We start from the raw sequence: 57,671 nt of genomic DNA, 5'->3' as shown, positions 1-57,671 counted from the left end.
CACCTGATGGAGACGAAGTTTAGTTTCACAAAAATAGTCTTTTCAATGGTGATACCCAACAGTTGCAAGTAAGAGAAAAAGTTAGTTTTGCCTACTTTAAAGTTAAAAAAGCTACAAACTATGACTGTGAAATTGTTTGGCAAGCAGCAGCTAGGAGGTGAGAATAATGACTATAAAATTTCACGATCGCGCTGAAGCAGGAAAGCTTTTAGCGAGAAGACTTGCAGCTTATGCCAACCGCCCAGAGGTGCTAGTTGTAGCTTTGCCTCGCGGGGGCGTACCAGTAGCTTTTGAAGTAGCACAGGCACTCCATGCCCCCTTAGATATATGTATTGTGAGAAAACTTGGTGTACCCCATCACAAAGAACTAGCAATGGGTGCGATCGCTGCCGGTGGTATTCGGGTACTTAATTACGATGTGATTAGTTGGTTGGGTCTCTCCAGTAAAACCATAGATGAAGTCGCAGCCAAAGAATTGCGAGAATTGCAACGTCGCGATCACGTCTATCGAGGAGAACGCCCGCCATTAGATGTGCGCAATCACACTGTAATTTTGGTCGATGACGGTATTGCTACGGCTTCGACTATACGTGCTGCTATTGCCATCCTGCGGCAGCAGCAACCTCAACGCATGATTGTAGCCGTTCCAGTCGCACCCCTCGCTACCTGTCAAGAGTTGCGAGCCGAAGTAGAAGAGGTCGTGTGTCTATCAACACCAGAGCCATTGTATGCGATCGGTCTTTGGTATGAAAACTTCTCGCAAACAACTGATGAAGAAGTACGGGAACTGTTAGCAAGACAATTTGCAGCGAGCGATCGACTCTCAAGTTTAATGGAACTGAGTTTTTAGCAATTCAAAAGCCCTCACAACATCTAGACGCTCCGATCAGGAGGGGAATACCAATGGATACAAAATCAATATGGGACGCACAAGAGCAAATAGTGACAGTCAAGATTGACTCAACTTGCTTAGAAGCAGAACTAGTTGTCCCTGAAACTGCTGAGGGAATTGTCATGTTTGCTCATAGTGGCGGTAGCGGCAGATACAGCACCCGCAACCGCTATCTCTCCCATATCTTGCGTCAGGTAGGGCTAGCAACTATTGCCATCAATTTGCTGACAAAAGAAGAGGAAGCGATCGATCTGCGAACCAAGCATTACCAATGCGATACTAAACACCTAGCTGCACGCTTAATTAAAGCAACGAACTGGCTAGCTGAGAATCCGAACACCAACAAACTTAAGGTTGGTTTCTTAGGTTATGGAACTGGTAGTGGTGCGGCATTGCTAGCAGCAGCAGAACATCCAATGGCAGTTGGGGCGATTGTCTCATATGGCGGTCAAACTGACTTAGTTTGTGAAGTTCTTTCCAGCTTGCAAACTCCAACACTGTTGATTGTAGGAAGTAATGACTTGCCAGTCATAGCAATGAATGAAGATGCCTTGGCATTAATTACTGCTCCAAATAAACAACTGGAGATAATTCCAGGGGCAACTCACAACTTTAACGAGCCAGGAGCACTTCAAGAAGTAGGAAGGTTAGCAAGTCAGTGGTTTAAACATCACCTCACCACAGATTGGCAGCAAGACTTACACGTTCATGCGATGTCACTCGTTTAGTTAGTAGTTAGTAGGGGCGGGTTTTGTTGAGTATCTTTTGGTTAAAACTGAGAATTTGTCTTCTAAACCCGCCCGTACAAAAGTTAGTAGGTAGTAGGTAGTAGTTGATAACTGATGGTAGTTAGTTTTTAATCACTAACCACTATCCACTAACCGATTTCCATTTACAAGGAGCAATCAAATATGCCAGCGGATAATAATGGCGATCGCCACATCAAAACACCACAACCCCGACATATGGGCAGTAGTGTACTGCTGTGGCTGTCATTACTGATATTTTTAAATATGCTTCTGTGGGCGCAACCTGCCCGCAACCACGTACCTTACAGCGAATTTATCTCTCAGGTGGAAGCTGGTAAAGTTGCTCGCGCAGTTATTGATGCTAACCGAATTGAGTATGAACTGAAACCAGAACCAACTACAAAACAATCCGACACGCAATCTAAACAGGTGTTTGTTACCACACCAGTGCCACTGGATTTAGCGTCACAAAAGATGCTTCAGGAGCATAATGTTGAGTTTGCCGCCCTGCCTCCTAGCCGCACAGGCTGGATTTCAAGCGTATTTAGCTGGGTTTTGCCACCGTTAATTTTCTTTGCGATTTGGGGATGGTTAATGAGCCGCAGCCAAATCGGAGGACAGGCAGCGCTGACAGTTGGCAAGAGCAAAGCTCGGATTTACTCGGAAGGCAATACGGGTGTGAAATTTGATGATGTTGCTGGTGTCGATGAAGCAAAAACAGAACTGCAAGAAATTGTTGATTTTCTCAAAAATGCAGATAAATATACCCGCTTAGGTGCAAAAATCCCCAAAGGAGTATTATTGATCGGGCCTCCGGGAACTGGTAAAACCCTACTAGCAAAAGCCATTGCAGGCGAGGCAGTTGTTCCTTTCTTTAGTATTTCTGGTTCTGAGTTTATCGAACTGTTTGTAGGTATTGGTGCTGCACGGGTGCGAGATTTGTTTGAACAGGCAAAGCAGCAAGCACCTTGTATAGTTTTTATCGATGAACTTGATGCTTTAGGTAAATCCCGCGCTAACGTTGGGCCGCACTTGAGTGGTAATGATGAGCGGGAGCAAACTCTCAACCAACTACTTTCCGAGATGGATGGTTTCGATTCCAACACAGGCGTGATTATCCTGGCTGCTACCAACCGTCCAGAAGTTTTAGATTCAGCCCTGCGTCGCCCTGGTAGATTCGACCGTCAGGTTGTGGTAGATCGCCCAGATAAAATAGGTCGGGAAGCGATTCTCAAAATTCACGCCAAAAACGTGAAGTTAGCAAATGATGTGGATTTATCGAAGTTAGCGGCTCGAACTCCAGGGTTTGCTGGTGCAGATTTGGCTAATCTCGTCAATGAAGCAGCTTTACTAGCAGCTCGCCGCAACCATCAGACTGTGGCAATGGCTGATTTTCAAGAAGCCATTGAGCGAGTTTTAACAGGGTTGGAGAAAAAATCCCGCATTCTCAATGACAGTGAGAAAAAAACCGTTGCCTATCATGAAGTTGGACACGCACTGATTGGAACGCTGGTGCCTGGAACTGGCAGCGTGGAAAAAATTTCGGTTGTGCCTCGTGGTGTAGGTGCTTTGGGTTATACGCTGCAACTACCAGAGGAAGACCGATTTTTGATGACAGAAGACGAAATTCGCGGGCGAATTGTCACGCTATTGGGCGGACGTGCAGCAGAGGAGTTGATTCTCAATAAAGTTTCCACGGGTGCTAGTGATGATATTCAAAAAGCAACCGATTTAGCAGAGCGGTTTGTCACGCTTTATGGTATGAGTAATACTCTTGGCCCTATTGCTTTCGAGCAGATTAAACAAGAGTTTTTAGAAGGGTTTACCAATCCTCGGCGCACAGTTAGCCAGAAAGTTGCCGAGCAAATTGACCAAGAAGTCAAGGAAATTGTTGATCGGGCACACTATATAGCCCTAAAAATTTTAGACAAGAATCGGGCATTGTTGGAAGAAACAGCCCAAATCCTATTACAAAAAGAAGTTTTGGAGGGAGAAGAATTGCGATCGCGACTCCAGTGTGTCCAATCTCCACCAGAAATGGATGAATGGCTGCGTACAGGCAAAATCCCCAAACCACTCGCCCATACTAACAACTTGGAATGGTGTTCAAACGACCGGACTGGAAAAAATTAGCAAGTATATCTTACAGGAGAAGTGTATTTGCTAGCTATGGCACTTAGTTTGACGAATTGATTGGATTTTGTTCTGTGTTAGTTATCAATTAATTTTTTAAATTTTTAATTTTTTATTGCTTAAAGGGAGACCGAACTTATATGAATAAGACATCAGAACGGAAAGCTCAACAGAACCTAGTTTTAATTACAACAGGTTCGGTCAAGCTAGAGGGCAATCTAGTCATACCTGAGAATGCCCAAGGAATTGTATTATTTGCTCATGGTAGTGGTAGCAGTCGCCACAGTCCTCGCAATCAATATGTTGCAGATGTACTGCAATCTCACGGGTTAGCAACTTTGTTAATTGATTTACTAACATCTCAAGAAGAAGCAGTGGATTTGCGGACAAGACACCTGCGCTTCGATATTGGTCTTTTGGCATCGCGGTTAGTTGACACAACAGATTGGCTTGTCCAAAACCCAGACACAACTCATCTCAGGGTTGGTTACTTTGGAGCCAGTACTGGAGCAGCGGCTGCATTGCTAGCAGCCACAGAATGTCCGCAAGCTGTAGGAGCAATAGTCTCTCGTGGCGGACGCCCGGATTTGGCTGGTTCGGCATTAGGTCGTGTTAAAGCACCAACACTCCTGATTGTTGGCGGGTACGATACTCCAGTGATTCGCATGAATCAGGATGCACTGGCATTACTACGTGTTGACAAAGAACTGGAGATTGTTCCTGGTGCAACTCACCTATTTGAAGAACCAGGAAAATTAGAGGAAGTAGCGCGATTGGCGACTGGGTGGTTTAAGCGGTATCTCTCAAGTGATAAGGCAGAGGGCAGAGGGCAGGAGGCAGTAGACGCGTAGCGGCTTCCGTAGGTAGGAAAGAGGATTTAACTTGTTTAGCCATTAGCGATTAGCCATTAGCTACTAAATTTTTCTAGGATTGCTATGGATTTCTATGAAAGAGTTAGTCACCCTAGCATTTATTGGTGATGTTATGCTCGGTCGAGGAGTCAACGAAGAAATTCCTTGGCGATCGCCTGATGATTTCTGGGGTAATGTCCTGCCGATTTTACAGAAAGCAGATGCTGCGATTGCTAATCTGGAATGCGCTATTACTGAGCACCCTCAACAATGGAGCAAAACGCCAAAAGCCTTCTACTTTCGTGCCGATCCCGCCGCAGTAGATGTGCTTCATGCTGGCAATATTCGTTTTGTCAGTCTTGCCAACAATCACACGCTGGATTTTGAAGAACAAGGGTTACTCGATACGTTGCACTATTTAGATGCTGCCGAAATTCATCATGCTGGGGCAGGTAGAAATATCAAAGAGGCAACAACTCCAGCCGTCATTAATGTTGGCGGATTAAAAGTAGGTATTATTGCAATTACAGATAACGAGCCTGAATTTGCAGCAACAAGCGATCGCCCTGGCACTAACTATCTGCCAATCCGCTCTGACTCTAAAACCTTAGCACTGATTGAATCTTGGATAGTGCAGTTACGGCGCTCAGGCGCTGGACTGGTAATCCTTTCTGCTCATTGGGGGCCAAATATGGTCACTTCCCCACCACCCCACTTCCGCCGCTTTGCCCACGCAGTTATAGATTGCGGCGTAGATATTTTTCACGGTCATTCTGCCCATTTATTCCAGGGTATAGAACACTATAAGCATGGTTTAATTCTTTATGACACAGGCGATTTTCTGGATGATTATGCAGTAGATCCGCTCCTACGTAATGACTGGTCTTTTGTATTTCTTGTGGAAGTGGATAGTAAAGGTCTGCGTAGGTTGCGTTTAATACCAGTTCGTCTGCGCTATGCACGAGTTGACCTTGCTAAAGGAGAGGAATTTGAAGCTATCTGCAAACGTATGCAATTTTTATGTGCAGCATTTAATACTGTATGTGTTTTAAAATCACCTGAAGGACTGGAAGTTAACAGAAGGCTGAAGTATGAAGTATGAAGTATGAAAAAGGTAGAAGCAATAAAGGTATCGCCCATATCAATTAGCAGTAAGCTGTTTTATCTAGGGCGTTTTTCACAATCTACTATGGCAACGATTAACGACAACTACTTGAAGCTCAAAGCAGGTTACCTGTTTCCCGAAATTGCGCGACGAGTTAATGCCTTTGCTGAGGCGAATCCAGATGCCAAAATCATCCGCTTGGGGATTGGTGATGTCACCGAACCACTACCAGAAGCTTGCCGCACAGCGATGATTAAAGCTGTGGAAGAAATGGGCGATCGCGCTACTTTTAAAGGCTACGGCCCAGAGCAAGGTTATGCTTGGTTGCGGGAGAAAATCGCCAAATACGACTTCCAAGCACGGGGATGCGAAATTGATGCTTCGGAAATATTTGTATCTGATGGTTCTAAATGTGACACTGGCAATATTCTAGAAATCTTTGGACATGACAATACCATTGCCGTTACAGACCCGGTTTATCCCGTATATGTAGACACTAATGTCATGGTGGGAAATACTGGGGAAGCCAACGATAAAGGCGAATTTGAGGGTTTAGTGTATCTGCCAATAACAGCAGAAAACAACTTCACCGCGACAATTCCCTCGCAGAAAGTCGATTTAATTTACTTGTGTTTCCCCAATAACCCCACTGGTGCAACCGCCACCAAAGAACACCTCAAAGCATGGGTAGACTATGCTAGAGCTAATAACTCAATTATTTTCTTTGATGCAGCTTACGAAGCCTTTATTACCGATCCATCGATTCCGCACTCCATCTACGAAATAGAAGGAGCAAGAGAGTGTGCGATCGAGTTTCGTTCTTTCTCTAAAAATGCCGGATTTACCGGAACTCGCTGCGCCTTAACGGTTGTACCAAAGAACCTCACAGCCAAAGCCGCTGATGGTTCCGATGTCGAGTTGTGGAAACTTTGGAATCGCCGCCAATCTACTAAATTCAATGGCGTGTCCTATATTGTGCAACGCGGGGCTGAAGCAGTTTATTCTGAAGCAGGACAGGCGCAAACTAAGGCATTAGTTAGCTTTTATCTGGAAAACGCCAAAATTATCCGTGAGCAACTAACAGCAGCCGGATTAGCTGTATATGGTGGTGTAAATGCTCCTTACGTTTGGGTGAAAACACCTAATAGTCTTTCTAGCTGGGATTTCTTTGATAAATTGCTGCATACTTGCAATGTTGTAGGCACACCCGGTTCTGGCTTTGGTGCTGCGGGTGAAGGCTACTTCCGCATTTCCGCATTTAACAGCCGGGAGAATGTAGAAGAGGCAATGAAACGCATTACCGAGAAGTTTAAAGTGTAGAGTCAAAGTTGCGGTGGGCAATGCCCACCGGGCTTGGCAGTTGCCAGAGAAAACAAGCTTTGTGAAAACTTATCTTTTACAACTGCTCCATTTTCACACCCGGCACTTCCAACATCACCGTTGTCACTGGCACAAGTCGCCCTACAGTAGTGTAATAGCTATTCCCCACTGGTGTTATCGTCGAACGTTCCTGAAAACGGCGCATGGTAATCAAAAACCACTCCCGCGTCTTTGGCATCGGTAATTGGTACAGTTGACAAGTATTGACGAAGTAGTAAAAGATAAACTGCGCTTCTGTGTACATAAAGCAACCGGGGTTTCCCTTCTCTAGATTGCTGTGGGTTTCAAAGAAAAAGTTTCGAGTTTTGTTCCACCGATCGCCCTTTACTTCAATCAGGATATCGCCCGTTCTCGTTGTCCAAACCAAGTCAACATCTGTGCGTTGGTAATCTGGGTCATGCTCTACATTGGTAACATTGATAGTTTCTGGCTTACCCCACAACCATGCTTCAATGTCACAAGCGGCTTGCTTGGCTACCTGTACTGCATCTTCCATGCTGTAGCTGTAAGTCATAGCTCCACTTCCACTATTACAATTAGTTAGTACAATTGTATTATTAAAAGCAGAACTCAAGTAGTTACACCAATTGTCTGTGAATAGAAAGATGCTTCTAGTCCAAAAACAAGAAGCATCCTACTAAGTGAGTGTTTTGACTTAGGCGATTTCACCATTACAGTACAATTGTACTATAAAAACAAAGTGTAAACAGGGGAATCTGGACAACTCATACCATTTCACGTTAATCACAATACACATAAATTTTTGTAGAGACGCGACGGCAGTCGCTACAACGGGGGGAACCCCCGCAACGCGCTGCCTCATCTATCGCGTCTCTACACGGTCTGTTATTTATATCAGACTTTTTGTGAAATGATATCACAGCTAATTTAGTACATATATACTAAATGTATGATAAAAAATTGCCTTTGTTATCAAGCATTTAACAAGTAAGTGCTATGCCCAAACGCCTTCTAGTGGTTGAATCTCCTGGTAAAGTCAAAAAACTCAGTCAAATTCTTGGTTCTGATTGGATTGTTCGTGCTAGTTGCGGACACATTCGAGAACTCAGTGATGAAGGTGAGGATTCGCTGGGGTTCATCATGGAGGGCAGTAGTGTGCGATGTAATTATATACCTCGCGATCAACGCTCGAAAGAAACTATCCAGCAATTAAAGGCTGCGGTTAAGCAAGTTGATGAAGTTGTCTTAGCAACCGATCCAGATCGGGAGGGAGAAACTATTGCTTGGCATCTGAAGGAAGTACTGGGATTGAGGGAACCAAAACGAGTTGTCTACTCTGAAATTACGGCAGCAGCTGTTCGAGGAGCGATCGCCAATCCCAGGAAGCTTGACTTTAACTTAATCGGCGCGGGATTATGCCGAGATTGTCTAGATAAGTTAGTAGGTTACAAAGGAAGTCCATTAGTTTGGGCGTTAAACAATGGTGCTAAAAGTGTCGGCAGAGTTCAAAGCGCCACCTTACACCTGATTTGCCAACGGGAGAGGGAAATTCAAACTTTTGTCCCTCAAGACTACTGGAGTGTTTGGGTAGATTATGCCGAGGGGTTCCGGGCTTTTTACAAAGGTACGGCGAATTCTCCACAAGAAGCACCAGAACAAGAAACAGAAACCCATGATGATGCGGCTGTAAATAACACAGAAACACCAGAGTCTAAGTGTGTGCTTTCGGAAGCAGAGGCAACAAGGTTAGTTGAAGAAGCACGGCGGTATCCTCATCGAGTTATTCAGATTGAAGGAAAAACTGTTCATCGCCAACCACCTCCACCCTTCACAACTTCCACCCTCCAACAAGCTGCTGGTTCAAAGCTCAAATTCACACCATCCCATACCATGCTTCTCGCCCAAAAGCTATATGAGGCAGGGTTAATTACATATATGCGCACAGACTCAGTGATGTTGAGTCCTGAGTTTGTCAAGAGTGCGCGGCAGTGGTTGGAACAAAACGATCCGCAGAATGTACCGCAAAAACTTGCCAAGCACCGCAGTGCTAAAACTGCTCAAGAAGCCCATGAGGCGATCCGTCCCACAGATGTTTTTCGTCCCTCAGCCCAATTGCGGCAAGAATTGCCTGCTGATGAATTCAATTTGTACGTCATGATTTGGAAGCGAGCGATCGCTTCTCAATGTTGTTCTGCCCGATTGCGTAAAACTCAAGTTATTACTCAATCTGGACAACTATTGTGGCAAGCGAGAGGTCAAGTAGTAGAATTCTACGGTTACGCTCGCTACTGGAACAACCTCAGTAAGGATACAGTTTTACCACTATTGCAGCAGGGACAAGCCCTAACCCTGGAAAATGCAGCCCATGAGAAAAAACAGACACAACCCCCACCCCGTTACAGTGAGCCGAAACTAGTGCAACTAATGGAGCGCAAAGGAATAGGGCGTCCCAGTACCTATGCTCCAACTGTTGCAACTCTCAAGAAGCGGGGTTACGTGCAGTTAGCAAAAGACAATTTACAGCCAACAGATTTAGGATTAGAGGTTGATGCTTTCTTGCAGAAGGCATTGCCAGATCTGCTGGAGGCAGAATTCACAGCCAAGATGGAAGATGCCCTCGATGCGATCGCTCTTGGAAAACAGGGGTGGCAGCACTACTTAACAACTTGGAATCAAAATTATTTTGCACCAGCTTTGGCAAAAGCGAAAACTGTAGTTTTCAGATCAGATAAAGCTAAAGTTTCTCCTGTTGAACGCAAATATGAAACTTCCAGAACTCGCTGCCCTCATTGCAATAATTTTCTAGCCAAAATTAAGAGTACTAAAGTTAAAAAGAAATACTTTCTTAAATGTGTTAATGGGTGTGAAAATACCGTTCTGTTTTGGAACGAACTCAACAAAAAGTGGGAACTACCTCGAAACAAAGAAAGCAGAGATAAAAATCCGCAAATACCTCCAGTGAAGCTAACTTCGTATCCCTGCCCAGTGTGTAAAAAGCCTCTAGAAGAGTACAGTTACGTCAAGGATGGACAGAACAAGACAATGCTACGGTGTTCTGCTCAAGAGTCCCGTCAGGATAAAAAACATAAAGATGTGGCTTACTTTAGTACGCAAAAAGGCTGGTGGAGTCCAAAGTTTGGCGAATTAAATTTTTAATCATCCATCAATTAGAGGTGTGATGTAGTCTAAGGTTTTGCTACTCTCATCATTAGTTTTACCAGCCAAAAAGTAACTTCACAACGTTCTTCACGATCATGAAAAGTAACATCCATTGTTGTTGGTTTACGACGACTAGTCGCTGCAACCTGTTTACCCATTAATACACTGGCGTGTTAGGGAGTAGATGCAAAATATCAATAATCGAACTGGAAGGGTTTTTTTTACCAACCACAAAGAACACAAAGGACACAAAGAAATAGTAATCTTGTCGCGGAAAGGTAGTAAGTTTTTTGAAGTAGTTAAAAACTTCATTTAATGTAGTGCATTTCTCTCCCAACTAAATCACCAAGCAGTTAGTGGCAGAGGGATGCACGAAAACAGGATGATAAACGCACTTATAAAGCATCTTTGTTGCCCAGTCACAGCTAGTAGTCTGTCAAGATGATTTTGATGGATAAACTAATTTTTGATTTTCTTATTTTTTCTTTCTTTGCGTTCTACCCTGCGGGAAGCCGCTTCGCGTCTACGTGCCCTTTGTGGTTCGTTCCTTTATCCCTCAATTCAAACTTGACACAGAATTCTGGCGTTGCTGATTCAAAGTATGAATTTGCCTCACGCAGAGGAGCCAGTACGCCCTTGCGGGTTAAGCGCGTTGTAGCAACTGGCGTTACGCAAAGTCGCAGAGAGTAAGAGTTTATAAATGCCTGATTTTTAAGTTTCATACCTAAATTCAGTAACGCCGAAATTCTTCTATTTTTTCTCTGGCAAATTTCTAGGCGGGACTTCTCGTCCTTGGTAAAACTGTCGCTCCAACTTGCTTAAGCCAAACCAAATCAAAGCACCACTAACAACAGCCAAAGTAGAAATGGTAGCAGTGACAATAGACGCTTGACCCTGAATCAACACCAATAGGGGAAGTAGTCCCCAAACCAATGCTGCCACTACAGCGACTCCCACCCTCAACCGTTGCAAGTTAATCAAGGCAGTGCGGCAACTGGCGCATTTTTTCGTGTGGGAATGATACCTGTCTAGTAGAGCTTCTTTAGGTAATGGCGGTGGCAGAGTCTCTCCTGGAAATGGTTCGGCATGATATTGCTTCACCCAGGAACGCAACTGGAATACGAAAAGGTCGGCTTTAGTCGGCAAATAAAACGCTTTAGTAAAGTTGGCACTGCCGCCTCGTTTTTCGAGATACCGTTGTTGGTAATGCAGAAAAATCTGATCGTCTTCCAGGACGTTATTTTGTCCAATGTGTGAATACCAGCGTGGAGTCAGTTTCAGAAACAGTCCTGGTAATTTGGAGGAGAATTTGAAGGGAAAGCGGGCAAATAACCGACATTCTCCCTTACGAATTGGAGTTGCATAAACTACTGTCAAAGTTCTGCCAAACTGCTTGGAGGTGAGGTCGTGCCACATCAGTCCAGGAGCAATGAAGGTAGTATCCTGACGCCCTAGAGTTCCTTTGCGAGGCCCTTCTGCCCAAGTCCCTTTAAACCCCCACTTCCCTGATTCTACGACTTCCAATTCAACGGCAGACACGTTAGCCCGATTGCCAACGGTGCGGTGGTGCGTGTAAGGGACATGGCTGGGATCGAGAACGTTTTCCATCAACGTTAGGGCATCATAGGGTAAGTCTCGAAAGGTATTGAGGCAAATCCAGCCTTCAGGATCTTCCTCCAGGGGTTCGACGATCGGAACTTTAGTTTTAGACGCATTCTCTACTCGACCAGGATAAACGAACAACAGCCCTTGACGAACAGTGGTGGGCATAGAAGTCACGCACGCACGCCCAGAAACTTCTGCTTTTGTTCCTTCCGCTTGTTGGGGGATACGTTCACACCGACCGGTTCCTGAAAAAGACCAGCCATGATAAGGACATTCTAGCTGTCCTAACTCGTTAATTCTGCCTTCTGAAAGCGGCGCTAAACGGTGTGGGCATTGGTCTACAAATGCTCGCCACGTCTGTTCGTTTTTGTCCCACCACAAAACAATGTCCTGCTCTAGCAAGGTGAAGCGAGTTAGCTGAGATTTGTCTAGGTCTTCAACGTAAGCGACAGGATACCAAACTTCTTGCCACTCAAAGCGGTCTGGATCGAGTCCACCCGCAGGAAACTCTTGTGGTGCTATGGTTTGGGATGTGAGTGCTTGTTGAGAATCCTGTTGAGATAAAACGCTGTTGGACATGGTGGGAGGTGTAAAAAATCTTTTTATTTTCCTATCCACAAAAAATGTAACAATTTTTGAACGGTACTGGTGAGTCGCATTCGATCTTAGAAATGGTCTAAAGTAACATCAGTTGAAGTAAAAAATCGATGGCGCTATGGCAGTAGATACGGGAAAATATACAGCGGCTAAAACAGCTTTGCGTCAGGCGCTTGCTGCTTGCGGTGGCAGCACCAAGGACAAAGCCGTACTTGACGCGATTGAAAATCTCCAGCCTCTCAACCCGACGAAAGCACCAGCCTATAGTGGCACCCTACTGGATAGTAATTGGTTGTTGATTAGCGCGCCGAATTTTCCGGGAGGGGAGCAACTTGAAGATGGAAAGTTTGCCTATACCCTCGGTCGGCTCGCTTTTAATATGTTTCAACCGACAGGACTAAAATTGGTCATTGACCGAGTTCTACAACCTGTCTTGTTATTGGAAGGAGAACAGCGCAGCCACGATATTGTTGTGGAATTTACGACAATTGACGAGTCCCTTCCCAAGCTGGCTGGCATTGTTCGCAATCAAGGGGTCTGTCACCCGGTTAGCGATCGCCTGCTACAAGTAAAATTTACGGGAGGAACTTTAACGCCCCAAAACCCAAATCAAATGGACGATTGGCAAGCGGTTTTTGGACAGCAGCAACCCTCACAAAAAAGTTGGCAAGAAAAATTCAAGTCCGCTTTATTCTGGCTTATGTTTGGTTTGGTTCCTCCACAAGCAATGAATCCAGAAACTGGAGAAGTTTGTTTCACCATGCAGCGATCGCCTAAAGGTCGTCTAGAAATTCTCTATCTTGATGATGAACTTCGGATTACTCGTGGGGAACGGGGAACGGTTCTAGTATGTGAGCGGCAGTAATGTCGAGATTAGATGAGAGTCAGACAGTTAATAAGTCCTAAACCTGAGGCAATCCCCTCCCACGTCAAGCCAGCATCATTGGAGAGAAAAATTTGCCCATCACGAGTTGCAAATCCTGCTATATTTCCTGAGGTAGCAATGCATCCCGTATTGATATTGTCTGAAAACCATTCTGGCAATCCTTGCTCGCACTTCTCAAACGTTCCTATCTCGTCAAGCGATCGCCGATAGAGGGCTGCTTTACTACCACTAGGCCCCATCGAAACACTCATTAAAATGGTGTCTCCACACAGGTTGATCGCCCGTGCATAGATTGCATGGAGTTTCTTTCGATCAAAGCTCCAATCGTCTCCTCCATCTTGGCTCATAGCTAGTCCTTGAGCCGTCGCTGCTAGAACCAAACCAGGGCGATCGGCAGCGGTTCGGACTTCGTGGACATCGGCATGAATATCAAGGGTTGGTTGCCATGATTTTCCTTGATCGCGAGAACGCAAGATTCCACCCACATGAATATTTGCGTATAGTTCACCCGATGTACCCACTGCCAGCGATCGCACATCTGGCAATCCACCCCAAGGAGTATACCATTCGTCCCTTCCCTCTGCCTGCTCAAAGCTGTCGATAATTTGCATATTTCCTTCGACAACTCGCATCAAATGAGCTTCAGAGGTGCCAACTAAAACGGTGTCATCAATAGGTAAAAGGCAATGCAAACGTAGGTTTTCGCTCGAAGCGACTTTGCGCCATTCGCCGTTCAAGTTGCGCTGCCAAACTGAGTTATGATTGGCGATCGCCCATAATCCTTCATTACTGGGAGCGATCGCGGTAATATCGAAGCCTTCAAGTTCAATTCGTTGCTCAGATTCAAGAACCCACAACCCTTTGGATGTTCCTGCCAGTACTGAAAGTTTGCGGCTCTGGGACTCGGAATTGCTAGAATCCAAGGTCGCTTGTTTGACGTTCTGTTGTGCAACTTCAACCATAATTAAACCTCCTAGCTCTTTGCGTTACCTTAGCCACGCAAAGCGTCAAAGAAATGACTGTCCTATCTCCAGTCTAGTAATTACTGCTAAAGAATAAGACTGTCTTAGGTAGGAGGGGCTTTGACCGTTCACCGATGCTAAAACTAAATTTTGTGAAGATGGCCAGCTAACTGTAAGGTATGAGAAGCGATCGCTTTTGTGGGATGATAAATAAAGCTCACTATTGCTTGTTTAAGGTTTGGGCAATCTCCAGCAAATACCGGAAGACAAGACTGCACTAGCAACAGCAGCAATCAAAATCACCTGGATAGCATCACTTAAATTAAAAGTCATTGTCGTTACCTCAATTTTCAATTTCTATAAATCACTTCAATCTCTTATGGCAAATCTCCAGAAAGACAATTGTGATTTAGGACAAAAATCTATGTGATTCTCGTCTCATCATTGTCAAAAAATTCCTCTAGTTGAGTGCGATCGCCCACAACACAAACTCTATAGTTGTACATTGTCAGAGAAGGGTATTACTGCACGTTAACCAGAAGAGCGTATGAGTATTGAACAATTGCTATTGGAAAAATGGCGATCGCTGCTCTTTCTTTCAGCTTGACGACATAAAGTACTGCGATCGGCGATCTAGAATAAGGCTGCTACTCTGAAAGTTAAGGTAATGACAGACCAACAATTATTAGAAAGAATAGTCCTCAATCCGAAGGTACTGGTGGGAAAGCCTATAATTCGAGGTACCCGCTTGAGTGTTGAGTATATCCTGAACCTCCTTGCTCACGGTGCAACAGTCGCAGAAATTATAGAAGAATACGAAGGACTGAGTCCGGAAGATATTCAAGCCTGCATTTTGTTTGCTAGTAAATCTCTTTCAAATACAACGTTCATGCCGCTAGGTGTGGAAAATATTTAGATGCGCTTTTTGGTAGATGAATGCACAGGCCCAGCTGTTGCTCGTTGGTTACGCAACCAAGCTTATGAAGTTTTCTCTGTGTATGAAGAAGCGCGAGGAATGAGCGATGACGATGTGCTTCAGAAAGCAGTTGATGAAAATTGGATTTTGATTACTAATGATAAAGATTTTGGTGAAAAGATTTATCGAGATGGTCGTTCACACCGAGGTGTTATCTTTTTGCGACTGGCAGATGAGCGTGCTGTCAATAAGATAGAAACCTTCAACGCTTGTTTGAGAGCTATGCGGAACGCTTACCCGATCAGTTCGTTGCTGTTACAGAGAATAGAGTTCGGTTTGCACAGTTATAAAGGTGCGAAACTAACTGTAGATATTACTGAACCCATCATGGCAGTACTAGATGCAAAATCTTACCTAGACACTGCCTAATTCACTGATGAATTACTCTAAGTTTTTCAAGAAGCGCTACTTTTCTCATGGAGTAGCTTTGTTGTTATTACTACTATTGTTAGCGTTAGGAGCAGTTCCAGGATACCTAACAGGAAACTGGCAATGGCGGCAACCACCTCCTGTCACCAATCTCAAACAGTTGAGACAGATACGCCAGACAGGATTAACTCTTCCTGGTTGGCAAACCATTGAACAAGCCGAACAACAAATCGGCGAACACAAATGGTCATTACAATTACTCCAAAAACAAGGTGCCAATACTCAAGCTGTGTTACTTTTATTACCCCAAAATGGTCCTAAAAATCAGCCTCAAGTAGAATGGACAGATATCAATAGTTGGGGAAGACTGCGTTGGGGACAGTGGAATCTAGCTCAAAATCGTTTAGTAGAATTTACAGCCAAGCAGCCCCAGGAAAATGCTTTAACTACTGAAACTAAGGTAAGAGCTACCTTCTTTCGTGCCGCTACAACAGAGCAAACTTTTGCTGTTCTACAATGGTACGCTTGGCGAAACGGTGGAGATTCGTCACCTTTGCAATGGTTGTTAGCAGATCAAGTAGCACAATTGCACAAGCAACGTGCTGCTTGGGTAGCTGTTAGCATTCTCATACCGATGGAACCTTTGGGACAAATCGAAACAGTTTGGTCTGAGGTTAAGTCTGTCGGTGAAACAGTACAAGCTGCTTTAATGGTAAGTTTTTTGTAAAATTATTGACAATCTCTTGATAGAAACAGTAATACATTTTTTGTATAAAATTGTTTTTTATAAAACTAGCACTTAGTATATTTACAGGCTAAGATAGCATCTTCATAGCTTCCAGTTGTGATATGCGTGCATTCAGTGCCTTGTATTTTTTTAGTCTTCAGGTCAGTGTTTTCCTTGGCAATGCTGCTCAACCTGTTGTTGCCCAGCAGACTGTACCTACTCTGCCATCCCCAGTCACAGCGCCAGTGCAACTTCCTGCCCCCCCAACAAGCACTGAATTTGTACCTTCTGGTGTTAACAACGAGCAAATATCACCACAACTCAGCCGCTACATTTTAGGGCCGGGAGATTTAGTTAATATCCAAGTTCAACGCCCTCCGGGTCAATATCGCTTAGGAGCAGGAGATGTCATTAGTGTTGTAGTGCAGCGTTTTCCAGATGTAAGCTTCCAAGCAGCCATTAATCCAGAAGGAAATATTATCGTTCCTTTGTTAGGAACAGTATCACTACAAAATCTAACTTTGGAACAAGCACAAGTCAAAATTCGCTCGTTACTAAATCGTTATTTAGTTGAGCCGATTGTCACTTTATCACTGATGTCACAACGCCCAGATCTAAATTTTTCGGTTGCGATTAATCCAGAAGGTAATGTTGTCTTGCCACAAGTGGGAACAGTTTCCCTCAAAGGTTTAACTATGGCAGAAGCTCAAGAAAAAATTCGCTTGTTGCTCGATCGCATTGTCGTCGATCCAGTTGTGAATTTATCACTAGTATCAGCACGACCGGTGCAAATTACAATTAGCGGTGAGGTATTCCGCCCTGGTATTTATCCTATGGGTTCACCAACGCCTCGTGTTGCTGATGCCCTGCTTTTATCAGGTGGTTCTACAATGATGGCAGATTTGCGACAAGTACAAGTGCGGCGACATTTGATTGATGGTTCTGTAGTTGCACAAACTATTGATTTGTATACTCCTTTGCAAAATGGCGGTACAGTACCTAATTTGCGCTTACAAGATGGAGATGCAATCATTGTGCCCCGTCGCGAACTCATTAATGATGATACTTACGATCGCAATTTAGTAGCTCGTTCATCCTTAGCTCAACCACAAATTAAAATTCGGGTATTAAATTATGCTGCTGGAGGTCTTGTAACACAAACGCTACCGAATGGTAGTAGTTTTGTTGATGCTTTAGCAGGACTCAATCCTGATACTGCCAACTTACGAGAAATTGCTCTAGTTCGTTTTGATCCGGAAAGAGGTAAACCTATTACCCAGAGATTGGATGGTAAAAAGGCGCTTTCTGGAGATGCATCTCAAAACGTGCCACTTCAAGACAATGATGTTATCGTTGTTGGTCGTAATCTTGTCGGTAGAATTACTAATTTGGTATCTACTATTACCCGTCCCTTCTTTGATGTTCAGACCTTTATCCGCTTTTTTGAAACTTTTGGTGGTGGCGGTAGTAGCAAGTAGGCGAGAGAAGAGGACTAGGGGAGGGGGAGCGGAGGAGCAGAGGAGATGGGGAGACAAGGGGACAAGGAGACAAGGAGAGTAATAAACCATCAACTACTAACCACTAACTACTAACCACTAACCAATGACGCCACCGATTGTTAAACGCTATTTGATTGCTTTCGAGAAGTACAAGTGGATTGGATTAACCAGTTTTGCTTTGGTTGTAGCTGGTTCTACGGTGGTGGCTATGCAACCAGAACCACCTGCTAGTTATGTAGCAAATGGTGCTTTGACTTACACGAGTCCACCTGTTTTTTTCTCTGCGACTGGTAGTGAAATTCTCCAACAAGGACAAGAACTTTCTCAAGAAGTTTTACTATCCGATCAAATTATTGAAACTGTGGCAGCACAAGTTCATGTGAAACCACAAAAAATTGGTTTGAATGTTGCTTTAAGTCTACCGAAAAAAAGCAAGACGGGAGAATTAGAATCTTCAATCATTGAGTTGAAATACAAAGATTCGGATAAAAAGCGCGCTCAAGAAATAGTGCAGCTATTGATGGAAACAATGGTTAAGTTGAGCGGTGAAATTAATACTGGACGATTAAAAGCAATTATTAAAAAAATCAATGAGCGTGTACCCCCTACTAAACGAGAATTAGAAGTTGCTGAAAAGAGACTGGAACAGTACGATCGCATTCAAGGCCCGGCAATTCTCGCTGCTGAGAACGGTAGCTTATTAACTGGAATTACCACCAGCCAAACCCAGCAACGGCAAATTCAACTCACACTGGCTGGAATCGATGCCCAAATTCGCAGTTTACAAACAAAGTTAGGATTAACAGTTAACCAAGCTTATGTTTCTTCTGCTTTGAGTGCCGATCCAATTATTGCTAGCTTGCGATCGCAAATTTATCAAGTTGAAACTCAAATTGAGGTGTACAAACGAGATTTTCGTGCTCTACATCCAACGATGATTCAGTTGCGGCGTCAAAAGGAAGCCTATGAAAAGTTGTTACAACAACGTGCGAATGAGGTAGTCGGTGGGGGTGGTATGGCTGCTCCTCTAGGCGGTACAACAGGTATCCGTACTCAAATTAACTTAGATCCATCTCGACAGCTACTAGCAAACCAACTTGTGACTTTGCAAACCCAGCGCGAGACATTGCAGCAACAACTATCGTCGCTAATTAAAGAAGAAGCGCAATTGCGACAGGAATATTCTTTGATACCCAATAAGCAACTAGAGCGATCGCGTTTAGAACAAGAGGTGTTACTCAAGAAAGCAGTTTACGACAAAATGCAAGCAAAGCTCAGTGATGCTAAAACCGCAGAAGCAGAAACCGTCAGCAGTCTCAGCATTGCTAGAGCGCCTATAGTTATTGCCAATGTCAAACCTCCCAAGAGTGTGTTTGCTACTCTTGCTGTCGGTGGTTTCTTAGGATTAATAGTTGGTGGTGGAGTGATATTTTTATTAGGGTCACTAGAAGGTACGTTCAAAACCAAAGAAGATATCCGCGACACTCTCAAGCAACGAGAAGTTACTGTTTTGGGTGAGTTGCCTTTGATGGCTTTCGAGAATTTATCACCTGATGATCTGTCGGTAGTGCTTTCTTTAGATTCTCCTTATTTAGAGTTTTACGAAAAGTTCCGTAGCAATCTCCGCCGTATCGGTGGGAAAAATTTAAAAGTTGTCATGATTGCCAGTACCAGCAGTTTTGAGGGCAAAACAGTAAGTGCATATAACTTGGGCATAGCTTCCGCTCGTGCTGGTAAACGTACTTTGATTGTAGAAACAGATTTGCGATCGCCTTCTCGAAGCCAATCCCTTAAAGTTACTCTCAATGCCGATGCCAATCTTGAACCCTTGCATTATTATGCGAGTCTGAGCGAATGCATCCACTTAGTTCCTAATGTGGAAAATTTATACATTGTTCCCAGTCCTGGCCCTGTGCGCCAATCGGCTGCTGTGCTAGAATCTAGCGAATTACGGCGTCTAATTGCAGATGCTCGCGAACGTTATGATTTTGTCATTCTAGATACTAATCCTATCAGTTTATGTAATGATGCCCTATTAATCCAACCTTACAGCGATGGCATAGTACTAGTAACGCGACCAAATTATACACAAGAAAACATCTTAGGTGAAACCATAGATGAATTAGTAGAATCTGAACTAGGGTTAGTCGGAGCTATTATCAATGGTGCCGATATCACAGTTCCTTTAGCTCAACCTACGGTTTTGGTTGCTTTGTCTGGGGGAGAATTAGAAATTCAAGAAGAACCACACGCTGAACTATCGGTTTGAAGCAGACAAAATTGAAGTAGTTATGCCATAAATTTGTAGTTATAAAACATAGCTGCTTGACCGCAATAGCAATCATCTTCGTCTAGTACATTCCAAAGAATAACTTCTTCTATTTGGAAACGCTTACCAGTACTAGTGATGCGAATGGCAGGAAACTTACTGTATCCTTTGGTTACCGTATCAGTTAATCGGCGATCGCGCTCCTGTTGTGCTACCTCTTGGGCTGTTCTCCGTGAGGGCATACGGGTAAATTCCTCCCACGACAGTTCCCATAATTCCAAAGCTTTGCGATTACCATAGTTTAAAATCGGATCTGCTTGTGTATCATGAGAGGCTAAAACAAAAGGCGCTTGGAATAATGCTTGGGCTATTTCTTCTGGTGAACCACTAACTTCTAGTAAAGAATATCCCAACCAATAGTGAAAACTTTTGAGTAAGCGCTGACTGTGGCAAATCACAGCTTTTTGCTGCCAAGGAAATAGAATGTTACTGGTCATAATTAGGGACTAGGTACTAGGGGATAGGGGACAGGGGACAGGATTGGGTGAACACAGGGAAGGATTTTCTCCCCCACTCTCTACTTTCCTCTTCTTCCCAATTCTCAATCTGGTTATTGTCGTTTTAGAATTCGCTCGATGTAAATTGGCTAAAAATAAGTTGGTTGATTCACATCTTGCACCAGTTACTTTATTGCAATTTTTGTAGGGTGGGCACTGCCTAACTTTCCTCAAACCCTTAGTTTTACGTTGTGAACAGTGCCCACCTTACAGTTATTGAGAATGGTGCAAAATCTCAGTTGAGTAACCTAAGAAATTATGCCAACAATAAAGTAGCTCCTGTTAAATAAAAGTATCCCAAATCTCCCTTCGGCTTAAAGTTTTCTCTAGCTAATATTTCTAGGTAAAAAGAAATGAATCAAACTATATTTCACCTTGCCTTTCCAGTTACTGACATTGCCCAAGCAAAAGCATATTACGTTCAAGGTTTAGGCTGTATCCCCGGTCGAGAAAATCGCCATGCTTTAATTCTCAACCTTTACGGTCATCAACTAGTAGCTCACGTTACGAAGGAAAACCTTACATCTCAACGCGGTATTTATCCCAGACATTTTGGATTAATTTTTACCTCAGAAGCGGACTGGGAATATTTACTGACCAGAGCACAAGAGCGACAATTATTGTTTAGAGAAGAACCAAAGCATCGCTATGTCGATACTCCTTTAGAGCATCGGACTTTCTTCTTAGAAGATCCGTTCTATAATTTGATGGAGTTCAAATATTATCGTTACTCTGAAGCGATTTTCGGGAGTGCAGAGTATGTTCAAATTGGCGATCCTCACTAATTTGCTTAACAGGTTCTGCTAAGGCTTCTGCCACAGCCGTCAGACATCTAATATCTGTTATCATCCAACCATGAACTAATGCTGGTATGATTACCTCTCTACCTAAAGGCATCTGTGAACTATTTGCTGGGACAATCATCAAATCATAAGGTGTCCACATAGAGGTAAAATTCAACTGCTTGAGCATGAGAACATCCCGATTTAAATCTTCTAAAAAAGCACTATCAGGACGCATTTGTACACAGCCTGCACCTTGGTGACTATAAGCAATCCAAGTACCATGATGCGGTGCGGAGATAGTGACAAACCTTTGTACACGGTTAATGCCTCCTAGTCGCTGCACATAGTAACGGCTCACAATTCCACCCATACTAAAGCCCACCAAATCTAGTGGTTGCTCTGGTGGAAAATTACACTCAATATAGTTGGCAACTTGGTGTGCTAATTTATCAAGGCTTTCATGACCATTATTAGGTATGAGATCGAGGTCGTATACAGCCCAGCCGTTTTGTGTTAGATAGGGAACCATTCTTTCAAAAACCCGACCTGTATCAAAAATGCCATGTACCAATAACACCGGATTGCGTTGAGAAGTCTGTTTGTTCATTTGTAAAGTTAAGATAAGTATTAATACAATCTGAGAAAAATCTAACTAGGAATTATTAGTAGCTGCAACCTAGCTATGACACTAACCCTACTGGTTCCACTCTAGGCAAGACCCGATCTAAATACGTTTACTGAAAGTTAATGTTAAGTTTTGTTAAACAAGCTTTTAGATTATTGCTCTTAGATCCAGAAAAATTTAATAATTAATTGTGAGTATTAGCAATATTCCAAACATTTAAGATCAATAGTTGATAGTAGTTGCTGTTTGCAGTGGCAAAAAGTATTTGTCATTTATATGCTTGCGACTCGCACCTGAATTGTACGGTGCAAATAAGGGATGTGTTAAAAGTATCTTGAATAGATGTAAGAAATTTCCCTAATTTTTAATCAATTTACTCGAATTTCAGGTATAAAAGACAGGAGAAATTGTAATGTTCGGTTTTATCAAAAACTTAATCACTGGGATTATGAAATTTATAACTGGGCTTCTCCCTGGCAAGAAAAAAAACAATGGTTACTATCTCGAACTGAAGGAAGAGGCTGAGACTGCTGTTGAGAAAGTTTCTGATGCAGCAAAAGCGGCTGCTGAGAAAGTTTCTGATGCAGCGAAAGCGGCTGCTGAGAAAGTGACTGCCACTACCAAAGCTGATGCAGAAAAAGCAGTTGCCTCTAAAGGCGCTACTACTACCAAAGCTGATACCGAGAAAGCAGTTGCTTCCAAAGGTGCAGCTACAGCCAATGGCAAAAAACCAGCACAATCAGTAGCTGCTGCCCCAGAGGCAAAAAATGGGGTAAAATCTCCTGCTAAACCAGCCCAAGTGGAGTTAGTACAAACTGCTGAGGGTGTGACAGTAGAACCTAAGTCTGAAAAAGCTTCGGCAGCAGCAGCTAAGGTAGTTAAGTCACAACCAAAAGAAACTACCTTTGCTCCAAAATATTTAGTACCTAACAGTACTAATGGACGTCGACGCCCAGGAGCTAATATGAATTCTTTTCTGGAGATGGCACGTCAGGTCAAAACCCCTAATACTAATAAGTAAGTTTGACAACAAAAGAATCATAGGTCGGTTACTTCAACCTATGATTCTGCTAAATATTTAGTTAATTGTAGAGACGCAAATTTTTGTGTCTCTACATTTGTTTTTTGTGCTGTCTTGAAAATAGGGTGTGGGATACAGGGGAAAAAGATTTTTATTCCCTCGTTGTGTGATTTAATCACATGGGCGTCTCGCACCATTCAATTGAGAGAGCAAGATTTTCTCGTTACCAGGTTGAACCTGGTAACGAGGGTTTGTGGGCTGCCGCCTCCAGGCTGTTGTAACTATTGCAAGATGTGAATTCTCCAGTTTGTCAGAGTTTCTTAACTTTACCCCCTTAAAAACTTAGCTGCACAAGATTAATATTTGATTGATATGTGATTGATATTTAGTGAAATCAACTATTAATTCTGTAACAAAAAGTCAGGGGTGCCTTGAGTTATGAAAGGCAAATTTACACAGTTATGGGGATGCGTGCTTAGAGGAAACGAAGATGGAGAATCAACTGGAACATTGGCAGCCACCGGAAACAGCAGAAGCAATTTTAGAGGCTGCCATGCAGGAGTTTTTAGAAAATGGCTACGCTTCCACAAGCATGGATCGGGTTGCAGTTGCAGTAGGGGTTTCTAAAGCAACAGTCTACAAATACTTTCAGGATAAAGAAAGATTATTCACTGCTGCGATCCAGAGATTTGTCCGAGAAAAGTTATTTAATTTTCAAGACTTGCGATCGCTTCAACCACAGCCTAGTCTTACCGTGCCTCGTTTAACAATAAATTTGCTATATCGTGTTATTGATGACCAGCAGCTTGTTAGATTTATTGTATTAATTCTTACGGAGTCTGGGCGTTTCCCAAACTTAGCGCGGGTGTTTGTTCACGACGTAGAAAAAGTAGTAATTGAGAATATAACTCAATACTTCAAGTCTGGCTCTGGGTACCAAATTCGCGAGTCAGAAGCAGCAGCCAGGGTTTTGATTGGAACATTAGTATATTTCGCGATCGCTCAAAATCTGCTCTATCGCAGTGATATTATTCCTGTAGAGCAAGAGCACCTCATTAATAGCCTGGTTGACTTTATTCGACCATTAAACAATATTAATGATTCTCAAGATTTAGATAATCAGAGGATAAAATGCCCTTACTGTGAATCGGGCAAATTTAGTAAGAACGGTCGCAAACGTGGTAAGCAAAATTATATGTGTCGCGATTGCGGTCGTCAATTTGTAGAATACTACTCTCCCAAAGGATATTCTGATGAAGTTAGAAAGCAATGTCTCCTGTTGTACCTGAATGGTATGGGTTTTCGTGCCATAGAACGGGAAACAGGCGTAAATCACAACACTATTATTAACTGGGTTAAACAAGCGTTATAAACAAACAATCTATCATGCTCTAGCTTGTGTACAGAGTCAAAAACACCAACCCGCTATACAAATGGAATGCTGTATCCCAATTAGTTTTTTCCCTCCGAAATAAGTGAAGATGAGGCTCAATATTATCTAGCACTTCTGTTTGATCTAGGGCTGTTTCTGCAAAAGTTGTGAAATCTGACCAAACTTTGACTTGAGGTAATTGCCGATCCATCAAAGAGAGTAGATTATTCCAATTCATTCTGATTGTGTTTTCGCTATTTTGGGGAGCTAATTCTACTCCTTTTTGAAACTTGTAACCTTGGTCATAAATTCGTAAAATACAACCTCTTCCAGGAATATGTAAATCGCAAAATTGGAAGTAATCTTGAGTTTGGGTTTTACGTTCTAATTTACCGCGTACATCTCGATCTACAACTTGTTCAAAAATAGGTAATAGTCCCTGTACTCGCCCTTTCACTTCTAACCAATCAAAGCAGAGAGAACCAAGTCGGTTATCTTGATTGCAACAAACAACTGTGACTTTTGGAGTATATTCTTCAAAATAGTTGACTTGAAAAACCTGAATTCTTTCTATATCTGCTAACTTTGCCCAAAAGCAGGGAATACCAGCATTCTTTAACTGCTCGCCATAAAATTTTAATTCTCCTATGGCACCACTGCGGTACAATCGCCAGCCTCGGCTAGGTAGCACTAGCCTAGCGCTGTAGGAGTCTAACTGCATAATTTGAGCTAGTTTTTGTGCAGCTTCGGTTTTCAGCTCATTACTGATGGGTTCTAAAATTAATACACCGAGTTCACTGTTGTCGGCATCAGCAGTCGCTTTGGTGATAGCGCGTATTCTTTCTTCTTTTTCAACTTCTTGCAAGCGTTGTAAACCCTGCCTTGCTTGCGTCACTATCTTAGCGTTAGTTGTATCGCGCAGCAGCCGTCGATAGATTTTTTCCGCTTCTTGCCGCTTTGCTGACACTTCATGCAAACGCCCAACATAAAATTGCACCCAAGGATTTTCTGGTGATTCTTTTAAAAGTTGTTTGAGTAATTTAGCGGCAGTGCGATAGTCTTTTTGCTCGAAAGCAGTGGCAACTAAATCAATCATGTATCAGTTTGTTATAAGAGTTTTAATTTTAGGATGCTTTATTTTCTGGTAATTCACCCTAGTTTCGCTTTTTAGAGAATGTTTGATAAGTATAATTTTATACTTATATTTGCGACTAGAAGTCGCGGCTACACAGACATGACGCGTAGCGTCTTCCCGGAGGGAAGGCAGCCTACGCGGGCTTAAAACCCTTAATTTTTCGTTAAGTTCGCGCAGGCGGACTTGGTTTGTGTAGTAGCGAATTATATTCGCCCAATACTTTTCAGACATCCTCTCAGGAGATATATCCTTTATACTTCATAAACTGCGGTAATCAAGGATAAAGCCACAATCGGAGCTGTAACGGCTCTTAGGATACGTTTTCCCAGAGAAACAGGTTGAAATCTGGCATGAAGTGCATTCTCAATTTCTGTTTCTGTCCATCCTCCCTCAGGCCCGATCGCGATCGCAATCTGGGATTTTGTGGGAACTCCATCAATAGCTGTTTTTAAATGAGGATAATTGCCTCGCGCTTCGCAAATATAACGATGAGTAGCTGTAGTAGATGCTACGGCACAACTAAAAGTAACTGGTTCTAAAATTGCAGGCACTATGGCACGCTCTGATTGTTCGGCAGATTCTTTGGCTATACGCCGCCAGCGTTCTAATTTTTGGGAACTGGGATGAAGTAAAGTGCGATCGCTCACTACTGGGGCAATATTAGCTACTCCCAATTCAGTACAATTTCTGACTACTTCGTCAAAGGCATTGCCTTTTGGTAAAGCTACAATGAGCGTAATTGCCACAGGTAACTCAGTTTCGACACAGAGCATTTCTAAAATCTTTGCTTGTGCCCCTGTTAGCTGTGCCAACCACCATTTACCCATCCCATCCATAGCAATAAAGCGATCGCCCTCGCGCAAGCGTAAGACTCTACAGAGATAATGCTGTTGCTCGGATGTCAGTATTATCTGTTCTTGCTGGAGTTGGGAGGAGGCGATCGTTATTCTTTGTAGTTGAGCCATGCTAATTTAAGTTCCGGGGGCAGGGGAGGAAAATTCTTGGATAGGAATAATCCGCACATTTAAATTGATCGGCCTTTTTAAGTTCTGTTCGAGAAAATCCCTAACTAAATCAACCTGATTTTCAGAAATAGAATTCAATGCAGTTGCTACTTCCAAATTAACTACAAGTCTTCTCCCTTGCCGTCTGATTTGAATATCGCGAATATCTGTACTAGAGAAGGTAATACTTTTACGGGATAACAAGTAATTAATACTACGACGTGCTTGTTCTTTTACCAGTACATTTTCTAGAGAAAAACCCAAGGGCAAACCCAAGAGCAATATAGCTCCAATGGAGATTATTAAACCTTGACGTGCTCGTTCTAAGGAGCCGTAGCGTTGAGCAATAAAAACTAGAGCACCGCTAAAAATAATACCAGTTAAGTTTGCCAAGAATAGAACAGTAGCACCAGTGGCAACTGAGTGTGAATTACTGCCTAAGCCAATGCCAACTACGCTTAAAGGTGGAACCAAGGCAACAGCGATCGCAACTCCTGGTAAAGCATCAGCAATGTTGCGGCGTGATTTGGCAAAAGCTCCGGCTCCACCTGCTGCTAGTGCAACCCCCAAATCTAGTAGTGTAGGACTTACCCGTCCCCAAATTTCCGAGCCAAAAGTTCTAATGCCTACTAGCTGGGTAATTACAAATGATGTGGCGATGGTGAGAAAAACTCCGGTGATGAGTGTAAATGTAGAGCGCTTGAGCAGGCGTTGATTTCCCAGCGCTATACTATAGGCGATCGCAATTATTGGCCCCATCAAAGGAGCAACTATCATCGCGCCAATAATTGTAGCCGCGCTATTAGCTAAGAGTCCTAAAGTAGCAATAATTCCAGATAGAGACAGTAAGATGTAGAAGTTCCACGAAGGAACTGCTCCCCTCCACATATTGCGGTTTAATCCTGCTAGCGGTATAGGCTTTTCCGCTAACCACGGCCATTCTCCACGATTTCCCTGCCAGAATTCAGTAATTTGTTGTTTGCTCCAAACACTGATTTTTTTAATCGCCAAGCGCATTTTGACTCCTTGCAGGGAATATCAATCTAAATAATAAAAAAGCTGCACCATTATTAATAATGCAGCAATTTTTATTTTTTCATCTATTTTTTGGCACTAATCTCACTTGAGAGAGAATTGAATCTTATTCTGCCTTTAGGTAAAGTTTGAGCGCTTCATCTACCAAATCTGTCATCGACTTGCCTTGGCGATCAGCAGCTTCCTTGAGCACATCATAAACATCATCTCTGACAGTGATGCGGTGACGTGCTTTACCTACACCGCCAACAGTTCGGGGTTTGTAGGAATTAGCAAACTCCCGAATTGCTTCAAAACCAACACGGTTGCAAAAATCCCCAAAGCTTTCACCCTTTTTGCGTGACTTCTTAAAGAAAACAAAAATCGGCTCCAGGAAAGTTTCCAAATCATTGATATGCAGCCTGTCGATGTAAGCTTCTGCCAGCCTCGTTTGATCGGGCGAACCACCCAACCATACTTGGTAGCTTTCGGGAGCACTACCAACAAAACCGAGTTCTGCCATATACGGGCGAGCACAACCGTTAGGACATCCAGTCATCCGCACCACAAAATGTTCATTTTTCAAACCTACTTTATCTAACAAAGTGTGGATGCGTTCTAAAAATCCCGGTATTGCCCGCTCTGATTCGGTAATTGCCAACCCACAAGTAGGCAAAGCGGGACAAGCCATCGAGTAGCGTGCTAATTGATCGATTTGTCCGGGATTAGTGACAACGCCGCGACTGTTAAGAATTTCTTCAATGGCTTGCTTGTTGTCGGGTTCAATATCATACAGGATCGCATCGTGGTTTCCTGTGAGCCGGATCGGCAAGTTATACTGCTCAACAATTTCTCGTAAAGCAGTTTTGAGTTGGAAGTTTCCTTCATCCTTGATGCGACCATTATCAATAGAAATACCTAAGAACAGCTTGCCATCGCCTTGTTCGTTCCAACCCAGGAAATCGCGGTATTTCCATTCTGGCAGTGGTTTAAACGGTTCCACTGGCTTGCCGAAGTATTCTTCGACTACCAACCGAAACTTATCAACGCCCCAATCGTGGATAAGATATTTTAGTCTGGCGTGACGGCGGTCTGTGCGATCGCCATAATCTCTTTGAGTGGCAACTATGGCTTTGACAAGATCGTAAACATCTTCCTTCGCTACATAGCAAATAGGATCTGCTGTTCTGGCAAAAGTTTCTTCTTTATTGTGAGTTCGTCCTAAACCACCACCAGCAAAAACATCAAATCCTGCTAATTCTCCCTCATCGTTAGTAATTACTACTAAGGTGAGATCTTGGGTATACAAATCAATCGAATTATCACCCGGAACTGTCACGCAAGCTTTAAACTTGCGCGGCATATAGTAAGTACCGTAGATTGGTTCTTCTGCGTCATGGAATATAGTCCCGGTTCCATTACGTTGCCTTGCTGCTTTGACTTCTGGGTTTTCTTCGGCGCTAATTGCCTTTTCTCCATCTAGCCAAATCTCATAGTAAGCACCTGTCTGCGGCGTCAGTAATTCCGCAATATTATTCGCGTATTCCCAAGCATACTGATATTCGAGCTTGTTTTTGAAGGGAGCCGGAGGTGCCATCACATTACGGTTCAAGTCGCCGCAAGCTCCCAGCGTTGAACCCATACTTTTAATGATGGCGGCAATAGCTGCCTTCAGGTTTTTCTTTAAAATTCCATGTAACTGAAATCCTTGGCGAGTAGTGGCACGCAATGTATGATTGCCATACTCATCAGCCAGCCGATCCAAAACTAGATAAAGCTGCGGCGGCACATAACCTCCTGGGTTTTTTGTCCGCAGCATGAACTGATAATCTTTCTCCTGTCCTTTGACCCGATTATCGCGGTTATCCTGCTGATAAGAGCCGTGAAACTTGAGGATTTGTACCGCATCTTCACTAAAATGTGTTGTATCCTCAAGTATTTCTGTCGCGACAGGTTCGCGCAGAAAATTACTGCGTTCCTTTAGTCCTTCTACTTTGGAAGGCTTACGGCTAGCGATCGGTGGAGGAGCAGATTTAACCATTGCAGTTGTTATAGTATTCTCAACGAAGCATCAATAACTGCCGAAGCCTGGATTTATAAAGCATCCATTCGGCTTAATTAATCCCAGTAACCCGGTCGGAATTAGGAAGAATAGTCCGATTCTAACATGACAAAAAGCTGGCTTTGTCAGCGATGCAACACTTAACAAACCCAGCGATATTACTAATAAATTATCAGGTATTAGCTACTTTTTAGTGGCTGCTTGCAAAACTGCTGCTAGAAGTAGACTGTGTAGGCATTCCGGAGTTACATAACTCCATATCAATATAACGGTCAACGGTGAATTGAGTTATCAATAAGTCACAGATGTTGGCGATTCACTCAACAAAGATAAATATTTTCTGATGAAACCAATTGTGACTGCTGGCAATTCCAACTGGGGTGTTAATCCGACATCTTCTAATTCTTGAAAGAATTTTATCGCTTGTGGATTTAATTGAGCAAGGCGGCGACCAACTTCCAGCCCGGTGAATTGTGACTTTTGTCCCCAAATTATGGCAGTGGGAATTGTTAGCTGTTGAATATAAAGCGACAAATCAAAGCTCAAGTCACCACGTACAAATGATAGTGCTGCGTATTCCGCATTTGGCTGTTTCGCAGATTCTAGGTAAGCTTGCACAATTTCTTCATAGACTCGATTCGGCTTGGCAAATTGGCGTTGCTCCAAGAAACTGCGAATACCCGCTTCAGTAGCAACCCCAGTACTGTAAATCAATTGATCGAGGATGGGAATGCCAATCAATTGGGCAAACAAGCTGCGGGAGTTTTGCCCAAAATCAGCTAATCCGGCTGGTGTGGTGAGAATTAAGGATTTGAATAATTCGGGGTGGGCGATCGCTAATCGAATTGTAAAGGCTGCGGTTAAAGAAGAAGCAATTACTGTTACTGCACCGTTACAAGTCTGCTGCAAAAACTCGCGGATCGTTGTCAGATAATCTTCAATTGTGTAATTGCGGGCTGGATGTGAGGAAAACCCCCAACCGAGCAAATCCGGTGCGAGAATACGATATTCAGCCGCAAATGCTGGATAAACTTTTGACCATTCATACGCAGAAGAGCCACCACCAAATCCATGTAGAAATACCAAAGTTTCCCTGTCTTGGCTGGCAGTCATCTCATCTTGCCAAGGTGAGCCAACGGTAGTATAATACATCATTCTGCCTAATGAAGTAATTACGGAGCTTTGTTCAAATCCTAGTGGCTGAAACATAGGCATTAGTTATTAGTCATTGGTCATTAGTCATTGGTAGGGGAGGCAGCGCGCCCTTGGAGGTTAAGCGGAGCTTTCGGATTCTCCGGCTCCGCTCCGTTGTAGCAACTGGCGTGCGGGTTTTTTTGATTATCTTTGAGTCAAAACAGATAATTTATCTTCTAAACCCGCCCGTACAGTGGTTAGTTGTTTATTGCATGAGTTTTATTTCTGTTTTCAGCTTAAAACTTTAAAAACTCGATGATAAAATCTGTGGCACATCCTCTAGCTCGTGTATTCTAGGTAGAGGCTGTTGTTCAGTCTATATACATCTGTCAAAAAGATGTAAAAAATATTACAACTAATAAATTTACAAACAAGTGGGTAAATACCGTGGCACAGGCTTCGTCTTCTTGGCAGCAAGTAATTAACCAGATTTTTAACGGGATGCTTCCAGAGTTCAAGTTAAGAGCCACAAAAAATATAGCTCTAAAACGCTTCCAAGGGCCAGGAGGCGTGCTTGGATTTCTGACAATAGCGATCGCGATGCTGTTGTGGAATTGGAAGCTGCTATTAGCTAGCAGTGTAGGTGTTGGGATAATGATATCAGCTTATTCGATCCAGGGTTGGAACTGGCAGTTACGCTGGTCTGAGATTCAAAAATTTTTAAACAGCCCCAGCTGTAGGTTAGCGATCGCAGTCACTAGTGGTGGAATCGCTTGCGTAAGCACGTATATGGCAGCTGCTATCTGGTTTGATGCCAAAAGTCCTTGGATTGCTACTGGTTTGATTGTGCAAGGTTTAGGGATACTATTAACTTTAAGTTTAGTAGTGTGGCAGATAGTTAACTTTTATGGTTTTCAAGAGGAAAATCAATTAGATCGGTTAGTAGAAAACTTAACAGAAAAAGATCCGCTCAAGCGCCTAGTAGCGGTACGTCAAATTACGAAATTGGTTACTCGTAAGCGCGTTGACTTTTGTGAACAGCAAAGCATTGCCAACTGCTTGCAAATTCTTCTGCGCCAGGAAGAAGAACCAGCAATTAGAGATGCAGTTTTTCAGAGTTTGCAAGCTTTAGAACAATTACAAATGCTTTCACCAACAGCAACAGCAATTAAAATACCGACCTACACTAAAAGTAAGAGTCGCGTTAGTAGTTAATGGTTGAGCATCAGTCACTGACTACTGGAGCACAGGGGCACCAGGAGCAGGGGAGAGAATCACTAACCACTAACTACTGTACGGGCGGGTTTAGAAGATAAATTATCAGTTTGAACCCAAAGACAATCAGCCAAACCTGCACGCCAGTCGCACTCGACGCGCTTAACCCGACGCCAGGTGCTACAAGTCGGCAGAGCGCAAGGGCGCACTGGCTCCGCAACGCGCTGCCTCCCCTACCAATGACTAATGACAAATGACTAATAACTATATTTGATGTAACTGTCCATTCCGAACTTGGATGACGCGATGATTGCAGCGCCGCACTAACTGTTCATCGTGAGTTGTAACAATTACAGTTGCTCCGAAGGAGTTCAACTTTTGGAAAATCTGCATTACTTGCCAGGAATTGTCAGGATCGAGATTTCCCGTTGGTTCATCAGCTAAAATCAGTGGCGGTGTTCCGACGATCGCTCTTGCTATACCTACTCGTTGCTGTTCTCCTCCAGAAAGTTGATCGGGGAAGCAATCAGCTTTCTTCAGCAAACCTACTAACTTTAAAGTCGGTTCTAGACGCCGTTGAATTTCCTTGCGAGTGTACCCTTGTGCCTGCAGCACGACAATCACATTTTCTGCGACTGTGCGCTGAGGAATTAATTTGTAGTCTTGAAAGACAATGCCGATGCGTCGTCGCAACAACGACAAGCGATCGCCCCGCAAAACTCCTAAATTACATTGATCGACTATTACTTCTCCTTGTGTTGGTATCTCCTGTCCGTACAGCAGTTTCAAAAGCGTAGATTTACCAGAACCACTTGATCCTGTAACAAACAAAAATTCTCCCTGTTTCAGGTACAAATTCACATCTAAAAGGACACTATTTCCTTGGGCATAGGTTTTGGTAACAGAACGCAATTGCACCATTGCCGCAGCACTAGTACTGGGCTGTTGAGTGTCGCTGTCTTGAAGATGAACAGATTTTTCAGTTGCTGCCTTTGATACTACTGCTGGCATTGCTGATATTTCCTCACACCCTGAATTAGTTACAAAATAAGGATTCCCAGTTACAAACCAGGAATCTTACTTCACACTCAAAATTGTCTACAAAATCTAGTGACAGATATTTTTTCCATGTCAAATCTATAATTTTTTCTTATAGTAAGTGCTGACTACAAACTATGTGTAGCTCCAATTTTAAGAATTAGCACCAAACACGATGTTGCTACTTTGGTTGTCCTAGTGGCTCTAAATTTGGCTGCGTTTATGCACAACGATGATTGGCTTATTTTTTAATTTTTGTTATATTTATTTACATAAGTTTACAAACTGAGAAAGTTCCAGTTGTAAAGATCATGGATGCTGATGACATTCTCAAACACCATAGTGCAGGTAACAAGGATTTTTTACAGGTCAGCTTACGACAGGTAAATTTAAGTGAAATCTGTTTAGCTGGGATTAACCTGGGGCAGGCAGACTTGAGTGGAACTAATCTATCTGGAGCTTCTTTGTATCGAGCTAATTTAAGCGAAGCAATTCTGGAACAAGCAATCTTATGGAGAGCTGATTTGAGAGAAGCTTTATTAATTTGGGCTTGTTTGAGCAAAGCTTGTCTAATTCGAGTAAGGCTTACAAAAGCCGATTTGCACAGAGCGAATTTGACAGAAGCAGATCTGCGGGTAGCCGATTTGCGCTATGCAGATTTAAGCAATACAAATCTCGAAGGTGCAGATCTGCGCTATGCCGATCTCACTGGTGCCAATCTAGCAGGTGCAAATTTGAGTAAGGCAGATCTAACTGGTGCAAATTTAAGTAAAGCAGACTTGTATAATGTCAGCATGACCAAAGCCATTTTGTCAAGAACTGATTTACGCCATACAGACTTAAGTTGTATTAATCTTGATGAAGTTGATTTGGGTGATGCCTATTTGAGTGATGCTGCTTTGCCTGATTCAATTCTGTATAGAGCAGGATGATATTACACTGCTAGATGATATCATTCATTCATAACATTGATTGTGGGCGATCGCAGAATCATGATTTTGGAGGAGCAAATTATTTTTGTAGCTCCATAGTATTAGCTTAGAAACTTGTAAAAGAAGGCGGCTCTAAAGCTTGTCAGTGATGAAGAGTGCCAGTTCCCTATTGCAGGATTTACTTCAAACTCTACCGCATCTGCGTCCTCAGATTTATTTCAAGGCTTCCCTCACAGCGCTTTCTCACGCCATGGAAGACTTGGTGCTGGTAGGGAAAGACAAACCTTTGGTGATTGCTAATTTTCAGCAGGAGCGCTTTTATCGTCAGGAGAGCCGTCGCTATCGGCGAATTGCCCAACGCACAAATCAGGTTTACGTTCTAGCTGCACGAGAGTCTGATTTTGCAGCAGTTTCAGTTCCTTATGCCACCATTCCCCTCGATCCAAAGGATGATTTAGCACAGGAATGGCATCTGATTATTATTGGTCAAAAGTATGCTGCCTGTATAGTTGCTCTTGAATTCGCTTCCCCAGTAGACGCAGCGGCGCTGGATCAAGCAAGACAATTTAAAGGAATTTGGACTTTTGATCGTCAGGTTAGTATGGTTGCAGCTGGGTTATTACTGGATAAAATTCTAGTTTATCGACCGGAATTGGCTGCTGCTGTTAAGCGATCGCAAAAGCGCTACGGTTTATCTTCAAAAGCTTTGCCTGGAGTAGAAAGCGATCGCATACTCGAAATTGATGCCAGATTATTTACCGATCGCCTGGTAACGTATTTGCAATCTAGCCAATACAAACAGCTCAAAGCCTATCGCACGATTACAAAAAAAGAGCGCAACGAACGGTTAATTAATCTGATCACCACCGCTATCCGTAGTTCTTTAAAACCGGAAGAGGTTTTCCAGATTACAGTGAGAGAATTGGGGCAGTTGTTTAGCCCTTGTCGTTGTCTGCTTTATCCGTATCAAGTCAGTGAAGTGCCAGCGCCGATTGACTATGAATGGGTAGCCTTTGATTTTCCGGCGATGAAAGGAGAAAATTGGTCATTAGCAACTCATCCGCTGTTTCAAGCTGCTTTAGTTGGCGATCGCTCGCTTGCTATTTCCGACACTGCACAAGACTTGGGCATACGAGCAGATCCACAATTAAGCTCTCAATTAGAGCGTTGGCAGATTCGCTCTTGCTTGCTAGTGCCAATCCGCTATCAAGGAATCTGGGTGGGCATATTGGAACTGCACCATTGCGGTGACTCTGCCTATGTTTGGAGTGATTCCGAGCAGGCTTTGGTAGAAGCGATCGCTACCTCTGTGGGAGTTGCCCTGATCCAAGCTCAAGCTTACCGCAATTTAGAAACTCTTAACCAGCAACTAGCAGCTCTAGAACGTACTCAAAGTAATCTGATTGCGATCGTAGGGCATGAATTGCGAACTCCCCTATCTACGATCCAAATTTGTTTGGAGAGTTTAGTTAGTGAAGGGGAAATGCCACCAGAGATGCAGCAGTCAATGCTGCAAACTGCTTTAACAGATTTAGAAAGAATGCGGCGGTTGATCCAGGATTTTCTTACCCTCTCTCGTTTAGAAGCAGGCTCGATGCGCTGGCAGATAGAGCCAATTTCTCTACAGGTAAGTCTAGACTTAGTTTTAGGAAGCCTTAAAGAACGCTTATCAGTGCAGCCAATACCTCAGATTGTTCTGGAGTTACCACCAGAATTACCCTTAGTACAAGCAGATGGCGAAGGATTGATAGAAGTATTAACAAAGCTGTTGGACAATGCTTGCAAATTTACCAAACCCGATGGCAAGGTAACAATTCGCGCTCAAGTTATCAATCTTGAAACAGAGTTAGTTACTTCGGTTTCTTCTCAAAGAAAGCTAAAGTTGCAAAGGATGTTAGAAGTCATTATTGCAGATACAGGTCGGGGAATTGAGCCAAATCAGCTCGAAGCCATTTTTCAACGTTTTTATCAAGAAGAAGGTTTTCTGCGGCGTACTATTGGCGGTACTGGATTGGGCTTGGCTATTTGTCGTCAAATTATTCAAAAGCTAGGTGGAGAAATTTGGGCAACTTCTGGGGGTAAAAATCAGGGTAGCGAGTTTCATTTTACGTTGGCGATCGCCTAAAATGACGTGTTTAGCAAAATTTTACCTGGATAATATTAGTCTTCTGTAATTGCACCTAGCACTCTTAATGATGCTTTTTGTGCATCGGTTAATCCCCTGACTCCAACAATATTCATTCCTTCATAAGGACGTGCGGCTTGAAGTGTTTTGCAGCACTTCCCTGTTCTAACATTCCACAGCTTAATCGTTTCATCATGGCTAGCACTTGCAAGTATCTCTCCGTCGGGACTAAACATTGCTGACCACACCCGATTGGTATGTTCCGCTAAGATTTTAATACACTCTCCCGTGCTTACATCCCATAATCTTACCGTCTGGTCGTCACTGGCTGTAGCAAGTATCGAGCCATCCGGACTAAATGTAACAAAATACACTCCGCTAGTATGCCCTTCTAAAGTTTTTATACATACACCTGAGGATAAATTATTGTTAATACTTGTAGTTAAATCCCACAACTTCGTCGTGCGATCGTCACTGGCAGTAGCTACAATTTTACCGTCGGGGCTAATAGCAACCGATAATACACCGTTAGTATGTCCTACAAGAGTTTGCAGGCATACACCCGTATTTACATCCCAGACTTTCGCGGTATAGTCTCCGCTTGCACTTGCTAAAGTTTTACCATCAGAGCTAAAAACAGCATACCAAATCCAGTTAGTATGGCCCTGTATAGTTTTCAGACACTCGCCTGTTCGTACATCCCATAATTTCAAAGTTCGGTCAGCACTGCTAGTCAATAAAGTTTTACCATCAAAGCTAAAATTCACTGACCAAATCCAGTTAGTATGTCCGTGCAAAGTTTTTAGACATTCTCCAGTGCTAGAGTCCCATAACTTGACTTCGTTACTACCACTAGCTAAAGTCTTACCGTCGGGACTAAAAGCAACCGATACAACTAAACTGCTATGTCGCGCTAAAGTTTTCAAGCATACACCTGCCTCAACATCCCATAATCGCACTTGGCAGTCGCCACTACCACTTACCAAAGTTCTACCATCGGGACTAAAGCCAATTAGCCGAAATGCATTTGTGTATCCTTTGAAAGTTCTTATACACTGGCCTGTTTCTACATCCCATAATTTCACTGTATGGTCTTCACTGCTACTAGCTAAGATCCCCCCTTCGCCCCCCTTATAAAGGGCAGTTGTGGGAAATTCCCTTCGGGAACGCTGCGCGAACGGACTAAAAGCTATCGACCAAACTTGGCTGGTATGTCCAGCTAAAGTTTTCTTGCAAACGCCTGTCTTTATATCCCAAAATTTTACTATTTTGTCGTGACCACTACTGGCAAGAGTTTTAGAATCTGGGCTAAACGCAATTCGTTGCACAAAGTATGTATGTCCTTGGAATGTATTTAGTAGTGTGCCAGAATTTACATCCCATAACTGTATTTTGCAGTCATTGCTGGTACTTGCAAGAAATTTTCCATCTGGGCTAAAGGTAACGGCTTGAATAAAATTGCTTGGTACTTGCAATGTATTGATTAGCTTACCTGTTTGCACATTCCACAACCGGATAGTGCCGTCATTTGCGCCACTGGCTAAAATTTGACCAGCAGGATGAAATGCCAGGGTATGAACTTGTCCAGTATGTCCGCGAAAAGTTATTAACAGTTTATCGCTAGAAATATCCCATAAATTGATTGTATGTTCATCACCAACACTTCCAACAAAGCGACTATCCGGACTAAATGCAACTTCGTATACCCAACTAGATTGCCCCTGAAAAGTTTTTAGACATTCTCCAGTACGAATATCCCATACTTTTACAGATTTATCATCGCTGCTAGTAGCTAACATTAGACCGTTAGAACTAAAGGCAAGGGAGAGAATCCAACGTTTGTGAGCCTTCCAACTCATGAGTGATTTGCCATCAGCTACTTGCCATAATTGCACCTCACCGCCAACACCTCCAGTCGCTAAAACTTTTCCATCTGGACTAAACCCTACTGCCAAGATACTGCTAAGAGTTTCGGTAAAGATAGATTTTGATAAATCAGCATTTTGGAAGTTAATACCATTTAAATTAATATTTTTCAGATAAGCCTGCCAAACCACGAGGTTAGAGAAATCTGCGTTCGTTAAGTTAGCTTGGATGTGGCAAAGTAAATTGAGGAGATTTCCTCCAGCATACCCAGGTTGAACTTGTGGATTATTTTGTAAGTTAGCAAGAAATTGATAAAGATAATTTTCTAGCTTATGTTTATTCCCAAAATGACTCAATAATTTATTTACTAAAGGCTTTAGTAACAAACACACTTGTGAATTACGAATATAGTCTTTAGCAGTAGCTTTAATTAGGGCATAACAGTTAAAAATCGATATTGTCCCCGTGGTAATTTCGTGAAATATCTCAGCATTTAATTTCTCTATCATGTATTCCATGACAGCAGGTTGTTGCGTAAAACTTGCAATATTAGCTGCATTACAACTCGTTTCAATTAATGACCTGGCTTTTAAAGATTCAAGTGCTTCAATTAATTCTCGTGGTGAGACAAGTGGTACAATATCCTGCCTTAGTTCATCTATAGCAACTGCTTCCCGGTTAATTGCTAACCAGTACATTACCTGCTTTTCTAAGAGAGGCAAACGTTCAAACTGTTGGTCTAAAAGTTCCCAAATATTGCCGAAAACAGAAGTTCCACAGTCTAAAAACTGGGAAACATCTCCAGAAAATAATTCTTGGGTTGTAGTTGCAACTATCTTTAAAGCTAATGGATTACCGCTATAACGTGCGGTTAGTAATTGCTCCTGCTCTTGCGTTACCGAAAAACCTTTATCTATAAAAATTTCGTGTATTTCTAATTCACTTAAACCCGCAAGTTGTAGGGAACGGACTGGTAAATTTTTACCTTCTTTAGATGCTAAACCTTTGGGTTTCTCGCGGCTTGTCAGTAACAAACAGCTTTGATGTGGTGATTCAGCGATATACCGAAATAAGTGGCCGTAACATTCATAGCCTTCCCGATAATTGCCTGCACTTGTATAAGGAACGAGAATTGTTTCAACATTATCTAAAATCAGCAAACACCGCGACAAATTCAAATATTTCATTAATAATGTTAGTTGTGCTTCCTCGGTGTCGGGTAATTCTATTTCCTGCTGGTTAGATAAAAATTTAATTAGATCTGAAAATATATTTTGTATGGGTGGCGCGTTGCGTAGAGAACGCCAAAAAATATATTCAAACGCATCCCGGTTATCTTGTGCAACCTTAACCGCGAGGGTTGTTTTACCAATACCACCCATCCCAAAGAGAGTGATGAGACGACAGCGATCGCCTACTATCCACTCTTTGAGTATTTCCCGTTCGCTTGTTCGTCCGTAGAATACCGAAACATCAACCGCTTCTCCCAAATCTTGGTAGCATTGGCGTTGTAATTCGGAAGTTGCCCCGCATTTGAGTGTCAGCTGATCTTCTATACCACTGCGCTCTCTATCTCCCTGGCTTTGGTAGTTCACCAAATACCGTCGCAGTACTGAACGAAAGTTACTTTTATTGATTTTTTCCCCAAATGCTTCACTAAGCGATCGCCATAATTGGAAACCTACGTGCTTAATATATTCCGAGTCATACCCTTCACTTTCAGCAATTTTAGCGTAGCTGAGTCCGTTCCACGTTTGACAAAAAACTAACTCCTGCAAATCGTTTAAACTGTTTGGAGCCAAAACTGTATCGATAATTACTAACGCTTCTTCCAGCGTGATTGATACCTCGTTAGAAGTCATTGTTTGCCGCAGCAGCTAGATATTTGGTTGTTTCCTAATAATAGGGAACCAGAAGTAGTATAAATTGCCTTTTTTTACAGCACAAATAACTTTATATAACTTTAACCACCCTTGTCGTATCCAAAGTCAAGAGCGAAGTCATCACTTTAAGTACCTTTTTGACACTGACTTCCTGCAATTAATTTTTTACATTTAATGCATACCCGGAAGGGAATGAAAGAAACCCTTCAACAATTAAGTTTTACACACTTGCATACAATTTTTGGAGTAATTATGCGTCTGCAACTACTTCGTCGTTCGCTTTATTCGTTAGGATTATTTGCTACTGTGCTTCCTTCGGCATTAATAGGTGAAGTTGGGTTGGCAGCAAATTCGCAGTCCCTTGCTTATCGTCCAATTGACCCTATTAATAATCCCAAACCTACCGCCTGTTCCTGCACTTGGGAACCATACTCCAATGACCCATATATTCCCACAACCACTCCGCAAAAGTTAATAAAACCTAGCTCCGCAGCCTATTGCCCAAAAATCAAATTTCCTCCTAAATACGATAGCAGTTCATATAAACCAATCATCTGTCCTCACTATTTGCGCACTCCCAAAAACTCATTTTCCATACCCATAGCGCCAACAATTTTGGCATACCCAGCTAGATTTGAGGGTGAGAGTACCAGCACATCTAAAGATCCACACTCGGCAAAAGAAGTTGGGAAAGCAGCTGTGAGGGGGATAGACTTGGTGGACGTTGCCACAGAAGGATTAATTGAAACATTAAGGGGTGGGCCTGCCAATGGAGCAAGGGCTGCTGGTGGAGAAGTTGTAAAAGGTTTAATTAAAGGCACTGTTGATCACTGCATGGGTTGTCATTTAGGTGGTAGTCCTAATAGAAACCCAAATTAATAACGTACTTAATTAAGATTTATGGTAATAAAACCCAACATTATCACCCTTTGTGTTGGGTTTTATCTCTTCCTAAGAATTATGAACTCAAGCAAAAATGCCAATTAAATTTTATATAGATTTGATTGACAAATTTTGTACTCTTGCTATGGAGTTACAAAACAAGGTATTAAAAAATACGCGAGTATTTCCAAGATTGCACCTGTGGTAAATCAGTGCAAACCTAACGCAATTTTGAATGCGTTGACAGACAAAAATTGAAGAAATTATAACTTTGACATTTCTACAATAATTATGAAGAAAACGCTTCGTAAAACTATCGTTGCGTTTGCAGTAATTGCAACGCTAACAACAGGGTGTCGCTCAACTGATGAATACAAAAAATTTGCCAAAGCAGGAAGTGAATATGCAAATGCAGTTGACAAATTACTTGAGGCTGCCAGTGACATCCGCATAGATACTACTTCTGAACAATTATTACGCAATGACCGAATTCTCAATCAAACAATTGAGGATTATAAAAAACTTACTGAACCTGATGAAAAACGTTTAGAGGTAATAGGTAAGCTACGCAAACATAACGAGTTGTTAAGAGAATATTTTCGACTGCTTAACGAACTTGCTTCTTCCGATGCACCTACACGCGCACAAGGAGAAATTACCGGAGTAGTAAATAATCTGAACAAGATTGGAAAAGAACTACAAGGCAGTGATTTAATTACAAATCCTGGTCTTTTGCAAGGCATTACCAATCTTGTAGTTTCATCACAAATTCGTGGGGCATTACGCGATGAGTTAGAAAAACGCAATCGTACAATTATGCTCGAACTAACTATCCAAAAGGAGATGTTAAAAGCTCTTGGAGATTCAATTGAACAGGATGCCAAACTTATTCGTATTGCAGAAGAAGAACGTTTTGTTATTCGCCCACTAATTGAAGATACAGAAATTGCCGACAAAGATGCATGGATTGAAACGCGACGAGAAATCTTAATTAGGGAAAGACGAGGAAAAGAACTTAAAAATGCCAGCAATGCATTAGGCAAATTTCAAGAAGTTTTTCAAGGTCTTGTTGAAGGAACATTAAGTCTTACTAGGCTCAATTCTTTTTTACAAGATGTTGATAATTTTCTGCAACTCGTTGAGGCAGATAAAAAAGCAAAGTAAATATTTACATCATAGGAGAATTATCATGATTTACAGCCCAACAATAATTACACGCGAAGAACTCCCATCAATTGCTAAAGTTCTTGAAGAATTTCTCAGAAAGATTCGTGAATGCGAACTCAAACTCAATTCACCAGAAATTCAGAACCAATTTGAAAAGGAAACTGACGTTGCTAAAAAACGTAAGTTTCTTGACGAACGTACAGATTTATCTATATTGCGTGTTAAACTTGAAACCGCAATTTTAGAAAAAATAGCTGCGCGTCTAAAGTGTCTTGAACAAGACCTCAAAGAAGGAATAGAAGGATTAAATCAAGCAATTAATGATGTAGAAAATACCGTAAATATTTTAACGACAATCAAAAATGTAACGGGAATTATTGCACGTATTCTTGTAATTTAATTACTTTTGCTCCATTGTTATCAGTGTGCAATGGGGCATTTCAAATCTATTAATGTAATTTACATTCGTTTGCTAGTAAGTAAACTAAGTTAGATGTATCTTTGTGGACTACATCAAGAAAACTAATGTTAAGCAATATGATTAGGAAGACTCAATGAATAACGGTAAAATACCAATAAATTTTAGTAATTTTAATAATGACCGAGCAATTGAGCTACTTAAGTTAACTCAAGAAGCTCACAAAAGGTATGACAAAGCTAAAGAAGATCCTAAATGGCGATGGGAGAATGACCTACCAGTAATTGAAGTAAACGGAGCAGAATATCAAATCCTTACCAATCTGGGCTTTGCGCATTACGATTGGCTAAGACGCAGGCGCATTCCCTTTGGATTTATCGCCAAACACCAAACTACACAAGATATTTACGTCGTTTTTCGGGGAACCTCAAATGCGCCTGAGTGGATTTCTAACATTAAATTTGTTCAGGAGTCATACGAGCAAGTAAAAAATCCTCCGCTTTGTCCAACAATACCTCCTGAGAAGTTGGGTAGAGTACACCGTGGATTTTATAAAACATACACCCGCCCTGACTTGGGAGGGTTAATTGATTGGGTTTATGATTTCACGCCACACAAAAATTATGAATCTATGCGTGATAGAGTAGAGATGTTTCTGTCTAAACACGCTTCGTCAAAAACTCGCGTATTCGTTACAGGTCATAGTCTTGGTGGTGCGATCGCAACACTGTGCGCACTTCACATTCACCTCAGTAATCAAATTAGTCAAACAATAGCGCTTGAAAACCTTATTTTATATACATTTGCCAGTCCGCGTGTTGGTGACCAAACCTTTGCAAAACATTTTGAAACACTTGAGTGCTACCGCATTGCTAATAGCGAAGATATTGTTCCCAAAATACCTATACCCAGCTTGCTACTTGCTTGTGCTCGTATTCCAGCAAAAAACGGGACAACATCGCTTACAACACAGTTACTTGGAAAATTGAGATATCAACATATAGGAGTGCCTATTTACTTTACGGCACAAACCGGAAATGTCTCTGATAACCACACTATACCAATCTATTTAGAGGCACTGAGAGTTAATAGGGATTAATACGAAGGCGTTGCCGAATTGAGGTATGAAATTTAAAAATCAGGCATTAAAAACTCTTATTCTCTGCGGCTGGTGCGCGACGCCAGTTGCTACAACGCGCTTAACCCGCAAGGGCGCACTGGCTCCTCTGCGTGAAACAAATTCATACTTTGAATCAGCAACGCCAATACGAAGCTATAACTTAGGTAAATTAGTTTTAAACAGTACAAAAAGCGATCGCGTGTGTTGCCATAAAAATTCCTTGACGCGGGCAGCATCGATTTTCTCTAATCCACTTGATCAAAAACCCAAAGCGTAAGCACGAAAGGGTTGGAATCTCTCAATAGGCTGAAAATATCGTGAAATGATTTTATTTATACAATATTTTTTAATTTTTTCAGCAAAATTGCTACTTGACAAAAGCCATGCTATCTTGATGTCTGACGAATGAGCTTTAATATATGCCCCTGGGAAAACGGAATAACAAGCTAACACAGACGATATCGCGCATTCCTGATTTACATACACAATTTGATGCAACCAAGATAACTAGAGCTAAATTTGATACAGCCAAGATGCGATTACTTGAGAGAGAGCTTTTAATCACCAATAACATCATGACTTGGTTTAGCGTCATGTTTTTTTTGGGTTGCTTAGTGTTAAGTTATACAATTGTTTCCTACAAAATAAGGGAAAATAGTATGTATGACAAACCAACTGAACATTTTATCCGGCATATGATCTAGGGTTTGAGGGTAATAAGAAGGCAGGAGGCAGAAGGCTAATCATATTTGCTAATAGTTCTGACAAACCCTCTACAGTTAATCTATAAAAATGCCATTGATTCCTGAAATAAAAGTATAGTTAGTTACTTAGATTTATTGGCAGTGGAGTAGCTTTGATGGTATTTTCACCAATGGTAGGAACTAGAGTTCCTGAAAAATGGCAGCAAAAGATTCAATTTTTAGCCCAAGCTTCTGGCTGTACTGAAGCAGATGTAGTTAGGGAAGCAATAGCAAGATATTTGAGTGAAGTTTTCCCTGATGATGTTATGCCTGAAGCTATCATGTCTGCGATCGCCTCCCATGAAGAGCGTGGGAGTAAGTCAGACATTCATGTAATAAATCACACAACTGGGTAATGAAATTCTCTTTTCCCTAGCCCCTATTTAGTGCCTAACTCTTGGAGTTGTTTTTCAGCTTTTTGACGTAACTCCTGATCGCTGTCTAATTCCAAGACTTTCTCGAAGTCTTTTGTCGCCTTGTCTGTACTACCCTGATCCTTATAGGCAATTCCTCGATTGTAGTAAGCATCAGGGAGTTTAGGATTAAGTATGAGAGCTTGGTTGCAGTCACTAATGGCGCGCTCGTACTCACCTTTTCTAAGGTATATCTGACATCGGTTGCCGTAAACCTCAGCTAGATTAGGGTTGAGTTTGATGGCTTGGTTATAGTCAGCAATGGCGCGATCGTATTCTTGTTTGGGGTAGTAAGCATTGCCTCGGTTATTGTAAGCTTCGACTAGATTGGGATCAAGTTGAATAGCTCGGTTGTAGTCAGCAATAGCGCGATCGTATTCTTGTTTGGGATAGTAAGCATTGCCTCGGTTGTTGTAAGCTTTAGCATCATAGGGATCTAGTCTGAGGGCTTGATCGTAGTCAGCAATAGCGCGATCATAGTCTTGTTTGTAGTAGTAAGCTAGCCCCCTGTTATAGTAAACTTTGGCATCATCGGGGTTAAGTTTAATGGCTTGGTTGTAGTCAGCAATAGCGCGATCATAGTCTTTTTTGTAGTAGTAAGCTAGTCCTCGATTGTAGTAAACTTTGGCATCATCGGGGTTAAGTTTAAGGACTTGGTTGTAATCAGCAATAGCGCGATCGTAGTCTTTTTTATAATAGTAAGCTTGTCCCCGATTGTAATAGGCTTTGATTAAGCTAGAGTCTAGTTTAATAGCTCGGTTGTAGTTAGCGATCGCATGATTATAGTTTTTTTTATAGTAGTAAGCATTGCCTCGGTTGTTGTAAGCCTCGGCTAGATTAGGATTAAGTTTAATGGCTTGATTGTAGTTAGCAATGGCACGGTTGTAGTCTTTTTTTTCAATATAAACTAATCCTCGGTTGTTGTAAGCTTCGGCGTCATAGGGATTAATTTTCAGAACTTGGTTATAGTCAGCAATGGCACGATTGTAGTCTTTTTTATAATAATAAGCATTTCCTCTATTTTTATAAGCTTTAGCATCATTGGGATTAAGTTGAATAGCTCGGTTATAGTCAGCGATAGCGCGATCGTAGTCTTTTTTACGGTAGTAAGTATTGCCTCGTTTTTTGTAATCTTTAGCATCATCAGAGTTAACTTTGAGGATTTTACTGTCATCGGTAAGGGATTTATTAGTATCTTTTTGGTTGGCTTTGCCAACGCCAGGTAGATCCTGTGCTTTGTCAGTCTCTGCTAAATTAGGATCGAGTTTGAGGGCTTGATTGTAATCAGCCATGGCGCGATCGTAGTCTTTTTTGTCGGCGTAAGCCAGCCCCCGATTTTTATAAGCTTCTGCTAAATCAGGATCGATTTTGAGAGCTTTAGTGTAATCACCAATAGCGCGATCGTAGTCTTTTTGATAGTAGTAAACATTGCCTCGGTTGTTGTATGCTTTAGCATCATCAGGATTAAGTTTGAGAGCTTGATTATAGTCAGCAATAGCGCGTTCGTAGTCTTTTTTGTAGTAATAAGCTACTCCCCGGTTGTTGTAAGCATTAACTAACTTCGGATCGAGTTTAAGAGCTTGGTTGTAATCAGCAATAGCACGTTCGTAGTCTTTTTTGTCAGCGTAAGCCAGCCCTCGATTTTTATAAACTTCTGCGAGATTGGGGTCAAGTTTAATAACTTGATTGTAGTCAGTAATGGCGCGATCGTAGTCTTTTTTGTAGTAGTAAGCCAGCCCTCGGTTGTAGTAAGCATTAACTAGGTTAGAGTCTAGATTAATGGCTTGGTTATAGTCGGTAATAGCATTATCGTAGTATTTCTTTTGAGCGTAGGCATTACCTTTGTAGAAATGGACGATGCTTTTATCCAAAGTAGGAACAGATTTTTTCATTTTCAGTGCATCGCTGAAACTGGCAATAGCCTTATCTAAATCACTAGCTTTGTAGCGAATTATTCCTATAGTCACAAGGCTTAAATAAATCATTTCATTGGAAACGCTTGTTTGCAATTTGAAACTTTTTAATTCGGATACGTCTGCTGTTTTCTCTAATCTTTTTATTTTAGGTAGTTCTTTGAGGGAACGTAAAACTTCAAAGTGAGCGCTCAACTGTACTGCCACATCTGTTGCTCCATAATCACCCCAAATCACGATAGTTGCTTTGTGTTTTTTACCCTCGTTGCGAGCATCTTTTTGTTCTGTGATGGTTTTATTTAAACGTTGTATTTTTACACCAGGAAATCCTTTGGTAGCGTCATCTAAACTATCAAAAATATTTTTTGTGACGCGGTAGTTTTTATGTTTAGAAGCTGAACCTTCAAAATTAGCAAGGAGAACAATAATGTCATTTGTTGGTAAATTTTGCCACGTATAAAATCCAGCAGTGCTCAATATGGAAGTAGCAATCATGCCAGCGAAGACTAAGCGATAGCAAGACGAAATACGTGCAAAATAGGGCATAATGAAAAACTTATAAATGTTGGTTCCCAAAACTCTTTTTATAATGTTGTTTCATCCTCAGGCTTATCTAACAGAATCCAGAATAAAGAATTTATTCTAACTACTGTAGACGCCCAGAGGGCAGCTTCCCGTAGGGTATTCTGAATTCTTCTTCAATGAATTCTTTAGGTGAAAACATACTCAAACGCACTCTTTTGGATCGGTTTGAGGAACGGAAAAGGGCGCAGAGTCGATTCTACCGTACTCATTCTTAAATGCTTCCATATCATTTATAAGGAAGTTAGTAAATTAAAAATGTAGTTTTTGTATTGATTCTTTACAACGTATTCTAAATTACATATTTTTCAACTCGATGGCAGCAGTGCTAACTTTAATACACTTGAATTATTTTTGTCACGCCGATCGCTTCTTTGTGTTTAATTGTTAATACCTAGTTTCTGAAACAGGCTTATTCCTTGACTTGAGGCTAATTGAAAAATATTGCTGTCAAAAGTTCCCAAGTTGTTGAATGTTGACAGCATAATTCAAAGTGCGATCGCTCCAGAGGTTTTTGCGTAAATACACTGCTACTTTAATTGCCCTTTTTCATAAAATACCGCAAAAACACGGTTACAATCTTTTGCGATCCCGATCAAAACTGCAATTATCCAGTTTAATTAGGGTGCATTTATGACAAGCCCTGTAATGACGGTAATCCGAGTCAATCTGGAAAGGGCAAAAGAGGTTGCTCAAGAATTGGAGCAAGCTTCATATACTCAACTCAGTGCTTATTGCTTGGAAATTTTGAGACAGATAGGATGCTCTGATACTGAACTCCCTGTCAACTTACAAACTCGCGAACAGCAGCTAAATTTCATCACTGGCTTTGCATCTTATGCTTTTGGGGAGGTACTAAATGTCCAAAGCATTCATTGAGGAACTAGAGGATATATTTGATTTCTCAGAGTCAGTAGAAAATACTGGTTTATTTCCAACAGAGGAAGATCTGTTGATTTTATACGAAAAATTCTCTGGATTTGAAATCCCCACAAATGTATTCTTACAAGCTATAGCCATTGCTGCTTATGATCGCGCATCTGCTTTTCGCTATGCCGATTACTATGTGAATGTTCTTAAAAATGAGAATAAACGTCAAAATTTGCTGGCTTTGGAAGACGAGTCTGATTTTGAAAACAATTGAAGTAACTTGATACTTTACTTCCAACAAGACTGGCTTGATCTTAATCTGAGTAATGAAAATTACTAGCATCTAGGCTTCAAGGTAAATCTAACAACAGAGAACCAGGAGATAAACTATGCTTAATCGTGGAATTTCTACTTTGGAAGCAGCCAGGCGTTTAGGTATAGATTTAAGCCAAATGCATCAGATTTTACACACGGGACAACTTCCCACCCGCAGGCGAAACGGACAACGAGTTATTACTGAAGGTGCTGTGCAGGAATATCAAGCCAGAAAAAGACTTGCCTCTCGCTATCAAGATTGGTATTGAGGAGGAGGCAGAGAGCAGCGCGTTGCGGAGAGAAGTCTGTAGACGCGGAGCGGTGAGCCAGTCCGGTGGACGGGTTCCCCGGCATAAAGGAACTGGCGAACCCGGAGGGCTTCCCGCAGGGTGCGGCGGCTTCCGCCGATGGTGCGAGCGGGGATAGCTGTGGTTGCTGTGCAACCACAGCGTCGGCTCTGCCCCCGCCGCACCTGCATGGCAATCAGAACTTCGGAGGGTTCCCCCCCCGTTGTAGCGACTGCCCAGAGGCAGAAGGACAAAGGGACAAGGGGAAGAATTCTCCCCTGAAGCTCCTGGTGCTTCTTTCTTAGTCCCTAATCCCTAATCCCCAGCACCTTTTTTTAATTGCCTATGCCAGGATTCAGTTGAATTAATACCCAAGTCAAATAAGTACCAAAAGGCCCCCAAAGAGCATAAGGTAAAAATAGCCAAGAAGCTGCTTGGGAAATTGGTTTAACCAAAAATGCCAGAATGTAGACGAGAATGGTTGCCAAGCCACCAACAATTATTCCACCGAAAAGGCTGCGGAGTTCAACCACAATCGGACTATATGCTGAAGTCAAAATAGCGATCGCTGCATACATCGCCATCAAAAACCAAGGACGAAATCTTTTTGAGCTTTGATCCCACACTAATATTGCAGAAATTGTGGTACAACTCCAAATCACAAACCAGACAAACGGGATGATAAACTCAAATGTCAACCAGTCTGGGCGTTCCAAGCTCTGAAACCAGGGATCGCGTAAAGATGTAAACAGGCTGCCACCAAAAAACAGCGCTGCTGAGACTGCGACAATAATCCATCTAGCTTTCACAACAAATACCTGTAAAAGTAGGATTTTATTAGCAGTTTAGACTTTAGTGAACATTATTGCACCTATCTTGAGTTTAAGACCTCACTCTGTTCTAGCGGACGGGGTGAAGATTACTAAACTTCTTGCAAAAATCAGGATCTAGATTTATTACAACCACAGATAAACACAGATAGACACAGATATTATCCGTGTTCATCTGTGTCTATCTGTGGTCGATTTTTCACATCTTGCACCAGTTGCTTGATTGCAATTCTTTTAGGGTGGGCACTGCCTAACTTTCTTCAAACTCTTATTGTTACATTGTAGACAGTGCTCCGAAGTTCCTGGGGCGTGGGAAACCCGCCTGCGGGGCTTCTCTCCACCTTACAGTTATAAAGAATGCTGCAAGTCTCAGAGTTATTTGAAAATCGAATGAGTGCAAAAGATTTACTCTACATAAACCGCTACAATCACCTGAATTGGTGATCCAAATGCATGAGTTCAATTGCTGCCATCTCTATTTAGGATGAGGACTAATGAACAGCAAAAAAGTCCATCATAAATAAAATGTGGGAGGCAAGAGTGCTCAAGACGACTCCAAGAAATTGGTTTACTTGGAATTGTGACGTTGTAGAGGATAATTTATCTATTGGAAGTATCGAATTTTCAGCTTGGGGAGAAGCTGGTCAATTTTTTATTTCAAATTCTTGCTATGTAGCTTACCGTGAAACTCCAGTAAGTGCAATTTTTTTTCTAGAACAAAACGGTGAACGTATTGCCTGGGCTGTGAAACCTAATCCTTTTGCAAGAATGTTTGAAATTACCTATGCTGATACCAAATACGAGCTAAAAGCTGAATCCCCTTTTTCTAGAGAGTTTGTTTTACAAGAGCGCGAACTAATAATCGGTGCAATTAGTCCTGAACATCTTTTTACTCGCAGAGCGATCGCAGATTTGCCTACAACTATTCCTTTGCCTTTGAGGCTGTTTATGATTTGGCTTGTACTTTTGCGACGTTGCTGAAATAGTAATGCTAAAAAAGCATCAAAATTATGAATAAGATTTTTTCTATTATGAGTGCGATCGCACTCATCTTTAGCAATGGCTGTACTGTGCAAGTGAATCCCACTCCCACGCCCACTCCTACTCCACCAACAGCCCAACCGAAATCAAATACAATTACTGACACCATTGATGTAGAAGGAGAAAAACAGAAAATTACGCTCAACCTCTACAAAAGAGCAGGTTTACCCTTTACAACCTATGTACCAGCCAATCGTTTTGTAGATCAAACAGTTAGTTCCGGGGAGGGAACAGCAGTATGGTTTTATTGGCTTCAACCTGATGGTAAACCCAATAAAAACGTGTACGTACAGTTTTTCTTTCCTGGTGAAAAGTTAACTTTGCAACAGACAACAGAAAGATTATTGGGAAATAATGGTTTATTTGCCATCAATAAATGGCAAGTAACTAACCGTTCTCAAGCTCAAGAGGATTTATATCCTTGGGCAACAGAAAAAATAGTCTTTCGGCAACAAGGCGATCGCAATATCGTTGGCAGTGTCTTTGTTGGTGAATCCAATGGCAGAGCCTTCTGGGCAGTAAAACACTATCCAGCAGAATTCGGCGATGGTTTTGAGCCTTTAGCAGGAAAAATCTTTAGTTATTTGCAATTGATTTAGGGGAGCGGCTTAGTCTCAAGCTTTTAGCCCCTAATCCCAAAAAATATTAATTTGGTCGATTTGTCAATCTCTTATTCTAAGTATATTTACTTGCTTAATATATTTACTACTTACGGGTGATGTTTAAGTAATTATCAACCAAATGGTATAAAAATCATAATTTGCGTAATTCCTAGCAGATACCTATTTTGAATTGTAAAGTCTTTACCAAAAGACTATTCCAAGTATCCCAACCATCACGACCTAGCTGTAGTTAGTATTACGGATATTTCTTAAGTAGGTAAACAAGCAAGACTGTTAAGTTACAGAAAAGTCAGGTAATCATGACAAATACGTGATTGTACTTAAGTATTCAGTTTTTTTAATACATAAACTATAAAATAAATTATTTTTTAATGTTTAAAAAATGATTAAAATTTTAGTTTACCAACATCACAATAGGTTGCTAATTGTAACGTAGTCTAAATCTAAATCAATAAAATCTAAGTTTTAAAGGCATACTGTAATATTACCAAGTTACTGTTAACCTTTACACAAATTTATTACTCAGTATAAATGCTATGTATATTTATATGCATAGTCATATTTATTACTCAATATATTTGACAAATATAGGTAATTACGGATAGATTTTGAAGAAAAAATTAAATAATAATGCAACAGATGATTTTTCTAGACAAAAAATCAAGTTAAACACCATAACACAGCGTCTTCAAATTGTAATTAATTTGATGGTATTACTGTGAAATTTTGAGTGTTTTTCTAAGTAAATTAGCATGACACAACTGACTTCTATGCAATCGATGACTTATCTGGATTTGCAATCTCTTTCGTTTAATAATAATGCAACTAACCTAGCCAAAGCCAACTTTTCAAGCTCTAAAAAAATGGCGGAAATTTTAAATAAAAGAATTAAAGCCAAGAAGAGAGTTGCTAAATCAGATATTATCGATGAAATACACCGTTTTGCAATTCAGAAGCATCCAGTGTTAACGAATCGGATGTATTCAAAGCTTCTTAGTCAAGACTTATCTACAAAAGGATTTGAAATCTTTTTTAATGATTATTATCATGCTTCCTGTCATGGCTTCTTTTGGATCGTTTTACGTCAAGCATTAAATGCACACCAAGACAAGACTTGGCGCAATTATATAAAAACTATGCTTGCAGAAGAAAGTCGGCCGCGGATGCATTGTGTAATTTTAAAAGAATTTATTGAGTCTTGCGGTTTTCAAATTCAAGAACCAGTTGTCGCACAACAATTTATTGATTCAATGGTAAAAGGTTTTACAAGTGATATTCCTTTTGCCTTGGGATATTCACTAGGGGTAGAAGTAGAAGGTGCGTATCAAATTGATCTGATTGAACAAAGTTGCAAACCAAAATTCTCAGAACAGTTAGCGCAAACAATTTGGTTTGAAATCCATTTAGACTCTAGCGGAGAAGAAGAACACGCTAATCAAGCAGTTGATACGATTGAGAGAACATTGAATAGTGAATCGGATCTAGAGCGATTGCGCCAAGGTTTTTTTCAAGCGTGTGATGATACTTACAATTTTATGGAGTCACTGTACCAGCATATTGCAACAGTCCCAACAGCTACCAGGTAAGCCCACTACCCTCGTTACCCTCGTTTACCCTCGTTACCAGGTTCAACCTGGTAACGAAAAATAGAGCCTCTGGCTCTGATATCACCCACCGAGTAACGGTGAAAAAACACTTCTGTTGTCTTTCCTTCTGCCTCTGGGCAGTCGCCACCCTGACGGGAAGCCCTTCGGGTTCGCCAGTCACCTGCGCTCGTGTTACCCTCCCGCAGTGCTGGACTCACCGCCCACTCTCCGAGAAGCCAGGCTACGCCTGTCTACCGGGCGTCTACAACGGAGGGGAACCTCCGCACGGCGCTGCTCTCTGCTCTCTGACTTGTTTCTTAAAACTTCACAAATCTGTAAAAACCCAGGCTCCTGTTGTATCAAACCAATTAAATGTCACTTCTTCTCCATTGAGTTTCCAGCGTCGGGGACAGGTGTTGTACAACCAATCAAGGGGTTCTGCTGGGGGTAATTCCTTAGCAGCAAATGTAAAAGCTCTCTCTAAGGCTTGACGTTGTTCAACTTTAATAGAAGCGGGATTTGCGGAGACAAAGAGGGGAGTTCCACTTTGAGCAACAAGTGTCAACCACTCTTGATTTTTTTCCCACGGCACTAAGGGAGTTAACCCTACACAATCAGCATCTACAGCATGAAATGCCTGATGTTGAGGAATGCGAAATGCTAAGGTGTTGATTCCCATGCGACGAGTTCGTTCCCACTCCAAACCACTTGTATCATCTCCAATGCGTTGGAGTTCAAAAAAACCTGCACCTAAATGATTAACTGTATTACAGCCGATGAGGATTGCATCTCCTGCGCTCTCACGTAATGCCTGGTACAGTTCCAAAATTATTTCTGCTGTGGTACGAGAGCGATCGCTAAATGCCCATCCATCATCAGTCAGTTCTGCTCCCAAAGGTTTTACCCAAGTTTGCCGCCCCCAGCGTCCGAAAATATCCCAAGCTGTAAAATCATGTTTAATAAGTTGATATCCCCAGTCGAGAAAACGCTGCATATCATTGCGTATTAATTCCAATACCTCTGGTTGGGAAGGATCGAGGGGATATTCTATTCCCAAATGACTTTGACGCTGAACTCCTAACTTCCATTCTTGCGGCACGTACTCTGCTGTCAATAGAGGACGAAACCACAGCCCTGGTTTGGCACCAACTGCCTGAATTTGTGACGCTAAGGCTGCCATATCTGGAAATTTAGCATTTCCCATACACCAAGGGCCGCCATTACCTGGTTCTCGACAGATTTGCCATCCGTCATCAATAACCATGTAGGGGCGATTATCTGGATTTGGAGATAAATCGCTAATTAATTTGGCTTCATCGAGAATTTGAGTAGCTGAACTTTTACCGTAGGCGTGATACCAGTTATTTCCTCCATATACAGGGTGAGATGGCAGCCTGGGAGATGTACACAACTGTTGACAAAATGCCTGCGCTGCCTGAAAAGGAGTTTCACCTTCTTCTCCTCTTCTAAATACGACAGTTGCTGCCTCTAAAGTTCGAGTTCCCAGTTGAACGCCTACACTACCACAGCGCACATCTAACCATAAACTCACTCCTTCTGCATCTGTCTGCCAGAAACAAAGAGAACGCGATCGCGTTTTTACTCCCAATCCATGCGTTAATTTGCCATCATAAATCAACATATACCAGGGCATGACGCGCTCTGGGAAAAGTCCTCGCCATTCTAGTTCTCCATAACTGCGTTCCCAACTATCTCCTAGAAAGCGAGATTGTTCGGGAAATTCTGTTTGCCAGCGTAAACAAAGGCGAGAAACTGGAAGTTTAGGACTTGTTAGGAAAACTTTTAAGCTATTTTCCTCCAATTTCAGCAAGCATTTAACACTCTTTGCAGTCCATTTTCCTTCTGACTGATGTGATAAACAAATAACTTCCCCGGAGGAATATAAATTTACTCGGTCAGGATATCTAAGAAAATCCGTTAACATGAGCTACATCAGTAATTGCCAACATTCAGTTGCGATCGCCCAATCTTCTTGGGTATGAATTACCAATACTCGCACCGTTGAGTCAGGGGCAGCAATATCTGAGTCTACTGGATTGCCCATATTTTTTTGCGAATCTAGTTTCAATCCCAAAAATTCAAAAGCTTCACAAGCTGCGGCGCGAATATCAGCAGCATTTTCACCTACACCAGCGGTAAATACTAAAGCATCTAGTCCTCGCAAACTCGCAATCGTCGCACCAATATAAGACTGCAAGCGATGTACGTATATATCCCAAGCTAGTTGAGCGCGAGAATTACCTTGAGCGATCGCTTCACGAATTCGTCGCATATCACCAGACACCCCCGAAATTCCACGTAAGCCGGAGTTTTTGTTTAAAACATGATCTAATTTATCAACAGTATAACCATCTTGGCGCAATAAGTGGATGAGAATACCAGGGTCAACAGCACCCGAACGACTGCCCATCATCAGTCCATCCAGAGGTGTAAAGCCCATTGTCGTATCTATACTGCGACCGTTTTTAACTGCTGCGAGAGAGCAACCGTTGCCGAGATGGCAAGTGATTAATCTTAAAGAAGCTAAATCTCGACCGAGAATTTGAGCCGTCCGTTGAGCGCAATACTGATGGCTAATGCCGTGAAAACCGTAGCGACGGATACCTTGCTCTACCCACTCGTAGGGGCCGGGATAGATTGCTGCTGCATCGGGCATACTGCTATGAAAAGCGGTATCAAAAACTGCTATCTGGGGGACATCTCCCAACAGTTGCTCTATTGCCTCGATGCCTTGCAAATTTGCGGGATTGTGGGCAGGTGCAAGAGTGCAAAGACGAGCGATCGCATCTTTAACATCTTCAGTAATTGCCACACTTACACGGTATTCTTGCCCACCATGCACTACACGATGTCCTACCACATCAATTTCTGACAGTTCATCAATTACTTGGGTGGAACCTTTGTACAGAGTATCCAGTAGATAAGCAATAACTTGAGGACGAGACTCTGCCGAGATTTCTGCTTGCAACGATTCTCCAGTAGCAGTTTTAACCTCAATTTCTGCAACGCCTTGATGATGAGTCCAATCTACTTTCCCTTCCCAAAGAGGTTGGAGTGGTTCTTGAGGGAGAGCTTTACCTGTTATCTCATACAGACAACTTTTTTGGCTACTCGATCCGGCATTTAGTACCAGTATTTTCATAGTCAGAGGAAAAATCTGTCTTTTCTCTTGTAGCTTTTACCTTCTTCTTAGCCAACTTTCGCCAGAGGGATAATACATTAGCTCGCCGTTTTTATAGATTCTTACTCTTTAGATTTAATTTATAAATAACCTCTTAACTCAACTTTGCCAATGATGAAATAATATCATCTGGGCTAACAGTAGCGTGACAGCTAGTGCTGTTGCACTCACCGTTAAAAGTAAAAAATGCCATTTCAAACTATCTTCATAAAACTTTCAATGCTGCTACTGATGTTGCTCTTATATTTTCTTTAGAAAATTAAAAATGAAATTAATATATTGCAAAAATAATGCAGATTATAGATTTTTTAGTTAGTGTCAATGGAAATGCTCAGTTATGGGGTGGCGACGGGCAATTTTTAGGAGTTGTATCAAGCAATATCTATGATGTAAATTCAATTCTTAATCAGTATGGATTTTATGGCGGTCAGTATGGTGTTTTCAGCATAAGTAATCCTTATGGCTTATACGGTGGTCAATGGGGTGTATACAGCCCTTACAATCCCTACTGCACCTATCCTCCCGTTATTGTGTATGGGAATAATCCAGTAATCATAGTTACACGAAACCCTTATGCACAAACTAATGGGTTACCAATAATTGATCCTGATTTGCTACTTGGGGTGTACACTCAATTAACCCAATCTCCAACAAACGTTAATTTGGTACAAGCACACCTGCAAACACTTACTCAAGCCAGCAAATCTAATGCAGAAGCTATTAACAGAGCTATGCAAATAAGTGCCAGTATGTTTCGTTAAAAAATCCCCCTAATCCTCTGCAAGAGGTTAGGGGGAATCTCATTCATTGTAGAGATATACAGCAATTAGGATTAAACAGTGACTTTAGCCTCTAATTTAGTCAGTCTTTCTGCTAATAGTTGTTCTAAAGTTTCCAGTGCCTTGGTGAAACCTTTGATACCTTCGTCTAGTTTTTCTGATGCCATGCGATCGCTCGCGTGCATCTTGTCAAAGGTAGCTTTGTCCATCGAAATTTTTTCAATGTTCATGCCTGCTGCCTTCTGGGGATCGAGTTTGCGAGGCAGTTCGCCAACAGTTGCCTGCAATTCACCCAAAAGTGCTGGAGAAATAGTCAACAAGTCGCAGCCTGCAAGTTCGGTGATTTCGCCGATATTGCGGAAGCTAGCTCCCATCACTTCGGTTTGATAGCCGAATTTCTTGTAGTAGTTATAGACAGTCGTTACAGAAACAACTCCCGGATCTTCCGCTGGAGCGTAATCCCGTCCGGTTTCTTTTTTGTACCAGTCGAGAATGCGTCCGACGAAAGGAGAAATTAGAGTAACTTTAGCTTCAGCACAGGCGATCGCTTGATGCAAACCAAACAGTAAGGTAAGGTTGCAGTGAATTCCTTCTTTTTCCAGTATTTCAGCAGCGCGAATACCTTCCCAAGTCGAAGCAATTTTAATCAGAATGCGATCGCGGGAGACTCCAGCAGCTTTGTACTGGGCAATTAATTCCCGTGCTTTAGCTACTGTTCCTTCCACATCGTAGGATAAGCGTGCATCTACTTCTGTAGACACCCTACCAGGGATAATCTGCAAAATCTTTAATCCAAAGGACACTGCCAAACGATCAAACGCAACAGAAACTATCTGCGCTTGACTTGCTCCCGAACCAGCATCTTTCTTTGCTTGGAGTAAAGTCTGATCGACGATTTCTTGATATTCCGGCATCTGTGCCGCAGCGGTAATCAAGGAGGGATTGGTAGTCGCATCTTGTGGCTTGAACTTTTCAATTGCCTTGATATCTCCCGTATCTGCGACTACTACGG

General features: G+C 42.0%; 52 protein-coding genes and 2 pseudogenes (1 of these 54 only partly in view). 34 read left to right on the top strand and 20 right to left on the bottom strand.

What is annotated here, in order from left to right; genetic code table 11:
• The first annotated feature begins 166 nt into the window (after window positions 1-166).
• From UYC_RS0125710 to UYC_RS0125685, 6 genes are all read left to right on the top strand, one after another.
• The gene (locus UYC_RS0125710; protein WP_016874422.1) at window positions 167-850 is read left to right on the top strand and encodes a phosphoribosyltransferase; all 684 of its coding nucleotides are present in this window, start codon (window positions 167-169) and stop codon (window positions 848-850) included.
• Window positions 851-903: 53 nt separating this feature from the next.
• Complete coding sequence (locus UYC_RS0125705) at window positions 904-1,620, top strand: dienelactone hydrolase family protein (RefSeq protein ID WP_016874423.1); 717 nt, start codon at window positions 904-906, stop codon at window positions 1,618-1,620.
• A 183-nt stretch (window positions 1,621-1,803) separates the two neighbouring features.
• The gene (ftsH, locus tag UYC_RS0125700) at window positions 1,804-3,774 is read left to right on the top strand and encodes an ATP-dependent zinc metalloprotease FtsH (RefSeq protein WP_016874424.1); all 1,971 of its coding nucleotides are present in this window, start codon (window positions 1,804-1,806) and stop codon (window positions 3,772-3,774) included.
• 140 nt (window positions 3,775-3,914) lie between these two features.
• A complete protein-coding gene (locus UYC_RS0125695) occupies window positions 3,915-4,625 on the top strand; it encodes a dienelactone hydrolase family protein (RefSeq protein ID WP_016874425.1) in 711 nt (236 codons plus the stop codon).
• 94 nt (window positions 4,626-4,719) lie between these two features.
• Window positions 4,720-5,727: a CapA family protein gene (locus UYC_RS0125690; protein WP_016874426.1), complete on the top strand. Its 1,008-nt coding sequence runs from the start codon at window positions 4,720-4,722 to the stop codon at window positions 5,725-5,727.
• Window positions 5,728-5,814: 87 nt separating this feature from the next.
• Window positions 5,815-7,050 carry an LL-diaminopimelate aminotransferase gene (locus UYC_RS0125685; RefSeq protein ID WP_026087446.1) on the top strand — a complete coding sequence of 412 codons (1,236 nt, stop codon included), beginning with the start codon at window positions 5,815-5,817 and terminating at the stop codon, window positions 7,048-7,050.
• 76 nt (window positions 7,051-7,126) lie between these two features.
• On the opposite strand, the gene UYC_RS0125680 is transcribed toward UYC_RS0125685, so the two are convergent.
• Window positions 7,127-7,624, bottom strand: a complete 498-nt coding sequence (locus UYC_RS0125680) for a hypothetical protein (RefSeq protein WP_016874428.1) — start codon at window positions 7,622-7,624, stop codon at window positions 7,127-7,129.
• Between the two features lie 443 nt (window positions 7,625-8,067).
• Here UYC_RS0125680 and topA point away from each other — a divergent pair, with 443 nt between their 5' ends.
• On the top strand, window positions 8,068-10,227 hold the full coding sequence (topA, locus tag UYC_RS0125675) for a type I DNA topoisomerase (protein ID WP_016874429.1): 2,160 nt from the start codon (window positions 8,068-8,070) through the stop codon (window positions 10,225-10,227).
• A gap of 500 nt (window positions 10,228-10,727) precedes the next feature.
• On the opposite strand, the gene UYC_RS36830 is transcribed toward topA, so the two are convergent.
• On the bottom strand, window positions 10,728-10,952 hold the full coding sequence (locus UYC_RS36830; RefSeq protein ID WP_071588437.1) for a hypothetical protein: 225 nt from the start codon (window positions 10,950-10,952) through the stop codon (window positions 10,728-10,730).
• Window positions 10,953-10,980: 28 nt separating this feature from the next.
• Entirely contained in the window at window positions 10,981-12,414 is a 1,434-nt protein-coding gene (locus UYC_RS0125665; RefSeq protein ID WP_016874431.1) for an aromatic ring-hydroxylating dioxygenase subunit alpha, read from the bottom strand.
• 136 nt (window positions 12,415-12,550) lie between these two features.
• Between UYC_RS0125665 and UYC_RS0125660 the strand changes: the two genes are divergently transcribed.
• On the top strand, window positions 12,551-13,297 hold the full coding sequence (locus UYC_RS0125660; protein WP_016874432.1) for a PAP/fibrillin family protein: 747 nt from the start codon (window positions 12,551-12,553) through the stop codon (window positions 13,295-13,297).
• 8 nt (window positions 13,298-13,305) lie between these two features.
• Here the strand turns inward: UYC_RS0125660 and UYC_RS0125655 are convergent, their stop codons facing one another.
• Window positions 13,306-14,280 carry a WD40/YVTN/BNR-like repeat-containing protein gene (locus UYC_RS0125655; protein ID WP_016874433.1) on the bottom strand — a complete coding sequence of 325 codons (975 nt, stop codon included), beginning with the start codon at window positions 14,278-14,280 and terminating at the stop codon, window positions 13,306-13,308.
• A gap of 667 nt (window positions 14,281-14,947) precedes the next feature.
• Here UYC_RS0125655 and UYC_RS0125645 point away from each other — a divergent pair.
• From UYC_RS0125645 to UYC_RS0125625, 5 genes are all read left to right on the top strand, one after another.
• A complete protein-coding gene (locus UYC_RS0125645) occupies window positions 14,948-15,196 on the top strand; it encodes a DUF433 domain-containing protein (protein WP_016874435.1) in 249 nt (82 codons plus the stop codon).
• A complete protein-coding gene (locus tag UYC_RS35765) occupies window positions 15,197-15,625 on the top strand; it encodes a DUF5615 family PIN-like protein (protein ID WP_235082937.1) in 429 nt (142 codons plus the stop codon).
• Window positions 15,626-15,632: 7 nt separating this feature from the next.
• A complete protein-coding gene (locus UYC_RS0125635) occupies window positions 15,633-16,352 on the top strand; it encodes a cyanoexosortase B system-associated protein (RefSeq protein WP_016874436.1) in 720 nt (239 codons plus the stop codon).
• A gap of 122 nt (window positions 16,353-16,474) precedes the next feature.
• Entirely contained in the window at window positions 16,475-17,830 is a 1,356-nt protein-coding gene (locus UYC_RS0125630; protein WP_016874437.1) for a polysaccharide biosynthesis/export family protein, read from the top strand.
• Between the two features lie 124 nt (window positions 17,831-17,954).
• Entirely contained in the window at window positions 17,955-20,120 is a 2,166-nt protein-coding gene (locus UYC_RS0125625; protein ID WP_016874438.1) for a GumC family protein, read from the top strand.
• Between the two features lie 20 nt (window positions 20,121-20,140).
• Here UYC_RS0125625 and UYC_RS0125620 read toward each other — a convergent pair whose 3' ends face one another.
• On the bottom strand, window positions 20,141-20,617 hold the full coding sequence (locus UYC_RS0125620) for an MEKHLA domain-containing protein (RefSeq protein ID WP_016874439.1): 477 nt from the start codon (window positions 20,615-20,617) through the stop codon (window positions 20,141-20,143).
• Window positions 20,618-21,030: 413 nt separating this feature from the next.
• Here UYC_RS0125620 and UYC_RS36825 point away from each other — a divergent pair, with 413 nt between their 5' ends.
• Window positions 21,031-21,462 (top strand): VOC family protein, encoded by a 432-nt coding sequence (locus tag UYC_RS36825; protein ID WP_026087447.1) that lies wholly within the window; start codon window positions 21,031-21,033, stop codon window positions 21,460-21,462.
• Here UYC_RS36825 and UYC_RS0125615 read toward each other — a convergent pair.
• The gene (locus tag UYC_RS0125615) at window positions 21,392-22,069 is read right to left on the bottom strand and encodes an esterase/lipase family protein (protein ID WP_016874440.1); all 678 of its coding nucleotides are present in this window, start codon (window positions 22,067-22,069) and stop codon (window positions 21,392-21,394) included. The two genes, UYC_RS36825 and UYC_RS0125615, sit on opposite strands and share 71 nt — an antisense overlap.
• A gap of 430 nt (window positions 22,070-22,499) precedes the next feature.
• Between UYC_RS0125615 and UYC_RS0125610 the strand changes: the two genes are divergently transcribed.
• The 3 genes and pseudogenes from UYC_RS0125610 to UYC_RS39585 form a co-directional block, all read left to right on the top strand.
• The gene (locus UYC_RS0125610; protein WP_016874441.1) at window positions 22,500-23,108 is read left to right on the top strand and encodes a hypothetical protein; all 609 of its coding nucleotides are present in this window, start codon (window positions 22,500-22,502) and stop codon (window positions 23,106-23,108) included.
• A gap of 490 nt (window positions 23,109-23,598) precedes the next feature.
• A pseudogene (locus UYC_RS40010) lies at window positions 23,599-23,772 on the top strand (TetR/AcrR family transcriptional regulator); the annotation flags it as partial.
• Between the two features lie 462 nt (window positions 23,773-24,234).
• Window positions 24,235-24,474, top strand: a pseudogene (locus UYC_RS39585) (IS1/IS1595 family N-terminal zinc-binding domain-containing protein); the annotation flags it as partial.
• Between the two features lie 25 nt (window positions 24,475-24,499).
• Here UYC_RS39585 and UYC_RS0125600 read toward each other — a convergent pair.
• The 5 genes from UYC_RS0125600 to UYC_RS0125580 all read right to left on the bottom strand — a co-directional run bounded on the left by UYC_RS0125600 (window position 24,500) and on the right by UYC_RS0125580 (window position 30,904).
• Window positions 24,500-25,576 (bottom strand): tetratricopeptide repeat protein, encoded by a 1,077-nt coding sequence (locus UYC_RS0125600; RefSeq protein ID WP_016874443.1) that lies wholly within the window; start codon window positions 25,574-25,576, stop codon window positions 24,500-24,502.
• A 290-nt stretch (window positions 25,577-25,866) separates the two neighbouring features.
• Window positions 25,867-26,580 (bottom strand): 16S rRNA (uracil(1498)-N(3))-methyltransferase, encoded by a 714-nt coding sequence (locus UYC_RS0125595; protein WP_016874444.1) that lies wholly within the window; start codon window positions 26,578-26,580, stop codon window positions 25,867-25,869.
• A 6-nt stretch (window positions 26,581-26,586) separates the two neighbouring features.
• Complete coding sequence (locus UYC_RS0125590; protein WP_016874445.1) at window positions 26,587-27,636, bottom strand: TIGR00341 family protein; 1,050 nt, start codon at window positions 27,634-27,636, stop codon at window positions 26,587-26,589.
• A 124-nt stretch (window positions 27,637-27,760) separates the two neighbouring features.
• Window positions 27,761-29,674: a sulfite reductase, ferredoxin dependent gene (gene sir / locus UYC_RS0125585; RefSeq protein WP_016874446.1), complete on the bottom strand. Its 1,914-nt coding sequence runs from the start codon at window positions 29,672-29,674 to the stop codon at window positions 27,761-27,763.
• Window positions 29,675-29,986: 312 nt separating this feature from the next.
• Complete coding sequence (locus UYC_RS0125580; RefSeq protein WP_026087448.1) at window positions 29,987-30,904, bottom strand: alpha/beta fold hydrolase; 918 nt, start codon at window positions 30,902-30,904, stop codon at window positions 29,987-29,989.
• Window positions 30,905-31,276: 372 nt separating this feature from the next.
• Here UYC_RS0125580 and UYC_RS0125575 point away from each other — a divergent pair, with 372 nt between their 5' ends.
• Window positions 31,277-32,044: a hypothetical protein gene (locus tag UYC_RS0125575; RefSeq protein ID WP_016874448.1), complete on the top strand. Its 768-nt coding sequence runs from the start codon at window positions 31,277-31,279 to the stop codon at window positions 32,042-32,044.
• Window positions 32,045-32,106: 62 nt separating this feature from the next.
• Here the strand turns inward: UYC_RS0125575 and UYC_RS39580 are convergent, their stop codons facing one another.
• Window positions 32,107-32,253 (bottom strand): hypothetical protein, encoded by a 147-nt coding sequence (locus UYC_RS39580; RefSeq protein ID WP_157171279.1) that lies wholly within the window; start codon window positions 32,251-32,253, stop codon window positions 32,107-32,109.
• 55 nt (window positions 32,254-32,308) lie between these two features.
• Complete coding sequence (gene ftsE / locus UYC_RS0125570) at window positions 32,309-33,055, bottom strand: cell division ATP-binding protein FtsE (protein ID WP_016874449.1); 747 nt, start codon at window positions 33,053-33,055, stop codon at window positions 32,309-32,311.
• Between the two features lie 338 nt (window positions 33,056-33,393).
• On the opposite strand from ftsE, the gene UYC_RS0125565 reads away from it, so the two are divergent.
• Both UYC_RS0125565 and UYC_RS0125560 read left to right on the top strand, forming a co-directional pair.
• On the top strand, window positions 33,394-34,014 hold the full coding sequence (locus UYC_RS0125565) for a pentapeptide repeat-containing protein (protein ID WP_016874450.1): 621 nt from the start codon (window positions 33,394-33,396) through the stop codon (window positions 34,012-34,014).
• 148 nt (window positions 34,015-34,162) lie between these two features.
• Window positions 34,163-36,139 carry a DICT sensory domain-containing protein gene (locus tag UYC_RS0125560; protein ID WP_016874451.1) on the top strand — a complete coding sequence of 659 codons (1,977 nt, stop codon included), beginning with the start codon at window positions 34,163-34,165 and terminating at the stop codon, window positions 36,137-36,139.
• Between the two features lie 35 nt (window positions 36,140-36,174).
• On the opposite strand, the gene UYC_RS0125555 is transcribed toward UYC_RS0125560, so the two are convergent.
• The gene (locus tag UYC_RS0125555) at window positions 36,175-39,867 is read right to left on the bottom strand and encodes a WD40 domain-containing protein (protein ID WP_016874452.1); all 3,693 of its coding nucleotides are present in this window, start codon (window positions 39,865-39,867) and stop codon (window positions 36,175-36,177) included.
• A 213-nt stretch (window positions 39,868-40,080) separates the two neighbouring features.
• On the opposite strand from UYC_RS0125555, the gene UYC_RS0125550 reads away from it, so the two are divergent.
• The 6 genes from UYC_RS0125550 to UYC_RS0125520 all read left to right on the top strand — a co-directional run bounded on the left by UYC_RS0125550 (window position 40,081) and on the right by UYC_RS0125520 (window position 44,574).
• Window positions 40,081-40,767: a hypothetical protein gene (locus UYC_RS0125550; protein WP_016874453.1), complete on the top strand. Its 687-nt coding sequence runs from the start codon at window positions 40,081-40,083 to the stop codon at window positions 40,765-40,767.
• A gap of 294 nt (window positions 40,768-41,061) precedes the next feature.
• Window positions 41,062-41,934 carry a hypothetical protein gene (locus tag UYC_RS0125545; protein WP_016874454.1) on the top strand — a complete coding sequence of 291 codons (873 nt, stop codon included), beginning with the start codon at window positions 41,062-41,064 and terminating at the stop codon, window positions 41,932-41,934.
• A gap of 25 nt (window positions 41,935-41,959) precedes the next feature.
• Complete coding sequence (locus tag UYC_RS0125540; RefSeq protein WP_016874455.1) at window positions 41,960-42,337, top strand: hypothetical protein; 378 nt, start codon at window positions 41,960-41,962, stop codon at window positions 42,335-42,337.
• Window positions 42,338-42,491: 154 nt separating this feature from the next.
• Entirely contained in the window at window positions 42,492-43,454 is a 963-nt protein-coding gene (locus UYC_RS0125535) for a lipase family protein (protein WP_016874456.1), read from the top strand.
• A gap of 25 nt (window positions 43,455-43,479) precedes the next feature.
• Window positions 43,480-43,752: a hypothetical protein gene (locus UYC_RS0125530; RefSeq protein WP_016874457.1), complete on the top strand. Its 273-nt coding sequence runs from the start codon at window positions 43,480-43,482 to the stop codon at window positions 43,750-43,752.
• 582 nt (window positions 43,753-44,334) lie between these two features.
• A complete protein-coding gene (locus tag UYC_RS0125520; protein WP_016874459.1) occupies window positions 44,335-44,574 on the top strand; it encodes a hypothetical protein in 240 nt (79 codons plus the stop codon).
• A gap of 23 nt (window positions 44,575-44,597) precedes the next feature.
• Here the strand turns inward: UYC_RS0125520 and UYC_RS0125515 are convergent, their stop codons facing one another.
• The gene (locus tag UYC_RS0125515) at window positions 44,598-47,090 is read right to left on the bottom strand and encodes a tetratricopeptide repeat protein (RefSeq protein WP_016874460.1); all 2,493 of its coding nucleotides are present in this window, start codon (window positions 47,088-47,090) and stop codon (window positions 44,598-44,600) included.
• A gap of 669 nt (window positions 47,091-47,759) precedes the next feature.
• Here UYC_RS0125515 and UYC_RS0125510 point away from each other — a divergent pair.
• The 4 genes from UYC_RS0125510 to UYC_RS0125495 all read left to right on the top strand — a co-directional run bounded on the left by UYC_RS0125510 (window position 47,760) and on the right by UYC_RS0125495 (window position 48,880).
• Window positions 47,760-48,005: a hypothetical protein gene (locus UYC_RS0125510; protein ID WP_016874461.1), complete on the top strand. Its 246-nt coding sequence runs from the start codon at window positions 47,760-47,762 to the stop codon at window positions 48,003-48,005.
• Window positions 47,986-48,270 carry a hypothetical protein gene (locus UYC_RS0125505; protein WP_016874462.1) on the top strand — a complete coding sequence of 95 codons (285 nt, stop codon included), beginning with the start codon at window positions 47,986-47,988 and terminating at the stop codon, window positions 48,268-48,270. Before UYC_RS0125510 ends, UYC_RS0125505 begins: the two co-directional genes overlap by 20 nt.
• A gap of 115 nt (window positions 48,271-48,385) precedes the next feature.
• Complete coding sequence (locus UYC_RS0125500; protein WP_016874463.1) at window positions 48,386-48,580, top strand: MerR family transcriptional regulator; 195 nt, start codon at window positions 48,386-48,388, stop codon at window positions 48,578-48,580.
• A gap of 120 nt (window positions 48,581-48,700) precedes the next feature.
• Complete coding sequence (locus UYC_RS0125495) at window positions 48,701-48,880, top strand: hypothetical protein (protein WP_200862399.1); 180 nt, start codon at window positions 48,701-48,703, stop codon at window positions 48,878-48,880.
• Window positions 48,881-48,933: 53 nt separating this feature from the next.
• On the opposite strand, the gene UYC_RS0125490 is transcribed toward UYC_RS0125495, so the two are convergent.
• Window positions 48,934-49,407, bottom strand: coding sequence for a TspO/MBR family protein (locus UYC_RS0125490; protein ID WP_016874465.1), 474 nt, complete (start codon window positions 49,405-49,407; stop codon window positions 48,934-48,936).
• Window positions 49,408-49,968: 561 nt separating this feature from the next.
• On the opposite strand from UYC_RS0125490, the gene UYC_RS0125485 reads away from it, so the two are divergent.
• From UYC_RS0125485 to UYC_RS0125475, 3 genes are all read left to right on the top strand, one after another.
• Complete coding sequence (locus UYC_RS0125485; protein WP_235082938.1) at window positions 49,969-50,409, top strand: hypothetical protein; 441 nt, start codon at window positions 49,969-49,971, stop codon at window positions 50,407-50,409.
• Window positions 50,410-50,438: 29 nt separating this feature from the next.
• The gene (locus tag UYC_RS0125480) at window positions 50,439-51,068 is read left to right on the top strand and encodes a hypothetical protein (protein WP_016874467.1); all 630 of its coding nucleotides are present in this window, start codon (window positions 50,439-50,441) and stop codon (window positions 51,066-51,068) included.
• A 776-nt stretch (window positions 51,069-51,844) separates the two neighbouring features.
• A complete protein-coding gene (locus tag UYC_RS0125475; RefSeq protein WP_016874468.1) occupies window positions 51,845-52,678 on the top strand; it encodes a hypothetical protein in 834 nt (277 codons plus the stop codon).
• 14 nt (window positions 52,679-52,692) lie between these two features.
• Here UYC_RS0125475 and UYC_RS0125470 read toward each other — a convergent pair whose 3' ends face one another.
• From UYC_RS0125470 to UYC_RS0125460, 3 genes are all read right to left on the bottom strand, one after another.
• The gene (locus UYC_RS0125470; RefSeq protein ID WP_016874469.1) at window positions 52,693-52,896 is read right to left on the bottom strand and encodes a hypothetical protein; all 204 of its coding nucleotides are present in this window, start codon (window positions 52,894-52,896) and stop codon (window positions 52,693-52,695) included.
• Between the two features lie 107 nt (window positions 52,897-53,003).
• Window positions 53,004-54,623 carry an alpha-amylase family protein gene (locus UYC_RS0125465; protein WP_235082939.1) on the bottom strand — a complete coding sequence of 540 codons (1,620 nt, stop codon included), beginning with the start codon at window positions 54,621-54,623 and terminating at the stop codon, window positions 53,004-53,006.
• Between the two features lie 3 nt (window positions 54,624-54,626).
• Window positions 54,627-55,841, bottom strand: coding sequence for an acetate kinase (locus UYC_RS0125460; protein WP_016874471.1), 1,215 nt, complete (start codon window positions 55,839-55,841; stop codon window positions 54,627-54,629).
• Window positions 55,842-56,170: 329 nt separating this feature from the next.
• Here UYC_RS0125460 and UYC_RS0125455 point away from each other — a divergent pair, with 329 nt between their 5' ends.
• On the top strand, window positions 56,171-56,641 hold the full coding sequence (locus UYC_RS0125455) for a hypothetical protein (RefSeq protein WP_016874472.1): 471 nt from the start codon (window positions 56,171-56,173) through the stop codon (window positions 56,639-56,641).
• A gap of 71 nt (window positions 56,642-56,712) precedes the next feature.
• On the opposite strand, the gene UYC_RS0125450 is transcribed toward UYC_RS0125455, so the two are convergent.
• Window positions 56,713-57,671 carry the 3' portion of a transaldolase gene (locus UYC_RS0125450; RefSeq protein WP_016874473.1) on the bottom strand. It continues 37 nt past the right edge of the window, so the window shows 959 of its 996 coding nt (coding positions 38-996); the start codon falls outside the window, past its right edge; its stop codon occupies window positions 56,713-56,715.

The sequence above is a fragment of the Chlorogloeopsis fritschii PCC 6912 genome (assembly GCF_000317285.1).
In the GTDB taxonomy this organism is placed as follows: domain Bacteria; phylum Cyanobacteriota; class Cyanobacteriia; order Cyanobacteriales; family Nostocaceae; genus Chlorogloeopsis; species Chlorogloeopsis fritschii.
Note: the sequence above shows the minus strand (reverse complement) of the source record. Positions and strands in the feature narration are given on the sequence as shown.

Bases quoted from the DNA above. Each gene is read 5' to 3' on its own strand.
- UYC_RS0125710 (WP_016874422.1), top strand. From the start codon at position 167: ATGACTATAAAATTTCACGATCGCGCTGAAGCAGGAAAGCTTTTAGCG.
- UYC_RS0125705 (WP_016874423.1), top strand. From the start codon at position 904: ATGGATACAAAATCAATATGGGACGCACAAGAGCAAATAGTGACAGTC.
- ftsH (WP_016874424.1), top strand. From the start codon at position 1,804: ATGCCAGCGGATAATAATGGCGATCGCCACATCAAAACACCACAACCC.
- UYC_RS0125695 (WP_016874425.1), top strand. From the start codon at position 3,915: ATGAATAAGACATCAGAACGGAAAGCTCAACAGAACCTAGTTTTAATT.
- UYC_RS0125690 (WP_016874426.1), top strand. From the start codon at position 4,720: ATGAAAGAGTTAGTCACCCTAGCATTTATTGGTGATGTTATGCTCGGT.
- UYC_RS0125685 (WP_026087446.1), top strand. From the start codon at position 5,815: ATGGCAACGATTAACGACAACTACTTGAAGCTCAAAGCAGGTTACCTG.
- UYC_RS0125680 (WP_016874428.1), bottom strand. From the start codon at position 7,624: ATGACTTACAGCTACAGCATGGAAGATGCAGTACAGGTAGCCAAGCAA.
- topA (WP_016874429.1), top strand. From the start codon at position 8,068: ATGCCCAAACGCCTTCTAGTGGTTGAATCTCCTGGTAAAGTCAAAAAA.
- UYC_RS36830 (WP_071588437.1), bottom strand. From the start codon at position 10,952: ATGAAACTTAAAAATCAGGCATTTATAAACTCTTACTCTCTGCGACTT.
- UYC_RS0125665 (WP_016874431.1), bottom strand. From the start codon at position 12,414: ATGTCCAACAGCGTTTTATCTCAACAGGATTCTCAACAAGCACTCACA.
- UYC_RS0125660 (WP_016874432.1), top strand. From the start codon at position 12,551: ATGGCAGTAGATACGGGAAAATATACAGCGGCTAAAACAGCTTTGCGT.
- UYC_RS0125655 (WP_016874433.1), bottom strand. From the start codon at position 14,280: ATGGTTGAAGTTGCACAACAGAACGTCAAACAAGCGACCTTGGATTCT.
- UYC_RS0125645 (WP_016874435.1), top strand. From the start codon at position 14,948: ATGACAGACCAACAATTATTAGAAAGAATAGTCCTCAATCCGAAGGTA.
- UYC_RS35765 (WP_235082937.1), top strand. From the start codon at position 15,197: ATGCGCTTTTTGGTAGATGAATGCACAGGCCCAGCTGTTGCTCGTTGG.
- UYC_RS0125635 (WP_016874436.1), top strand. From the start codon at position 15,633: ATGAATTACTCTAAGTTTTTCAAGAAGCGCTACTTTTCTCATGGAGTA.
- UYC_RS0125630 (WP_016874437.1), top strand. From the start codon at position 16,475: ATGCGTGCATTCAGTGCCTTGTATTTTTTTAGTCTTCAGGTCAGTGTT.
- UYC_RS0125625 (WP_016874438.1), top strand. From the start codon at position 17,955: ATGACGCCACCGATTGTTAAACGCTATTTGATTGCTTTCGAGAAGTAC.
- UYC_RS0125620 (WP_016874439.1), bottom strand. From the start codon at position 20,617: ATGACCAGTAACATTCTATTTCCTTGGCAGCAAAAAGCTGTGATTTGC.
- UYC_RS36825 (WP_026087447.1), top strand. From the start codon at position 21,031: ATGAATCAAACTATATTTCACCTTGCCTTTCCAGTTACTGACATTGCC.
- UYC_RS0125615 (WP_016874440.1), bottom strand. From the start codon at position 22,069: ATGAACAAACAGACTTCTCAACGCAATCCGGTGTTATTGGTACATGGC.
- UYC_RS0125610 (WP_016874441.1), top strand. From the start codon at position 22,500: ATGTTCGGTTTTATCAAAAACTTAATCACTGGGATTATGAAATTTATA.
- UYC_RS0125600 (WP_016874443.1), bottom strand. From the start codon at position 25,576: ATGATTGATTTAGTTGCCACTGCTTTCGAGCAAAAAGACTATCGCACT.
- UYC_RS0125595 (WP_016874444.1), bottom strand. From the start codon at position 26,580: ATGGCTCAACTACAAAGAATAACGATCGCCTCCTCCCAACTCCAGCAA.
- UYC_RS0125590 (WP_016874445.1), bottom strand. From the start codon at position 27,636: ATGCGCTTGGCGATTAAAAAAATCAGTGTTTGGAGCAAACAACAAATT.
- sir (WP_016874446.1), bottom strand. From the start codon at position 29,674: ATGGTTAAATCTGCTCCTCCACCGATCGCTAGCCGTAAGCCTTCCAAA.
- UYC_RS0125580 (WP_026087448.1), bottom strand. From the start codon at position 30,904: ATGTTTCAGCCACTAGGATTTGAACAAAGCTCCGTAATTACTTCATTA.
- ftsE (WP_016874449.1), bottom strand. From the start codon at position 33,055: ATGCCAGCAGTAGTATCAAAGGCAGCAACTGAAAAATCTGTTCATCTT.
- UYC_RS0125565 (WP_016874450.1), top strand. From the start codon at position 33,394: ATGGATGCTGATGACATTCTCAAACACCATAGTGCAGGTAACAAGGAT.
- UYC_RS0125560 (WP_016874451.1), top strand. From the start codon at position 34,163: ATGAAGAGTGCCAGTTCCCTATTGCAGGATTTACTTCAAACTCTACCG.
- UYC_RS0125555 (WP_016874452.1), bottom strand. From the start codon at position 39,867: ATGACTTCTAACGAGGTATCAATCACGCTGGAAGAAGCGTTAGTAATT.
- UYC_RS0125550 (WP_016874453.1), top strand. From the start codon at position 40,081: ATGAAAGAAACCCTTCAACAATTAAGTTTTACACACTTGCATACAATT.
- UYC_RS0125545 (WP_016874454.1), top strand. From the start codon at position 41,062: ATGAAGAAAACGCTTCGTAAAACTATCGTTGCGTTTGCAGTAATTGCA.
- UYC_RS0125540 (WP_016874455.1), top strand. From the start codon at position 41,960: ATGATTTACAGCCCAACAATAATTACACGCGAAGAACTCCCATCAATT.
- UYC_RS0125535 (WP_016874456.1), top strand. From the start codon at position 42,492: ATGAATAACGGTAAAATACCAATAAATTTTAGTAATTTTAATAATGAC.
- UYC_RS0125530 (WP_016874457.1), top strand. From the start codon at position 43,480: ATGAAATTTAAAAATCAGGCATTAAAAACTCTTATTCTCTGCGGCTGG.
- UYC_RS0125520 (WP_016874459.1), top strand. From the start codon at position 44,335: ATGGTATTTTCACCAATGGTAGGAACTAGAGTTCCTGAAAAATGGCAG.
- UYC_RS0125515 (WP_016874460.1), bottom strand. From the start codon at position 47,090: ATGCCCTATTTTGCACGTATTTCGTCTTGCTATCGCTTAGTCTTCGCT.
- UYC_RS0125510 (WP_016874461.1), top strand. From the start codon at position 47,760: ATGACAAGCCCTGTAATGACGGTAATCCGAGTCAATCTGGAAAGGGCA.
- UYC_RS0125505 (WP_016874462.1), top strand. From the start codon at position 47,986: ATGTCCAAAGCATTCATTGAGGAACTAGAGGATATATTTGATTTCTCA.
- UYC_RS0125500 (WP_016874463.1), top strand. From the start codon at position 48,386: ATGCTTAATCGTGGAATTTCTACTTTGGAAGCAGCCAGGCGTTTAGGT.
- UYC_RS0125480 (WP_016874467.1), top strand. From the start codon at position 50,439: ATGAATAAGATTTTTTCTATTATGAGTGCGATCGCACTCATCTTTAGC.
- UYC_RS0125475 (WP_016874468.1), top strand. From the start codon at position 51,845: ATGACACAACTGACTTCTATGCAATCGATGACTTATCTGGATTTGCAA.
- UYC_RS0125465 (WP_235082939.1), bottom strand. From the start codon at position 54,623: ATGTTAACGGATTTTCTTAGATATCCTGACCGAGTAAATTTATATTCC.
- UYC_RS0125460 (WP_016874471.1), bottom strand. From the start codon at position 55,841: ATGAAAATACTGGTACTAAATGCCGGATCGAGTAGCCAAAAAAGTTGT.
- UYC_RS0125455 (WP_016874472.1), top strand. From the start codon at position 56,171: ATGCAGATTATAGATTTTTTAGTTAGTGTCAATGGAAATGCTCAGTTA.